The sequence below is a fragment of the Marinobacter sp. L-13 genome, assembly GCF_056857715.1.
The window spans coordinates 57,672-115,342 of record NZ_JBSXNQ010000057.1; the positions used below are offsets into that span (position 1 = coordinate 57,672).

Annotated in this window: 45 protein-coding genes and 1 tRNA gene (2 of these 46 cut by a window edge); 13 read left to right on the forward strand and 33 right to left on the reverse strand. The window is 56.4% G+C overall.

Annotated features, from left to right (window positions below; all coding sequences use genetic code 11):
• Window positions 1–282, reverse strand: partial view of a VOC family protein gene (locus AC13DD_RS12590; protein ID WP_008170405.1) — the 5' portion only. 159 nt of this gene lie to the left of the window's left edge; 282 of the gene's 441 nt are visible here — the first part of the coding sequence; its start codon is at window positions 280–282; its stop codon lies off the left edge, out of view.
• A 64-nt stretch (window positions 283–346) separates the two neighbouring features.
• Here AC13DD_RS12590 and AC13DD_RS12595 point away from each other — a divergent pair, with 64 nt between their 5' ends.
• Window positions 347–1,243, forward strand: coding sequence for a DUF1853 family protein (locus tag AC13DD_RS12595; RefSeq protein WP_008170407.1), 897 nt, complete (start codon window positions 347–349; stop codon window positions 1,241–1,243).
• A 7-nt stretch (window positions 1,244–1,250) separates the two neighbouring features.
• Here the strand turns inward: AC13DD_RS12595 and AC13DD_RS12600 are convergent, their stop codons facing one another.
• From AC13DD_RS12600 to AC13DD_RS12630, 7 genes are all read right to left on the reverse strand, one after another.
• Complete coding sequence (locus tag AC13DD_RS12600; RefSeq protein WP_008170409.1) at window positions 1,251–1,829, reverse strand: ATPase; 579 nt, start codon at window positions 1,827–1,829, stop codon at window positions 1,251–1,253.
• Window positions 1,813–2,226, reverse strand: coding sequence for a TA system antitoxin ParD family protein (locus tag AC13DD_RS12605; RefSeq protein WP_008170411.1), 414 nt, complete (start codon window positions 2,224–2,226; stop codon window positions 1,813–1,815). Before AC13DD_RS12605 ends, AC13DD_RS12600 begins: the two co-directional genes overlap by 17 nt.
• Before the next feature lie 92 nt (window positions 2,227–2,318).
• A complete protein-coding gene (locus AC13DD_RS12610) occupies window positions 2,319–3,317 on the reverse strand; it encodes a hypothetical protein (protein ID WP_141201820.1) in 999 nt (332 codons plus the stop codon).
• Between the two features lie 279 nt (window positions 3,318–3,596).
• Entirely contained in the window at window positions 3,597–4,733 is a 1,137-nt protein-coding gene (locus AC13DD_RS12615; protein WP_008170416.1) for a hypothetical protein, read from the reverse strand.
• On the reverse strand, window positions 4,730–8,122 hold the full coding sequence (locus tag AC13DD_RS12620) for a toxin VasX (protein WP_008170419.1): 3,393 nt from the start codon (window positions 8,120–8,122) through the stop codon (window positions 4,730–4,732). Before AC13DD_RS12620 ends, AC13DD_RS12615 begins: the two co-directional genes overlap by 4 nt.
• Window positions 8,123–8,125: 3 nt before the next feature.
• Entirely contained in the window at window positions 8,126–8,950 is an 825-nt protein-coding gene (locus AC13DD_RS12625) for a DUF4123 domain-containing protein (RefSeq protein ID WP_008170421.1), read from the reverse strand.
• On the reverse strand, window positions 8,947–11,019 hold the full coding sequence (locus AC13DD_RS12630) for a type VI secretion system Vgr family protein (RefSeq protein WP_008170423.1): 2,073 nt from the start codon (window positions 11,017–11,019) through the stop codon (window positions 8,947–8,949). Before AC13DD_RS12630 ends, AC13DD_RS12625 begins: the two co-directional genes overlap by 4 nt.
• A gap of 180 nt (window positions 11,020–11,199) precedes the next feature.
• Between AC13DD_RS12630 and AC13DD_RS12635 the strand changes: the two genes are divergently transcribed.
• On the forward strand, window positions 11,200–12,225 hold the full coding sequence (locus AC13DD_RS12635; RefSeq protein WP_273096167.1) for an NADP-dependent oxidoreductase: 1,026 nt from the start codon (window positions 11,200–11,202) through the stop codon (window positions 12,223–12,225).
• Between the two features lie 34 nt (window positions 12,226–12,259).
• Here AC13DD_RS12635 and AC13DD_RS12640 read toward each other — a convergent pair whose 3' ends face one another.
• From AC13DD_RS12640 to AC13DD_RS12660, 5 genes are all read right to left on the reverse strand, one after another.
• Window positions 12,260–13,225, reverse strand: coding sequence for an NAD(P)H-quinone oxidoreductase (locus AC13DD_RS12640; RefSeq protein ID WP_405421152.1), 966 nt, complete (start codon window positions 13,223–13,225; stop codon window positions 12,260–12,262).
• An 84-nt stretch (window positions 13,226–13,309) separates the two neighbouring features.
• Complete coding sequence (locus tag AC13DD_RS12645; protein WP_482931245.1) at window positions 13,310–15,049, reverse strand: sugar phosphorylase; 1,740 nt, start codon at window positions 15,047–15,049, stop codon at window positions 13,310–13,312.
• Window positions 15,046–16,269 carry a glycosyltransferase family protein gene (locus AC13DD_RS12650; protein ID WP_482931246.1) on the reverse strand — a complete coding sequence of 408 codons (1,224 nt, stop codon included), beginning with the start codon at window positions 16,267–16,269 and terminating at the stop codon, window positions 15,046–15,048. Before AC13DD_RS12650 ends, AC13DD_RS12645 begins: the two co-directional genes overlap by 4 nt.
• Before the next feature lie 36 nt (window positions 16,270–16,305).
• Window positions 16,306–17,121 carry an HAD-IIB family hydrolase gene (locus tag AC13DD_RS12655; RefSeq protein ID WP_053114824.1) on the reverse strand — a complete coding sequence of 272 codons (816 nt, stop codon included), beginning with the start codon at window positions 17,119–17,121 and terminating at the stop codon, window positions 16,306–16,308.
• A 12-nt stretch (window positions 17,122–17,133) separates the two neighbouring features.
• Entirely contained in the window at window positions 17,134–18,072 is a 939-nt protein-coding gene (locus tag AC13DD_RS12660; RefSeq protein WP_075267679.1) for a hypothetical protein, read from the reverse strand.
• A 75-nt stretch (window positions 18,073–18,147) separates the two neighbouring features.
• Here AC13DD_RS12660 and AC13DD_RS12665 point away from each other — a divergent pair, with 75 nt between their 5' ends.
• Complete coding sequence (locus AC13DD_RS12665; RefSeq protein WP_482931247.1) at window positions 18,148–19,602, forward strand: protein adenylyltransferase SelO; 1,455 nt, start codon at window positions 18,148–18,150, stop codon at window positions 19,600–19,602.
• A gap of 79 nt (window positions 19,603–19,681) precedes the next feature.
• Here the strand turns inward: AC13DD_RS12665 and AC13DD_RS12670 are convergent, their stop codons facing one another.
• Complete coding sequence (locus tag AC13DD_RS12670; protein ID WP_014576609.1) at window positions 19,682–21,196, reverse strand: fumarate hydratase; 1,515 nt, start codon at window positions 21,194–21,196, stop codon at window positions 19,682–19,684.
• 182 nt (window positions 21,197–21,378) lie between these two features.
• Here AC13DD_RS12670 and AC13DD_RS12675 point away from each other — a divergent pair, with 182 nt between their 5' ends.
• Window positions 21,379–22,152, forward strand: a complete 774-nt coding sequence (locus tag AC13DD_RS12675) for an enoyl-CoA hydratase (protein ID WP_482931248.1) — start codon at window positions 21,379–21,381, stop codon at window positions 22,150–22,152.
• Window positions 22,153–22,458: 306 nt separating this feature from the next.
• Complete coding sequence (locus AC13DD_RS12680; protein ID WP_273072137.1) at window positions 22,459–25,266, forward strand: hypothetical protein; 2,808 nt, start codon at window positions 22,459–22,461, stop codon at window positions 25,264–25,266.
• Window positions 25,267–25,642: 376 nt separating this feature from the next.
• On the opposite strand, the gene AC13DD_RS12685 is transcribed toward AC13DD_RS12680, so the two are convergent.
• Window positions 25,643–26,764 (reverse strand): CaiB/BaiF CoA transferase family protein, encoded by a 1,122-nt coding sequence (locus tag AC13DD_RS12685; protein WP_286802975.1) that lies wholly within the window; start codon window positions 26,762–26,764, stop codon window positions 25,643–25,645.
• 195 nt (window positions 26,765–26,959) lie between these two features.
• Between AC13DD_RS12685 and AC13DD_RS12690 the strand changes: the two genes are divergently transcribed.
• Entirely contained in the window at window positions 26,960–27,979 is a 1,020-nt protein-coding gene (locus AC13DD_RS12690; RefSeq protein ID WP_092031574.1) for an AraC family transcriptional regulator, read from the forward strand.
• 1 nt (window position 27,980) lies between these two features.
• On the opposite strand, the gene AC13DD_RS12695 is transcribed toward AC13DD_RS12690, so the two are convergent.
• Complete coding sequence (locus AC13DD_RS12695) at window positions 27,981–28,835, reverse strand: hypothetical protein (protein ID WP_273018188.1); 855 nt, start codon at window positions 28,833–28,835, stop codon at window positions 27,981–27,983.
• A gap of 5 nt (window positions 28,836–28,840) precedes the next feature.
• Window positions 28,841–30,316: a DNA recombination protein RmuC gene (locus AC13DD_RS12700; RefSeq protein ID WP_286802972.1), complete on the reverse strand. Its 1,476-nt coding sequence runs from the start codon at window positions 30,314–30,316 to the stop codon at window positions 28,841–28,843.
• 286 nt (window positions 30,317–30,602) lie between these two features.
• On the opposite strand from AC13DD_RS12700, the gene AC13DD_RS12705 reads away from it, so the two are divergent.
• From AC13DD_RS12705 to AC13DD_RS12720, 4 genes are all read left to right on the forward strand, one after another.
• Complete coding sequence (locus AC13DD_RS12705; RefSeq protein ID WP_286802969.1) at window positions 30,603–30,992, forward strand: hypothetical protein; 390 nt, start codon at window positions 30,603–30,605, stop codon at window positions 30,990–30,992.
• Between the two features lie 245 nt (window positions 30,993–31,237).
• Window positions 31,238–31,936 carry an ATP-dependent zinc protease family protein gene (locus AC13DD_RS12710; protein ID WP_286802967.1) on the forward strand — a complete coding sequence of 233 codons (699 nt, stop codon included), beginning with the start codon at window positions 31,238–31,240 and terminating at the stop codon, window positions 31,934–31,936.
• Entirely contained in the window at window positions 31,933–33,450 is a 1,518-nt protein-coding gene (locus tag AC13DD_RS12715) for an inactive transglutaminase family protein (protein ID WP_104270304.1), read from the forward strand. Before AC13DD_RS12710 ends, AC13DD_RS12715 begins: the two co-directional genes overlap by 4 nt.
• Window position 33,451: 1 nt before the next feature.
• Entirely contained in the window at window positions 33,452–34,399 is a 948-nt protein-coding gene (locus AC13DD_RS12720; protein ID WP_041645124.1) for an alpha-L-glutamate ligase-like protein, read from the forward strand.
• A 59-nt stretch (window positions 34,400–34,458) separates the two neighbouring features.
• Here the strand turns inward: AC13DD_RS12720 and AC13DD_RS12725 are convergent, their stop codons facing one another.
• Window positions 34,459–36,051, reverse strand: coding sequence for a BCCT family transporter (locus AC13DD_RS12725; protein WP_339621118.1), 1,593 nt, complete (start codon window positions 36,049–36,051; stop codon window positions 34,459–34,461).
• A gap of 260 nt (window positions 36,052–36,311) precedes the next feature.
• Here AC13DD_RS12725 and AC13DD_RS12730 point away from each other — a divergent pair, with 260 nt between their 5' ends.
• Together AC13DD_RS12730 and AC13DD_RS12735 are read left to right on the forward strand one after the other, a co-directional pair.
• Entirely contained in the window at window positions 36,312–37,955 is a 1,644-nt protein-coding gene (locus AC13DD_RS12730; RefSeq protein ID WP_273071086.1) for an FMN-binding glutamate synthase family protein, read from the forward strand.
• Between the two features lie 114 nt (window positions 37,956–38,069).
• Window positions 38,070–38,146: transfer RNA gene (locus AC13DD_RS12735), tRNA-Pro, on the forward strand.
• 52 nt (window positions 38,147–38,198) lie between these two features.
• Here the strand turns inward: AC13DD_RS12735 and AC13DD_RS12740 are convergent.
• Complete coding sequence (locus AC13DD_RS12740; RefSeq protein ID WP_273071084.1) at window positions 38,199–38,834, reverse strand: Crp/Fnr family transcriptional regulator; 636 nt, start codon at window positions 38,832–38,834, stop codon at window positions 38,199–38,201.
• 115 nt (window positions 38,835–38,949) lie between these two features.
• Here AC13DD_RS12740 and AC13DD_RS12745 point away from each other — a divergent pair, with 115 nt between their 5' ends.
• Window positions 38,950–39,138, forward strand: a complete 189-nt coding sequence (locus tag AC13DD_RS12745) for a YgaP family membrane protein (RefSeq protein WP_053114790.1) — start codon at window positions 38,950–38,952, stop codon at window positions 39,136–39,138.
• Window positions 39,139–39,206: 68 nt separating this feature from the next.
• Here the strand turns inward: AC13DD_RS12745 and AC13DD_RS12750 are convergent, their stop codons facing one another.
• The 14 genes from AC13DD_RS12750 to pepN all read right to left on the reverse strand — a co-directional run.
• Window positions 39,207–39,572, reverse strand: coding sequence for a MerR family transcriptional regulator (locus tag AC13DD_RS12750; RefSeq protein ID WP_008170477.1), 366 nt, complete (start codon window positions 39,570–39,572; stop codon window positions 39,207–39,209).
• Window positions 39,553–39,855: an integration host factor subunit alpha gene (ihfA, locus tag AC13DD_RS12755; RefSeq protein WP_007151838.1), complete on the reverse strand. Its 303-nt coding sequence runs from the start codon at window positions 39,853–39,855 to the stop codon at window positions 39,553–39,555. Before ihfA ends, AC13DD_RS12750 begins: the two co-directional genes overlap by 20 nt.
• A gap of 3 nt (window positions 39,856–39,858) precedes the next feature.
• A complete protein-coding gene (gene pheT, locus AC13DD_RS12760) occupies window positions 39,859–42,231 on the reverse strand; it encodes a phenylalanine--tRNA ligase subunit beta (RefSeq protein ID WP_008170483.1) in 2,373 nt (790 codons plus the stop codon).
• A gap of 60 nt (window positions 42,232–42,291) precedes the next feature.
• Window positions 42,292–43,290: a phenylalanine--tRNA ligase subunit alpha gene (gene pheS / locus AC13DD_RS12765; protein ID WP_008170484.1), complete on the reverse strand. Its 999-nt coding sequence runs from the start codon at window positions 43,288–43,290 to the stop codon at window positions 42,292–42,294.
• Between the two features lie 152 nt (window positions 43,291–43,442).
• Window positions 43,443–43,796: a 50S ribosomal protein L20 gene (rplT, locus tag AC13DD_RS12770; protein ID WP_008170485.1), complete on the reverse strand. Its 354-nt coding sequence runs from the start codon at window positions 43,794–43,796 to the stop codon at window positions 43,443–43,445.
• Window positions 43,797–43,846: 50 nt separating this feature from the next.
• Entirely contained in the window at window positions 43,847–44,038 is a 192-nt protein-coding gene (gene rpmI, locus AC13DD_RS12775) for a 50S ribosomal protein L35 (RefSeq protein WP_007151842.1), read from the reverse strand.
• Between the two features lie 95 nt (window positions 44,039–44,133).
• Window positions 44,134–44,679 carry a translation initiation factor IF-3 gene (infC, locus tag AC13DD_RS12780; RefSeq protein WP_075267677.1) on the reverse strand — a complete coding sequence of 182 codons (546 nt, stop codon included), beginning with the start codon at window positions 44,677–44,679 and terminating at the stop codon, window positions 44,134–44,136.
• Window positions 44,676–46,601 (reverse strand): threonine--tRNA ligase, encoded by a 1,926-nt coding sequence (thrS, locus tag AC13DD_RS12785; RefSeq protein WP_482931249.1) that lies wholly within the window; start codon window positions 46,599–46,601, stop codon window positions 44,676–44,678. Before thrS ends, infC begins: the two co-directional genes overlap by 4 nt.
• Window positions 46,602–46,753: 152 nt before the next feature.
• Complete coding sequence (locus AC13DD_RS12790; protein ID WP_008170492.1) at window positions 46,754–49,357, reverse strand: TRAP transporter permease; 2,604 nt, start codon at window positions 49,355–49,357, stop codon at window positions 46,754–46,756.
• 81 nt (window positions 49,358–49,438) lie between these two features.
• A complete protein-coding gene (locus tag AC13DD_RS12795) occupies window positions 49,439–50,422 on the reverse strand; it encodes a TAXI family TRAP transporter solute-binding subunit (RefSeq protein ID WP_008170494.1) in 984 nt (327 codons plus the stop codon).
• Window positions 50,423–50,607: 185 nt separating this feature from the next.
• Window positions 50,608–52,992 carry an efflux RND transporter permease subunit gene (locus tag AC13DD_RS12800; protein ID WP_008170496.1) on the reverse strand — a complete coding sequence of 795 codons (2,385 nt, stop codon included), beginning with the start codon at window positions 52,990–52,992 and terminating at the stop codon, window positions 50,608–50,610.
• 46 nt (window positions 52,993–53,038) lie between these two features.
• The gene (locus AC13DD_RS12805) at window positions 53,039–54,187 is read right to left on the reverse strand and encodes a WD40/YVTN/BNR-like repeat-containing protein (protein WP_227497736.1); all 1,149 of its coding nucleotides are present in this window, start codon (window positions 54,185–54,187) and stop codon (window positions 53,039–53,041) included.
• Between the two features lie 146 nt (window positions 54,188–54,333).
• A complete protein-coding gene (locus AC13DD_RS12810) occupies window positions 54,334–55,722 on the reverse strand; it encodes a DUF1329 domain-containing protein (RefSeq protein WP_104270289.1) in 1,389 nt (462 codons plus the stop codon).
• Window positions 55,723–55,858: 136 nt separating this feature from the next.
• Window positions 55,859–57,671, reverse strand: the 3' portion of a protein-coding gene (pepN, locus tag AC13DD_RS12815; protein ID WP_482931250.1) for an aminopeptidase N. 830 nt of this gene lie beyond the right edge of the window; the window shows 1,813 of its 2,643 coding nt (coding positions 831–2,643); its start codon lies beyond the right edge, outside the window; it ends in the stop codon at window positions 55,859–55,861.

A 57,671-nucleotide genomic window follows, 5' to 3' on the forward strand; every position in this document is an offset into this window, starting at 1 on the left:
GTGCTCACAAAGGGCATAAATGTCACCCACCCGGTAGGCCAGATGGCCAAAATTACGCCCGCCGGTATACTCTTCCGGATCCCAGTTGTAAGTGAGCTCGATCATCGGCGCCCGGTCTTCACGGGCACGGGCTTCGTCTTCCGGTGCAGCCAGAAACACCAGGGTGAATCGGCCTTTGTCGCTGCTCTTGCGATTGATCTCAACCATTCCCAGCAGATCGCAAAAGAAATGGAGTGTCTCGTCCAGGTTGCTCACCCGGATCATGGTGTGAAGATATTGCATGAAGCCTCCTTCAGAACTGTATTGATCATCGTGCCTTGCGGACAGTTTACGGTATTCTGGCCATATGGATGCAAAAACAACCCCCTACTCAACTCGACAACTGACCACGCCGGCGATCAGGCACCTTGCCTGGCTATGCCGGGCGCCCCAGCTGCTGCAGTCACCACTGACGTTTGAGCCGGCCAGTTATCTCCCTGACGGTATTACAGAACAACTTCAGGCCTGGGATGAAAAGCCGGAAATAGCGCCTGCGCTGCTCAGAGAGACACCCCAGAAGCGGCTCGGCTTCTATTTCGAGCAGCTTTACCGCGTATTACTGGAAGACCTTCTGGGCTGGGATGTTCTGCTTCAAAATCGACAAATCCAGTCCCACGGCCGAACCATGGGCGAGCTGGATTTCGTGGTGCATAATCGGTCAGAAGATCGAATCGAGCACCACGAAATTGCCATCAAATACTATCTGGGAGTTCCGGAGCAAAGCGGGAGAACTCTGTGGTATGGCCCGAATGCCAAAGACCGGCTCGATCTGAAAACAGACCGGATGCTGCGCATGCAAAGCCAGAGAACCGCGTTGCCCGAGGCCCGGGCGTTGCTGGCAGACGCTGGAATCGCAGAGCCTGTCATTCCCCGGATTTTCATGCCGGGGTACCTGTTTTACCCGGCAGGAACACAGGTGATCGCTCCTGAGTCCGTGCCAGCCAGTCACCTGCGCGGCCAGTGGCGCTATCTCTCACAGATTGAGACATCGGACCTCCCCGGCTGGGTGGTATTGAACAAACCCCACTGGATCGGCCCGTGGCGTCAAAGCGAGCCACCGGCCCCCAATGCAGTAACTGCTGCATTGAACACCATCGAGCGCTACAACATCCCGCTCCTGTTCGCGAAACTCGAGGAGGACTCCATCAGCGGCCTCTGGCAGGAAACCAACCGCTTTTTCGTGGTGCCGGACAGCTGGCCATAGCCGTCTTTCAGTTATCAATAAGGTCGGTTGCCCACTGAGGCAAGACCTCCTGACAGGTACGCCACTGCCCCGCCTCCCAGACCGCAATGCGCACGTAGGGTTGATCGAGACTGGAGTTATCAACGAGGTGCAGTTCGTCCGCCAGCCCGATACATTCGCGAAGATTGGCAAGGGTCCTTGGAATTCTGGACTCAACCTTGGCCTCGGGCACATGATGGCCGCCGGATCTTACCCGGGAAGCCACCCGAGCCTTGTTCAACGCAGCGAATTCGAGGTGGAAATAAAACAGCCGAATGCGAAATCCGGCAGCCTTGGCAGCCCCGACAAAATCCACCTTCGAGGAATGAGAAAAGACAGTTTCGAAACAGAAACTCTGGCGCTCCTTAAGCAGTCGGAACCGTTCCTGTTCAGCAATCAGCGCCGCCTCATAACTGTGTTTCTCGGGCGCGTCAGGCCACACACTGCGGGCGATGTTATCGGCATTCACCAGAGGAATCTTCCGGCGGGCCAGGAACCGCTCATAGAATGTGGTCTTGCCGGCACCGTTGCCGCCAACCAGCAGCCAGAGTTCAGGCTGCGTTGTCACGGTCACTCAGTGCTTCAAAACGCCCGTTGCGAAACTGACCGACTTCCCGAGTGCCATCCGGATAAATCGCCTCCAGATAGCCGGGCTTTTCTCCAGACGCCTGATACACCGTACGACCTCTGGCAATCGAGCGCCCCAGATTACCGCTTTCCCGGGCCTGATCTACTTCAGCCCAGAGGTCATCACTGGAAACAGACTCAGCCACCACCGGTTCAACCCGCACCTGGCGGATACCCTGCAGAATAGCAATCAGATCTTCCGCACTCACGTCCCCGGCAACGGCACGGCCTATCTCGGCCCAGTACTCAATCTGCTTGGGTGTCGAACGCCGATGAACCGCGCCCTCTGCGGCGGCGTGGCGGACCAGAGTGTCGTCGAGACGGACAGCGGTTGTCATGGTGGCCTCCTGAGGTATTGCTTAACGCTTGTAACAGGCTACCACATGCGTTGCATTATGCAACAATTGAGGTTTTGTTCATCAACCCGGCTTTAGATTGGCCACGCACCGGGCGGTCGCAGCTTCCGATACTCCTCCATCGAGATCTTGCCCAATTGCGGCGTAAGCTTGCAGGTTCGGCTTCCCCAAGGAAACCTGCTCTGGCGCTGGTGGACCTCTGTCCAGCCTTCCCCGTCCTTCCAGGATTCAAGATCCAGGTCCCGCCAATACCTCGGGTTCCGCCCGGTCTTTCTGTCATGCTCAGCTGTTACCGGGTCCAGATGACGGAAGGGCTCTAGTCGCGGTGTATCCGGCAGTGGCTGGGTCACATCCATGTAGCGTTGCAACATATCCCACAACGCCAACACTTCTGACTTTTCCGACTCAATGGTACTGAAGCCTGTTTTGTTAAAGGTTTTCTGAGTGTAACGGTGCACCAGCATCAACCGGTAAAAGATACCGCCGTGCTGGACAACACGTTCCACATAAGCATCAAACTCCGCGAAAGGCGCCTCGAAAAAACGCCCCCGACACAGGGCAATACGAACCTGACCATCAACGCGGTTGAATTCGCTACAGCCGTCTTCAAGGGTGGAATCCAGTCTTTTGTTAATGGTGTTTTCGAAGGGTTTGAGGAGGAAGCTTATTCCGGTGCTCATTATCCAGTTGGTTGAAGGGGGAATAATCCAGAATGAAAATAACAACCAAGCTGGTACCAACAAAAAAAGCAGCAACAAGTGAATGAATGAGGGAAGTCCATACTCAGTCGCGGCATCAAAATCCTTATTAGAGAGGCTGATCCGCATTTCCCGGGGAACGATGATCGGCTCTTTCTGCCCCTCCGGCACGAAACACACCTCGCGGCGTTGGCGGTTAAACGGGCGGGCGTTACGTTCTTTAATTTGGAATAAGCCTGCCAGCACGGAAGGGAGAGTGTGAACAAGCCCAAAGAGCCACCTAACGTCATTTGCCAACCGAACACCGATGTCGCCCCTGCCCAAAAAGTCCAGGTATCCGTCATTCACTTCCCCCACCGCATGGCCATGATCCACCGGCGGCAGGCCGGTTGGCAGGGGTTTGGGGGATAAAAGAGTCAGCCGGCCACTCGGGAAAGGCTCGGAACGCCCCGCGTGTAGAGGCTGTTCGAACTGAGTACTTTTTGAGTTCATGAGAGACCGTCCATCGTCTGGCATTGACTGCAGACTAGGGTTTCCGATCTTCCAAGCTGATCAAGCTCGGCTTGTGACAGCTGAATGACGCCATAAAGCCTGTGCGGTTTGCGTTTACAATGTTTGTCATCATTTCCTCCTTGAAATGGCTTTACTACTTCATCAATTGGTTGATGCCAGCGGCAGACGGTCCTCCTCGGCATACACTTCCGCAAAGACTTCATAGGGCAACCGCCCCGGACGGGCCTTTTGCTTCTCAAGAACCTTCTGGCTTAAGCGCTTGAAGGTCTCGCTGGGCTTGGCCCACTCGCTCTCAGATAACGGTTCAGACCACTCCGCCATGTCCCTGGGCAGCGTTTTTCGGGTCATGCGTTTGATCTTCCTGACTTCCCACTCCACCAGTCGGTTGGGCAGGGTCCAAAAGGTCATCAGGTGGTACAGGTACCAGCCGGTCAGGTAGTGCACTCCCCGTTTGCCTTCCCGGTATTCCTCATGAAGACGTTTGCGGGCATTGCGGAAAACATGGACGCCCTCCCAGGGCGGATCATCCGGGCCCTGAAGTTCCAATGGATCCTGGATCTCTTTCAGGGTGTGGACTTCGTACTCCATGTAGGCCCGGATGGCCTCCCAGTTGCTGATGGCCTGGGGCAAACCGTAAGTCTGGAATTCCAAGCTGTACTTCTCGCCGGTTTGTGGGTGGAGAAAGCCTACACCGAAGCCGTACTGGCGCTGTACACCGTACTCGGTCACCCCCTGGGCCTCGGTCACCCAGGCCACCAGTTCCTCCCAGGGTACGAAAATGGGCTCCCGGTGACCATTGGGCACGAAGCACACCTCGCGGCGCTGGCGGTTGAAGCGGGTGGGGATGACCTGGGATTTTTTCTTGAGTTCTATTACGGACGCAACTAGCCACCAAAGCATTAAACCTCCCCCTCCCCAAAAGCCAATCCAGAAGCTGATCTCTATCACTCCCCAAAAAGCATGAATGGCATCGGGCAGACCATTGCCGAGCCAGTAAAGCATTAAAAAGGCAATCGCCGGAAAAACCATGGCCACCATAACGAATAAGCCAAAAGGGCCGCCAAGAGTCACCTGCCAGCCAAACACCGAAGGCAACCCCACCCCGAAGTCCAGATAGCGTTCGTTCACCTCACCCACTGCGTGCCCGTGGTCCGTGGGCGGCAAACCAGTGGGCAGGGGCAACGGTGACAGGTACGTCACCGTTCCGCTGGGGAACTTGTCACTTCGCCCGGCCCTGGGGGCGTTCGCTATATCCGCCTTGGGCGTTTCCTGTGTCATTCGAAGATATCCAGTTCCATAAAGGGATTGCGTACCTGGTACCAGAAGGTCCTGCCTTCGTTATCCTGGGGAGGTTCCTGGACAGGCGTCACCGGCCAGTCACTGTCAGGCGTTACCTTGAGCATGTACACCTCCTGGGTGTAGCGGTCCTCCGAATGGTGGGTGTCCAGCCGGACCATCAGCGCCAGGTCACGGGTTTCGGGATACGGATCGCTCTTGCTGTGGTCCGGGGGCGAGAACGCCAGTTGCAGATGCCCGCCCCCTTCCCGGATGGCCAGGCTCGTCAGGATATCATGGGAACAGCGCACCCAGGTTTCCGGGGTGTCACGGAACCAGCCCGAGCGTTCTGGCCGGATGCGCCAGGCACTGAGCCACACTCGCCGGGGCGCCGGCTGGTCCAGGGGCTCTATCAACCCCGCCGCCGTCAGAGCATGGCAGTTCAGCACCAGTTGGTCCTTACCGTCTTGCTCTTCCGCCGGGACCTTCTCCAGGGACAGGCTGTTGCCGAGCTGGGCGAAGGCCTGCTCGTACTCCTCCAGCGATCCGTTGTGGATCTGGCCGGGTTCCCGCGACCAGGGGGTGGTCTGCAGCCACTGATCCCGCTCGCTCAAATTGTAGCGGTTGTACAGCCAGGTGCCCCCCAGCTCGAGCATGGTAAACGCCAGCCCGGCAATGTTCAGGCGGACGAACAGGCTGGACAGACGGGTGCCTGCGGTGGCCCAGGCACCTGCCTTGTCGGCGGCTCGCCATACCTCCATCGCAGCTATTCGTGTCTGGTTTAGGCCATATAGATTTGTCGCCGTCAGCCCGCCGCTGCCCACCATGCCAAGGGTCGCCCCCAATTGCGCCTGCGCATTACCGGTCCGTACGGCTTCCAGCCAGTTGCTGGCATGCTTGTAGGTGCCGATGGCGGCGCTGATAGCACCCGCGCCGTATGCAAATATTCCCAACCCAACATGCAAGCGGCCCATCTGGATATGGACCGACTGCACGGCGCTGCGCTGCCAAGAGTTTGCCAGGGTCTGGGCCCTGGAGGACAGAGCGGTGTCCGCCAGGCTTTGGGCGGCCAGGAAACCGGCGCCGGATGTAGCAGACAGACTTTCGATAAGTTTGCCATAGCTCCTGGCGTCTGGTGACTGAGCTTTAACTTCGGAAACAGCGTGAAAAAAGTTCACCAACTGCGCCGCAAACACCATCACACCCAGCCCATCCCCCAGCAGGTTCACCCGTGGCGCAGAGGTCAGGCCCTGGCGGAGGTGCCCCATCAGTGTGCCCATCTGCTGCTGGCCCGCGGCAGGCAGCAGCAGGGAGATACCCGCCCTGCCCGTGGTTGCGGGCTCGAGCCGCAGGCCGGTATTGGTTTCCTCCACCGGGCTGAGGGCGCCGGCCAGACGCCGGCCCAGGGCCCGCTGTTCCTCCCGGGTGGCCTTGAACTCGTTGACGATGCTTTGCGCCCGCTCGGATTTGTGGCCGTGGGTGGCCTTGGCCACGTCGTGGTCGTGGGCCAGGGATTCCAGCCGCTCGTTCAGCGACAGCAGTTGTTCCAGGTTCTGGCGGAAGGTGGCCAGCTCCGGTTCCGAGGCAACGCGGAACTCTACCTCACCGGCTTGGATGACCTTGAGCATCTTGCCCTTGAAAAAATACGGCAGGTCCCGGAACAGGTCGTCCAGGGGCGGTATCCGGTTTGCCTCAATGCCTTGGTAAAGCTGTTCCATAGCCCGGGCGATACCTTTTGACACCGCCGGTGCCAGGGTGTCGCCAATGGCGGCTGCCTTTGCCTGGATTTCATGGGAGCGTAACTCAAGGTCCGGCAGGTGTCCGGCCTCCGCCTCGGCCAGGCGCCGCGCCCACTCGGCGGCCCTGGTCACCAGGCTGTAGCCGGCCCCTGCGATACCAAAGTAGGTGGTCGATGGCTCTGCATCCGGCGCCTGGGCGGCCTTGGGCAAGGTGTGGAACAAGGGGTGACTGTACTGGGGATTCTCCTCCAGCCAGGCCAGTACCTTTTCCGCCGCCTCGTCGGTGCGGCAAAGATCCTTCACGCAGGCATAGTTCAGGTCCAGGGCCGCCTCCAGTTGCTTCTCATCCGCCACGTCGAAATACCAGGCGGCCTGGTGGAAGCGGGAATCACACAACAGGGTGGCCCGGTCATCGGTGATGTCCGCCAGCAACCCTTGCCACCGTGCCAGCTTGGCCCGCTGCGCCGCCATGAAGGCATCCATACGGGGGCGGTCGATCAGTTCATTGATGCCGCGCTGGCCCAGTTTGGCCCCGTTAAGCTGGTAATAGTTCTGCAGGTTGAGCTGATTGATGGTGTCCCGGTGCTGATCGTAGTTCGCCTGCCCCAGGGCATCAATCATGGCCAATTGTGCCCGGACCAGGGGATTATCCCCGTGGTGCTCGCGCAGGTAGGTTTCGGGGCCCATCGGTTGCGGGCCACGGTAATCCCTTCGCACCTCCAGGTAGTCGTAGATGGACTGGCGTTGTGCATCGTCGGTACTCTCGTACAGCGACTGGAAAGGTTCGCCTCCCGGTCTTTCGCCAGCCGTCTCCAGAGCGTGATCGTTGATCAGTGTCATGGACTCTATCCAAGCACCCAGCATATAGTCCCGCTCGGTGTGCCCCGGCTCGTCACCACCTTCCGCCCAGTCGCCGATCCAGCCCACCACATCATCCTGCTGCTGAGCCAGGTCCAGCATCACGCCCACGTCGTCCCTCAGCACCAGGCACAGGCAATTGTCCGGGTCTTCCACGGCCTGCTGCTTGATCAACTTGCCAAATCGGCTCTTGTGGTAATAGGGCTGATTCTCCCAGTGATAGGGCTCGCTTTCCTGGGCGTGGCCGTTTTCGGGGGCATCCGGCGTATAGTCTTCGCCAAATTCAGCCACCCATTGTTTGGCCTGTTCAGGCGTCAGCAGGTGCTCACCGCCGCTGACCGGCGAGGCACTGGCCAGGTCGATTTCCTGCATGAAGTGCGCACGCTCCTCCTGGCTGTCAAGTATCTGAGCTTTCTTGCGTTCGGTGAGGGGCACATCGGCGAAGCAAACGTAGAGGGTGTGCTGCTTCGGGTATTCCAGCTTGCCACCGTTGTGGCCCGTCAGTTCACCATTTTCATGCAGGTACTCGTGGAGCTCCCCGGTATCTGCGTCCAATACATAAAGATAGCCATACCTAAGAAGGCGGTAGCCAAGCGGGCGGGAGGTCAGTGAGTAGGGGTACCCCGGGTCTGTATCGGCGGGCGCAACTTCTACCCTGCCGTACCGAATAGGCAGCAGGTTCACGGTTCTCAGCAGCGGGCATGAAGCGGGTTCATCAATGGGGGTGCCTGGTTGTTCCCAGCACAAAAGATCGTTGCTTGCCCGGTCGTCAGTGGGGCGTTGTATCCGTGTCATTGTTCATCCTTGATTCAATGGAGGCGCCGTTTCCGTCACGGCATTGCTATCGGCTTGTGGTGGCAAGGTTACGAACAGGAATTGCATAACCTCCCGCAAGTTGTTGCATCCGTTGCCAAGGGCCTCTTCCAGTATTCTGCCGAGTGCCGGGTAGGCATCCCTCAAATCAGGACCACCCAACTGGTTGCGCACCGACTCATGCAGGTTGTTCCATATGTGCAGTGCGCCTTTGCGCCGATTGAAGGCATCGAAAGCGCCCTTCAAGTCCCGCGAGGCCATCATTTTTTCGGGTTGGTCACCTATGTCGCCAGACTGAACAGCCGGGGGCTCGACAAGGTGCCACTGCTCGCTGATACAATCCGGAACAATCAACCGGTCCACGGCCCTGGTGGGGAAACGCGGCAAATTGCCCCCGATCACCGTGGCGGCCAGTGCCGGATGGGCAATCCGCACCAGTTCTTCACAGCCCGGCGCCACTTCTACCTGCAGGTGGGAGCGCATCCAACAGGCACAGCTAGCATGGTCTGTGGCCGAAATCAGCAGGTAACCCTGCTCTTGCCTGGGCCCCTGCTCCAGGAACCCTTCCAGCACCGGGTCTTCTGGCCCACTGAGCCATACAAGCCAGGGGGACAAGTCCGAAACCGCCTCCCAGCGGGTTGCAACGTACAGGCACTCTGCATTAATGGTTTGTCCGCCGGCCCACTGGTAGATTTGCTCACCGAGTTCGGGGATAGCAACACCATCCAGGACAAGCCCAACAGGTTGATGGCCAGGCCAGGGAACATGGGTAAAGGGCGACTCCCGCAACGACCAGGAATCCTGATTCATGAGTTTTGCTCCTCACAAACCGGGCAGGTTGCATTCCCCTTCCTGAGTGCCGCAACTTGGGATTCTACATTGATGGCCGGAGCGTTCTTCCGTTGTTCAACTTCCGCCAGTGCCTCCTGCTCGGGCTCGTGGGGCTGATCACCCTCAATAACCCTTGGCATTTGCGCCATCACCACGCTCTGTCCAGAACCGCTGCCTGGCGAACCACCAGAATTGATCTTGATGCCAGGCCCGGATAGCGTCACGCCGCTTGGGTCCAGTTTCAAAAAACTGCCACCCGCCGAAATGGTGATTTCAGCGCCGGCATCCAGCACCACTTTGGTTCCCGCCTTGTGGTGTACTTCAGTGCCCGCTTCGCTAAATGTTCCCTGGGAGGATTTCTGGTGGAATGTGCCGCCTATGTTCTGGCTGCAATCGCCTCCGATGGATTCCCGCTGTTCGCCATCGACTGTGCGATGCTCGTTGCCTTTCACATGACTGAAATCGTGGTTTTCCACAGTGCGATGACTGTAGTTCCGAATCACCTCCGTGCGGTTGTTCTCGGTAAGCAGGTCCAGATCTTTCTGGGCGTGTACGTAGATCTGTTCCTGATCGGCCTCGTCCTCAAACCGCAGTTCGTTACTGCCCTCGCCCTTGTGGGTTTTCGTTTTCAGGGTGGTGCGGGTTTTGTGCTCGGGCAGCCCATAGGGTGGCGTGTTGGTCACGTGATGGGTTCGGCCGGTGATGATCGGCTGGTCCGGGTCACCGTCCAGGAAGGAGACAATCACTTCGTGGCCGATCCTCGGTAGCGCCATAAAACCATACTGGCCGCCGGCCCAACCCTGGCTGACTCTCAGCCAGGCGCTGCTGTGTTCGTTATTTTTCGAGTAGCGATCCCACGGGAACCGGACTTTTACCCGCCCATGTTCATCGCAGTGAATCTCCTCGCCTTCCTGGCCGGTGACAATCGCGATTTGTGGGCCGTCCATCAGGGGGCGGTGTGGCGTCTGCGGGCACCAGGTCAGATCTGCAGGTATGGCCTTGAACTGGTTGTGGTACGTGGTGGGTTCGCTGCCGCCTTCCTCTTCCAGAGCCTGGGGCTGCGTTCCGGTGTGGATGATAGACGTTAGCAGCCACTCCCGATTGAGATTGTCACTATCGTGCTCGGTCAGTTCCACTTTCGCGCCGGGGCTGAAATCCGGGCGGTTGCTCTCGCCGGAGGCGGTGCTGGCGTCATTGCGAAGGGATTGCAGTCTGGCTTCGGTAAAAGGCTGGCCACTGGCGTCGGCCTTGAAGCGGCCGGGGTAGTCGTAGTGCTGGTAGTCTTCCCGGTGCTTCAGATCGCCAGAAGCATGCTCATGCATCAGGGCATAGGCGGGATTTCTGAAGGTGTAATCCTTCATTGCCACAGAGGCCACCCGCACCCGTTCTTCATACCGGAACCGATACACCGCCGGGCGCTGGGTGCTGCCGCCTGCTTTGGCGTTGTATGCTGCCGGCTCCAGTTTCGGAGCATCGCCATGATGGTCGGCGATTATAAGCGCCGACTGGGTGTCCCCGTCCACGCTCCCCTGTTCATAGCGGTAATGCCAACCCTCTTCAGCCGCGAGGCGTTCGAGAAAGGCCAGGTCGCTTTCCCGGTGCTGAACACAGTATTCCCGTTGCTCCGGCGTGCGCTTCAGATCGAAGATCGAATCGATAATGCCGCGCTCTTCCAGGAGAGTGCGCACAATGGTGTCGGTGCCCTGGGTTTGGAAAATCCGGCTGTTGTGCATCAGTCCAAGACGCCAGAGCGGCGGCTGGATAATCAGTTCATAGCGGGTACGCCGGTGGCCGGCATCGCCTCGGACGAATTCGTTGACCACCCCGGTAAACCGCCGAAGAGGCATGCTGTCCTGCCAGATAACGAGATCTACTGGTTGCTCCAGAATCTCTGCAGCCTGAATGGAGGGGTCGGTGCTGGCCAGCTCAAGGTGACCCTGAAACACCTCGGACAGGCGCTCGGTCAGTTTAAAGCCAACCACTGAAAATAAATCTGAGGGGAGTCCGCCAACACGGGCGGTAAACTGCAATCCACTTGCCTGGGGCATATCTTCATTCCTTGAAGAGCAATCGGTTTTTAAGCTCGTCCTGAGCAGGCCTCCGATTATAGCCATCAAGCCGTAGAATGAAACCCCGGGGCCAGTCTTGTGTCGGCATGATGAGAGGTTGACCGGAAATCCATTCTGCTGCACCCTAATCTGGTTTCATTATGCAACCGGAGAGAACAAGTGAGCGAATACAAGAACCGAGCCGTCGTGCTCAAACAACGCCCACAGGGCGAAATCCAACAAGGCGATCTCGTTTTGGAAGAGCGTCCTGTCCGTTCCCCTAACGAGGGAGAAGTTGTTGCTCAAGTGCTCTGGCTTTCACTGGACCCCTACATGCGTCCACGCATGAACGATGCCAAGGGTTACATGGACCCCATTGGCATCGATGAGCCTATCGTCGGCGAGAGTGTTGCACGTGTTGTTGAGTCCCGCTCGGACGACCTGAAAGTCGGTGACCTGGTTACCTGCTACTCCGGCTGGCAGGAATACGTCACCTTCCCGGCGGACGCGCCGATGGTCTACAAAATTCAGCAACGAGACAATGTGCCCCTTCAAACCTACCTTGGCGTTGCAGGCATGCCAGGGCGCACCGGTTATTGCGGCCTTATGTACGTCGGCAAACCAAAAGCCGGCGAAACCGTGGTTGTCTCGGCAGCCTCCGGCCCTGTCGGCACTGTGGTTGGCCAAACCGCAAAAACAGAAGGTTGCCGGGTGGTTGGCGTTGCCGGTGGGCCTGAGAAGTGCGATTTCGTGGTCAATGAGCTGGGCTTCGACGCCTGCGTCGACTACAAGGCGGGGAACCTGGAAGCGGATCTCAAAGCGGCCTGCCCCGACGGCATCGACATCTACTTTGAAAACGTGGGTGGAGCCGTTACGCGCGGCGTTGCCCCATTGTTGAATGAGGGGGCCCGGGTGCCCATCTGCGGTTTTGTCTCTGCCTACAATGCAAAAGATATGGCCAGCGTGGAAACTCCCTTCCACGTGCTCGGGGCGCTTGATCCGGCGCCGGAGCATCGTTTTTTCCTCGTGACCGAATGGCAGGACCAGCATCAGGAAATCACGGACATCCTGGCCTCACGGGTTGCTTCCGGAGAACTGAAATACCGCGAAACCGTTGCCGAAGGGCTGGACAACGCCGTTGATGCCTTTAAGGGCATGCTCAAAGGCCAGAACTTCGGTAAACAGCTGGTTCACATTGCAGACTGACTGCAATACCTGAGACGCGTGTGGTCTGTGTGATTCAGTCCGAGATTTTCAGGAGCACCTTGCCGGTGTTCCTGTTCTCAGCCACATAGGCCATCGCCTCTTCCACCTCTTCTATCGGCCAGGTGCTATCGATCAGAGGTTCAATCTGGCCGGCTGCGAGCAGTGGCCAGACGTGCCGGTAGAGCGCCTGCATCACCTCGCCCTTATCCTCGACCGTGCGTGAACGGAGGGTGGAACCGATCAGGCGCTGGCGTTTGATCAGCATGATGCCCAGATCCACCTCGGCCATACGCCCCCCCATGAGTCCGATGAGCACAATGCGGCCATCGACGTTCAGAACCCGCTGATCTTCGGCAATATAATTGCCACCGACCGGATCCAGAACCATATCCACGCCACCCCACGCTGTAACAGCATCAACGAAGGAGCCTTCGTTCCGGTTCCAGACGCCACTGGCTCCCAGATTGCGACAAACCTCCAGTTTGGCCTTATCACCGGCGGTCGCAAAGACCGGATTGCCAAAGGCCGTTGCGAGCTGAATTACCGCGGTGCCAAGGCCGCTGGCACCCGCATGCAGGAGCACACGCTCGCCCGGTTTCAAGGCTGCTTCGTGATACAGATTCAACCAGGCGGTCGCAAAAACCTCGGGAATGGCCGCAGCTGTCTCCAGCGACACTCCTTTGGGAACGGGCAAAACCTGCACCGCGGGTACCACCACACGAGTCGCATAACCGCCGCCGGTCAGCAGGGCGCAGACTTCATCACCGGGTTTGAGATGGGTAACGCCAGATCCGACCGAAGCGATGCGACCACTAACCTCCAGCCCGAGAATATCGGATGCTCCCGGAGGCGGGGGATAGACGCCAGCGCGCTGCATGAGATCCGCACGATTGATGGCTGTCCAGACAACCTCGATTTCGACGTGGTCTGCGGGCGGTTCACCCGGTCCTTCCCAGGGCTCCCAGCTTAGATTGCCCCCGGTTACCTTGATTGCTTTGATCATGTATGACGTCTCGGCCTTGCTCATATGGGCACAGGATACCCCAAGTTTTCCGAGCATTGCACAAATGGCGCAAAGACAGGATCAGCCGGTAACTTCCAGGTTGGACAGCCAAACACTCTGATAAGGTTTCAGGGTGATCGAGCCAGACAGATCATCAATAGTCATCCCGGAAATCAGATCCAGCCAATGATCGGTGCCGATGAGATTGATGTCGCTCAGCGCTACCTGCTGCACCTCGTTACTGATGTTGTGAATGCAGAAGATGGACTGGTCCCGGCGCATACTCTGGCGCCAGAAACCAAACAGCTGCAGGCCGAGATGCAGGGTGAACTGGGTGGCGTTCGGGTGAAACGCAGGTTGTTTACGCCGGATGGCAATCAGCCGCTTCAGCTCCTCGAACGCCTTGCTGTGATGGCTCAGGGGATCTGCGAGCTTCTGCTCCAGAGTATCCAGTTGCCACTGGCTGCGGTTAATGGATCGAAGCCGACCGGTGTGCTCCACCCGCTCCAGATCGTTCTCAGTCGCCAGCAGACTGTGAATGTAGAAGGCGGGAATCCCCTCCAGCGCCAGCATTACGGTGTGGGCGCAGACGAAGCGCTGCAACTGCCAGTGATCCCGGCCCGACTCCGCCGTGCCCTGCAGCGCATCGTACAGGGCGATGTTGATTTCGTAGGGCTGGTCTCGGCCATCCGGCGTGCGCCGGTACGAGACCTTGCCGCCGAACGAGTCCATGGTGTTGATCAGCCGCTGCTTCTCTTCCTCCGTCAGCAGACCATCCGTTGGCCGCATACCCACACCATCGTGGGACGCAATAAAGTTCAGATAGGTGGTGCCCATCTGCGCTGGCGGCATGCTCATCAGCCAGGTTTTCAGGTGCTTGCAGTCACCGGTAACCAGGGTATTGATCAGCAGGGGCGGCAGGGAAAAGTTATAGATTACATGGGCTTCGTTGGCGTTACCGAAATAGGTGAGATTCTCGCGGTTGGGTACGTTGGTCTCGGTAATCACCACCGCATCCGGGCTGTGGTGCTCGATCAACAGGCGCAGGATCTTGATCAGTTCATGGGTCTGCTGCAAATGGATGCAGGGTGTGCCCGACTCTTTCCAGAGAAAGGCGACGGCATCGAGCCGGAAGATGATAATGCCACGCTCCAGGTAGCGCCGGATGATGGCCGCGAACTCGATGAGCACCTTTGGGTTGGCAAAGTTCAGATCGACCTGATCCTCACTGAAGGTGCACCAGACATACCGTTCGCCATCATCGGTCTGAACCGGGTTCAGCAGTGGCGAGGTTCGTGGACGCACGACGGCACTCAGATCGTCCTTCGGATTGCCCTCGAAGAAATAATCCTTCCCCGGGTCTACCCGTTTGCGGAAATTCTCGAACCAGCGGCTGCGGGCCGACATATGGTTGATCACCAGGTCCGCCATCAGTTTGTAATCCCGTGCGATGCGCTCGATATCCTCCCAGCTTCCGTGGGACTCGTTCACCGCCAGATAGTCCATGACCGAGAAACCGTCGTCGGAGCTGTAGGGGAAAAAAGGCAGTATATGCACCGACGAGACAGCATCTGACAGGCAATCGCCCAGGAAACGATGCAGCGTTTGCAGCGGCTTTTCGTCCGCCCGCTGAACCGTGTCGGCATAGGTAATCAGCACCACATCCGATTCGTCCCAATTATTCTGGTGCGCAGGGGGCGGTGCCTGGTTGGGCTCCAGCCCCATGGTGATCAGCAGCTCCTCGGCCAGAAAATCACAGTCCAGCTCCGGATAGACCACCTCCAGCATGGAAACCAGCTTCGCTTTCAGAGGCTGGGTCATGGCCGGAATTCCTCATTATCCAGTTCCACTGCCTCCAGCAACTGCTCCTTGATGTCGGGAATGGCGCTTGTTACCCGGTTCCAGCTGGGAATAAAAGGGGTGTCCATCGGGTTATCAAGGAAATAGGCGCCGGCCCGCATTACGTTCTGGGCGAAGAGTTCCACGGCCTTCTCCTCCTTGTGACGATCAAACGTCAGGCCGTTAATAATGGCGTCGTTCTGGTAGGTCTCCACAAAATCCAGGGCAATGCGGAAATACGTGGCCTTGATCGTCCGGAATTTTTCATTGGAGAAAATCTCGCCGTTGGTCGCCAGCTTTCGGAACAGGGCCTTGGCGATATCCATGCTCATTTTGGACAGCCCCTTGCTGGCATCCTCCGGCGAAAGCTCCTGGTGCTTGTGGTCGTAGACATCGGCAATATCCACCTGGCACAGGCGGTTGGTGGCGTAGTTGCGCTTCATCTCCGACAGCACACCGATCTCCAGCCCCCAGTCGCTGGGAATGCGCAGATCATTGATCACATCCGTTCGGAACGAGAACTCCCCGGCCAGGGGGTACCGGTAACTGTCCAGGTAATCCAGAAAATCGTTGGGGCCGCAGACTTTCTTCAGCGCGCGGATCAGCGGTGTCACCAGCAGGCGGCTCACCCGTCCGTTCATTTTTCCGTCCGCCACCCGGGCGTAGTAGCCTTTGCAGAACATGTAGTTGAAGCCGGGATTGGCCACAGGATAGATAAGGCGGGCCACGAGGTCCCGGGAATACGTGAGGATGTCGCAGTCGTGCAAGGCGACGGACTTGCTGACACCGGAGGCCAGTACATAGCCAAAGCAATACCAGACGTTCCGGCCCTTGCCCATTTCCGTCGGTGCCAGGTTCTGCTCCCGAAGCTTCAGGTCAATGGCCCTGAGACGTGGCCCGTCGTTCCAGAGCACCTTGAAGTTCTGGGGCAGTTCCGAGAAATACTCCAGGGCGTGGCGGTATTGTTCCTCGTTGGCGCGGTCCAGGCCAATCACTACCTGATCCAGATACGGCACCTTACCCAGCTCGTGCACAATGTTTTTCAGGGCCGGCCCCTCCAGCTCCGAATAAAGCGACGGCAGCACCAGCGACATGGGCCGGGCTTTGCGAAAACTCATCAGCTCTGCTTCCAGGTCCTCCACCGGACGCCGAACCAGGTTATGAAGGGTTGTGATAATGCCATTCTGGTAAAAGTCGCCCATGGCGGCTCTCCTTTTTTATACCCACACTCGAACGGGTCAGTACCCGTACTCAAACAGGAGATTGAGCACGCACTCATTCCAGCCCTCGGGGCCGGGCTTGAGGGAGCGAATGGCGTGTTTTGCCGAAGGCAACCGAACCTCTTCGCTTTTTACGCCCCGGATCACCACCGGTATATCCGCCGATTCCAGCATCTGCTGATCGTTGGGGCTATCACCCAGGGCAATGGCCAACACTGGCCCATCGCCATACTGCTCCCGGTATTGCTCTTTGTATTTGTTTAGCAAGAACCGGGCCCCATCGGCTTTATCAAATATACCCATGGCATGGAGGAAACGTCCGCCTGCTACCAGGCGGAGATCCTCGGCACTCAGAGCCGCTTCAAACTCCGCCAGCTCCTGCTCCGAGCCCTGCCAGATCAATGGTTCGGTTCCCAGCCGCTCTTTGGCCCGCCCGGCCGCTGCCGGATCCAGGCCGGTCTGCGCTGCCAGTTCATCGGTAGACATGTCGGCAAAGCCCCTGAATCGCGCGCCCTTCTTCCGTTGCGTGCCCAGCACCTCAAGGACGCGTTCCCGGGTTGCACCAAAATTCACCACTTCTTCTTCCTCATTGCCCAGGGCGTGGGGCGGAATAACCACGGCTGCACCGTTTTCGACAATAAACGGATCGTTGTTTCCAAGTTCTTCCCTCAAAGCCCGGATCTCCGGCATGGTTTTGCTGGAGTTAAGCACCAGGGGAATATTGGCTGCCTTCAGCCTTTCCAGGGCGGGCCCCGCCGCGTGCCAGCGGTAGTCGTCGTGGTCCAGCAGGGTGCCGTCCAGATCCGAGAAGAGAATCAAATGGGGTCTGGCCATGGCCGGTCTCCGTTAGGCCTCGCGAAACTGCGGAAGGCCAAGGGAATGGTCCTCGGCCACGTTGATCAGAACATCAGCCCGCCCAGGCATTTCTGCGAGGCAGGCACGAGTAACCCGTTCATAGTGCATCACGAAGCGGCCGACTTCTTCGTCGGTCATAATGCGCAACTCCTGTGCACCATCATGGGGCCCGCCACTTTTTGGTGCATTGCGGATTTTATTTGCCAGCTTTTGTTCCTGGAGTCGACGCCACTCAAGAACACACGCCATGGAGGGAGCCTTCAACATGATCAGAAAATCGATTTCATCAAAAAATTTCCGGTATTCCCCTTTCAACTGATCATTAACATAGCTGCGCCAGACGCCGTCCGGGTCCTCGTTCTCCTCCAGAGGATTCATCGGCTGGGCAAGCGCACTGTCTTGCTCCGGTCGCGCATCAAGGCACCACCCCTCAAGAAGAATGACCTCCGCACTTCCCCCGAAGACAGGCCACTGATCCCGGGGAACCCGGTCGTCCCGCGACTTGTCGAATGCAGGAATCGGGGTGGCATCTTCAGGCACTGCACTGCGCAAGCGGTTCAAGACCTGTTGCCCGAGCGCAACGTCGTGTGTTCCCGGCACGCCACGGGTTATAAACAACGGGTGCACCCGTTCGGCGAGGTCCTGGCGTTCACCTCTGGTAAGGTAAATATCATCCAGGGAAAAATTGGCCGCAGACCGGTTGCGGTGGCGCAGCAGAATTTCCCGTAAAAAGAGTGTCAACGTAGACTTGCCCGTACCCTGGGCTCCGTGAATACCAACCACAATGGGTTGCTTTTCCGTATCATGGAGCGCACAGATTCGGTCTGCGAGCGGCAGAATGGTCTTTTCTACCGTTTCGGCGTAGGCATCGGGCAGGCCTTCCTGCTGAATCAGGGCACTGATGGTTTGTTCTAGCGAGCGATCAGACACGGAGGGTTTCCAGTTCAATGGATGACTTAAGAGAGACGGCAGCAGAATTCATACCAATGGGAGTATAGGCGTTTTATGAGTGGCAACGATTTTCGAATAGAGCATCGCTACCTGGAGCTCCCGGACAGTTTTTATACCCGGGTTCAGCCCTCACCACTAAAAGACGCAAAGATGGTGTGCTTCAACCACAAGCTCGCGGAACAGATGGGCTTTCGCGCCGATTCCGAATCGGAGTGGACCGGCGTGGGTGCAGGATCAGAGTTACTCGAGGGCATGGAGCCTGTGGCCATGAAATACACGGGCCACCAGTTCGGCGCCTACAATCCCGATCTGGGCGACGGCCGTGGACTGCTACTGTGGGAAACCGTTGGCCCCGATGGACGACGCTGGGACTGGCACCTCAAAGGCGCCGGTATGACTCCCTACTCCCGCTTCGGAGATGGCCGCGCTGTGCTTCGCTCCACCATTCGCGAATACCTGTGCAGTGAAGCCATGCACGGACTGGGTATCCCTACCACCCGGGCACTGTTCATGGTGAGCGCCAAAGACCCGGTGCGCAGGGAATCCATCGAGACGGCGGCGGCACTGGTGCGCGTGGCTCAAAGCCATATTCGCTTCGGACACTTCGAGTTCGCCGCTCACCACGAAGGACCTGAAAGCGTAAAGACTCTGCTTGAGCATGTGATCTCGCTGCACTTCCCTCATCTGATCAACCTGCCGGATGACGATCGATACGCCCGCTGGTTCGAGGAAGTGGTGGAACGCACCGCAAGAACGATTGCGGACTGGCAGGCAGTCGGCTTCTGCCATGGCGTGATGAACAGCGACAACATGTCCATCATCGGCGACACCTTTGATTATGGCCCTTTCGCATTCCTTGATGATTTCGATGCCGGCTATATAAGCAACCATACCGACCAGGGCGGGCGCTACGCCTACAACCGTCAACCACAAGTCGGGTTCGAGAATTGCCGCTACCTGGCCACAGCCCTGCTCCCGGTAATGGAGGAGGACGACGTGCGCCGGGGGCTTCGCCGCTATGAAGTGGCCTACAACGAACGCTTCCTCCAGAACATGCGAGACAAGCTTGGCCTGATCATCGAGGATGAAGCGGACCTGAGCCTGATCATGGATACCTTCAGCATGATGCACGAGCACCATGTCGACTACACGGCTTTCTTCCGGGCGCTCTCGAATCTGCACAGCCATGGCCATGGGCCGGTGCGGGATCTGTTTGTAGATCGCAGCGTGGCAGGCCAGTGGCTGGAGCGTTATGAGGAGAGACTCATGAACGAAAGCCGCGCTCACGATGAGCGGGAATACGCCATGCGCCGTGTAAATCCGAAGTATGTGCTGAGGAACTATCTGGCCCAGCAGGTTATCCAGGAAGCGCAAAACGGGGATTACGAACCGATGAAAGCACTATTGAAGGTTCTCGAACGCCCCTATGACGAGCAACCGGAAAGTGAGGCTTATGCTGCATTGCCGCCGGATTGGGGCAAGCACCTGAATATCAGCTGTTCAAGTTGAGGTAGCTGCGCCAGTCAACGAAAAAGGGCCGGACGATATACTCGTCCGGCCCTTTTGTTTTTTCTGCAACCTACCGAGATCAGACCGCCTTGGCAGCAATGATCTTCTCGTGCCACTCCGCAGGACCTGTCTGGTGCACAGACGAGCCGCGCGAATCAACGGCGACTGTGACCGGCATGTCTTCGACCTCGAACTCGTAAATGGCTTCCATACCCAGTTCCGGGAAGGCAACCACTTCCGCATTCTTGATGGCCTTGGAGACCAGGTAAGCGGACCCGCCCACGGCCATCAGGTAGACCGCACCGAATTCCTTGATGGCGTCGATGGCCACCTGACCGCGCTCTGCTTTACCGATCATGCCGGTAAGGCCGGTCTTCTCGAGCATGGTGTGGGTAAACTTGTCCATTCGGGTCGCAGTCGTCGGGCCTGCAGGACCAACGACCTCTTCGCGCACCGGATCAACCGGACCCACGTAATAAATGAAGCGACCCTTCAGATCGACTGGCAGTTCCTCGCCTTTCTCGATCATGTCGACCATCTTCTTGTGGGCAGCATCCCGGCCGGTCAGCATCTTGCCGGAGAGCAGGACGGTTTCGCCCGGCTGCCAGTCCTTTACGTCTTCCGGGGTCACCGTATCCAGATTCACGCGACGCACGTTGTCGCCCACTTCCCAGGTGATTTCCGGCCAGTCTTCCAGGCGCGGCGGCGTCTGCAGGGACGGTCCGGTACCATCCAGAGTGAAATGCGCGTGGCGAGTCGCAGCACAGTTCGGGATGATGGCCACCGGCTTATTGGCAGCGTGCGTCGGGTAATCCTTGACCTTAACGTCCAGAACGGTGGTCAGGCCACCCAGCCCCTGGGCACCGATACCCAGATCATTCACCTTGTCGAACAGCTCAAGACGCAGTTCCTCGGCTCTGTTCGAGGCACCGCGCGCTTTCAGGTCGTGGATATCGATCGGATCCAGCAGGGATTCCTTGGCCATTTCCATCGCCTTTTCGGCGGTACCGCCAATACCAATGCCCAGCATGCCAGGCGGGCACCAGCCAGCCCCCATCTGCGGGACCATTTTAAGAACCCAATCGACAACCGAATCGGACGGATTCAGCATCGCGAACTTGGACTTAGCCTCTGAACCACCACCTTTGGCAGCCACGTGCACTTCAACCGTATCGCCCGGAACCATCTTGTAGTGGATGATAGCCGGCGTGTTATCACCGGTGTTCTTACGCTTGCCGTCCGGGTCATCCAGAATAGAAGCGCGCAGCACGTTGTCCGGATGGGTATAGGCGCGACGCACCCCTTCGTTGATCACATCATCCAGGGGTAGCTCGCAGTCCCACTGGACGTTCATACCGATGTTGACGAATACCGTCACAATGCCAGTGTCCTGACACAAGGGCCGATGCCCTTCCGCACACATGCGCGAGTTGATCAGGATCTGGGCCATGGCATCCTTGGCCGCCTGGGATTCTTCCTTCTGGTAGGCCTCATACACACCATCAATGAAATCTTTCGGGTGGTAGTAGGAAATGAACTGCAGCGCGTCCGCTACGCTTTCAATCAGGTCGTCCTGGCGGATTACGGTGGTCATAGGCGCCTCATCAGCTTGATATCGTTATGTCGTGTCGTAAAAATCGGGAGGCGAGAGTTTACCAGAAAATCGGTTTGGCGAGTGATTGGACAGATGGCGAAGCAAGGATTAAAACCCGTGAAAAACGCCACGAGAAAAGGGTACCATCCTAACCAAACTAGAATAACACCGCAGGAGACACCGTGACTGACCTCGTCCTCACCGAAATAAAAGACCGGATTCTCATCGTTCGACTGAACCGGCCAGAGCGCAAGAACGCCCTCACCCACGCCATGTACACCGCCATGGGGGACGCTCTGGAGCAGGCCCGGGATGACACCAACATCCGGTGCGTACTCTTCACCGGCACAAGCGAGTGTTTCACTGCAGGCAACGACCTGAGCGAATTTGCCGCCGGCTTGCCCGGTGATTTCGAACAAACCCCAGTCGGCCGCTTTCTTTTATTACTGGCCAGTGCAACCAAACCTGTGGTGGCGTCGGTCAATGGCGCGGCCGTTGGCATTGGCACCACTATGTTGCTGCACTGCGATCTGGTGTTCGCCGGCAACAACACGGCGTTCCAGATGCCCTTTGCCAGCCTCGGCCTGTGCCCCGAGGGCGGCTCGAGCCTGCTACTTCCCTCCTGGATTGGCCGGGTGCGCACCGCGGAGCTGCTGATGCTTGGTGGTGCCTTCTCCGCGGAAGAAGCTCTTCGGCTTGGCCTGATCAACCGGGTTTGCGAACCTGAGCAGACCGAAGCCAATGCCTTTGAAGCCTGCCAGCGGTTCACTGAAAAAGCCCCGGCGGCGATTCGAGCCACCAAAGCCCTTTTGAATCAGCCAACCATGGCGGCACTTCGGGAGACCATGCTCGAAGAGGGTCAGCTGTTTGCCGAGCGCCTGAAATCCCCAGAAGCTGCCGAAGCCTTCCGGGCCTTTATGGAAAAACGCGCACCGGATTTCTCGCGCTTCGAGTAAACCTCGACTGCGCCTCAATTTCCCCGTTGCCGGACCTCGACAAACCGTTATCCGGCAACTATTTTTCTCAAAGGCCGAACTCCAACTGTGCGGGGAGGATTCAATCCAGAAGAATCACACTTTTGGCTGATCAACACTTGCCATACTGTCGCTATAGTCAGAGATACAGAAATTGGCTTACAGCGCTGGCTACAATTTCAGACAACAGTTTAAGCAGAACAGGCCACTGACAACGGGCTTACCGGATCAGACCGGCCCCGTCAGCTGCCGAACATAACGACACAACAACAGGAAAAGGTTCCACCCATGTTCAAGAAAACTCTAATAAGTCTTGCCGTGGCGTCTTCCGTTGGACTTACAGGCTGCTTTGATAGTGGCGAGACGGGGGCGAATGCTAATCCGGATTATCAGATCACAAACCCGGACTTTACTGGAAAAACTTGGCCGATTTTTAACCCAATCACCAGCGAACTACCTATTCCGAATGATCTGATTTTTGACTCAGAGCAGGGTGATGGCACTTTCGGTGTCGGTGACACCTCACCACCAGTGACTACTGCACTGAATGAGCTGAGCGGTGCTTCAACTGTCGCGCCTGCAGTCATTCAGTTTAATGGCCAGATAAACCAAGAATCTGTTGTATACGGTCAGACGGTTTTTCTTATCGAACTTGAATACGCCAGCGGAGATCCTGTTCAGGGACTTAGCAATCAAGAACCGCCTACGCCTATCGGACTTGCCAGCGCAAGAGCGGACGTCGAGACACTAAGCGGCACGTCCGCTATCAGAATCCTGCCTCTCGAGCCTTTAAATCCGCGCAAACGCTACGTAGCGGTTGTGACTAAGGGCGTTACAGATATCAACGGCGATGCCATCGTTGCTTCCCCCAGTTATCAGAGCCTGACCGACGAGGCACAGCCGCTTGGCAATCCAGCCCTGGCCCCCGTGAAAGCACTGATCAACAACCTTTGGGAAGCGACCGCCGCGGGCTTCTTCGAGTTTATTGGAGCCCCGGTTACCGAAGACGACATAGCTATTAGCTACAGCTTCACCACCTCAAATGACGAGAAGGTGCTTCAATATATTGCAGAGCCTGCTTCTTGGTTCTCTGATCAGATCGAAACATTCGTCAAAGTAAGTGCCGCCTCCCAAGCAGTTGAAGCCGGTGCCTCGTCATACTCAGAAGTGAAGACTGCAGTAGATACAGCATTCAATGCATTCCCTACATCTCTTCCAGCCAACCCAGACTCCCCTCTTAATGCTCTTTTTGCACCAGGAGGACCTTGCGAGGTCGGTGAAGCGAATGCCACTGGCCTTGTTGAGCTTGGTGAGCCTGCTGTCAATTGCGTAGGCGTAGCTCTGGCATCCAATTTTGCCGGCCAATTGCCGACGCCTGTTCCTGGCGTTAATCGCAATGTAGCAGACGGATCAGGTGGTTTCACCGACACTATCTCTATCGATAGCTCTACCATCTCTCCGGTAGGCCTCGTATCCGCAGTAGCAGGCGCGATTCCCGGTTCCGAGAATGTACTTGCCGCGCAAGGAACCGTCTCACTGCCGTACTATCTTGGAGATAGCGCGGCAGGCATTGCCGGCTTTGGCTCAACCAACTGGACTGCAGACAGCGATTTGGCCGAAGCGCTCAACACAACCTTTTCCGCGCTTGGTGTATCATTGCCGCAAGCAGATCCGACGGTGTCTACTGCAGTCAACTACATATTTCCCTTCCCTAAGGAGTTGAGTACTCAAGAAGTTCCTCTCCTGGCTCTGTACCCTAACAGCGGGGATATCAGAGGTGTAGTCATGTATCAGCATGGCATTACCACTGACCGCAGTGCAGCACTTACTTTCGGCACAGGCTTAGCAGCGCAAGGTTTCGTTGTTGTAGCCATTGATCAGCCATTACATGGTGTGGCACCTTTCTCCGCAAATGAACAACTTCCTTTGGCTACTGCACTTCTGATCGGGGGCGGCGCGTCTGAAGCCGAAGCCGATGCTTTGGCACCTCTGGTGGTTGCGGGTAACGTCTCTGATCTTGCGGATGCCTTGGCTGGGGGAACTGCAACACAGGAAAGCACTCTCACAGCGCAGTCCCTTGTAAATACAGTTGCAAACGCGGGCAGCACAATTCCTGGGCTTGCACCTGCCACTAACGAACGACACTTCAATCTATACTCAGATGCAAGTGGGACTCCAGCACCAATGGTATTTGACCCAGCTGCACCAGAAGGGACTGAGGGATCGGGCAGCTTTTACATTAACCTGCAAAACTTCTTAACAGCGCGGGACAACAACCGTCAAAGTGTCGTTGATCAAATGAACCTCCGGGCAACCTTGTTTGGTAATCCTCTCGCCGGCAAGCCTGGCATTACGTTACCCCGTCCGGTGAGCGTCGGCGGTAGCGGCACAGGCATCAATGTAACTGCGGCTGATACCGTGTATTTTGCCGGCCATTCTCTTGGAACCATCACAGGCATGCCCTTCGTAGCATCAGTCAACGAAAATCAAATAGGTTCGACGATTTTCACTGCTGCTGACGGAAGTTCTGATATTCCGGCCACTTTCAATGACATTGCTTCTGCCAGCATGCTGACACCAGGTGGAGGGATTGTTCGCTTGCTTGAAAACTCACCTGCTTTTGCACCGCGCATCTTGCTTGGACTTCAGCAGGCAGCGGGCCTGACACAGGGCGATGCCTCGCTTGAGGCATACCTCAATGTTCTCCAGGCGGCAATTGACTCAGCAGACCCAATCAACTTTGTTGATACACTCGGCGCTTCGACAGACGTTCTTCTATCAGAGGTGGCTGGAGACACGGTTATACCAAACGCAGCTGATGACCAGCGGTGGGGTATTCCTGCGCTGTCAGGTACATTTACTCCAGAGCAGACCGGGCTTCCTGTACCTGTAACCGTAAACAGCTTCAACGCGCCTCTGGCGGGAACAAAACCTCTCACAATCGGTTTAGACATGATTACAACTTATCAAGAGGGCAATCATGGGACACCTACTTCCGCCGACAACCTTGCAGTATTCGGTGGCATGCTCTGCGAGACATATGTGACGTTTGGTGTCGCGCTGGCAGACCTGCCTGACCTGTGTACAGCACCCTAGTCACTCGCAACGAAAAAGGCCTCCACATGGAGGCCCCAGACGCAACAAACCCCGGTTATTCCGGGGTTTGTTGCGTCTGGGGTTTTGAATTAAGCCGGCGATGGATTTAGCACAACATTGCTAAGTGAATAAGTTTTGAAGCCGAAGCCAGGATTCAGTTCTCGCCTCCCGCAATACAAAGCTGAAACTTCCATTTTTGTGCTACGATTTCTGGAGTAGCTCTCCCGATCGAGTTGGCCGAAAACTCCAGAGCCTATCTTTACTGCTTTGTCAGAAATGTAAATTAGGTACTTTGATGTGACCAGCGTTGCGCCTGCAATCCATCAAGACCTGATATTGTTTGGCGTTAGGCCAATACTTGCCGCCCAAACAACACTCACAGGTAATCTTCGTTATCAGCTCCGAGCATTTTCCCGATCCGGGACGTTTCCGATGGCGTTTTCTCGAACTTGATCGGGAATCCGATCTGCGGTTGTTGAGTGCCATCCCCTCTATCAACACCAATCACCATGTCCCTGGCCTTCAGCTGTGGGTGCTCGGCGGCCTCCGAAATGGTCAGAACCGGCTCCACGCAGGCATCCTCGTCGGCAAAAATCTCCTGCCACTCCGCCAGGGGTTTCTCTGCAATCTTTTCTTTCAGAACCGCTTTAAGGTGTTGCTGATGCTCAGGATTCTGGCTCATGGCGAGGCTGGTTACCTCAGAGATCCCGAGGGTGTGGAACAAGCGGGAAGCGAACTGCGGCTCGAGACTGCCAACTGAAAGCCAGCGACCGTCGCGCGTCTGGTAGTAGTCGTAAAAGGAGCCGCCGTTCAGCAACGCGCGTTCCGGCTTCTGTTCCTGGCCTCCGGCGAGGCAGGCCGCCCCGGCCATGGCGTTCAGCGCGAACGCGGCATCGGTCATGCTGATATCAACAAACTGCCCTTCTCCGGTTCGTTGCCGGTGAATTACCGCAGCCAGGATGCCCATCACGGCATGGTGAGAACCACCAGCTACATCTGCAATCTGTATACCCATGGGTGGCGGGCCGCTGTCGGCTCGGCCGCAGTGGCTGCTGACGCCCGCGAGGGAGAGATAATTGATGTCATGGCCCGCGCGGTCCTTGTAGGGGCCGGTCTGGCCGTAACCGGTAATGGAGCAATAGATGAGACGAGGATTTACTGCTTTGAGGGTCTGGTAGCCAATGCCGAGCCGGTCCATCACTCCCGGGCGAAACTGCTCGATAACAATGTCGTGGTCTTTGACCAGCTCCAGGACTTTTTCCCGGCTCCCCGGCTCTTTGAGGTTGAGACCGAGCGACTTCTTGCCTCGATTCAGAAAACCATGAGCCGTGCTCACTCCCGCATCATGGGGCGGCATCACCCGTGTCAGATCCACCCGGTCCGGCGCTTCCACACGTAATACATCTGCCCCCATATCGGCCAGCAGCATGGTGGCGTAGGGACCGGGCAGCAAGGTACTGAAGTCCAGAACTTTCAGCGAAGTCAGAGGACCCGCCATGATGATCTCCTTTTTATTGTGAGAGTTGTCCGAATAGCATTCGTTTCCTTCATGCTGCCCGGTTTTGCCAACGGGGCCAACTGCCGGTTCCGTCATTCCGATTGGCCGTTTCTACCAGCCTGTCCGGACGGCTTCGGTTGCATTGTTCTGCCGGGGTTTTATGATGGGTTTCGTTTTTATGGAATGGCGAGCGTGATGTCCGATCTGACGGTTTCGAAGCACTTTGTTCAGGCTGCCCTGGGGGGTGCTGAAAGACTTGGTTTTGATACCCGGGAAATGCTCCGGGAGGCAGGAATCTCGCCCGATCTCCTACGTATCGAGATGGCCCGGGTCAGCAGCGACCAGTTCAGCCATCTTATGCAGGTACTCTGGAACCGGATGGGGGACGAGTTTATGGGGCTTGGGCCCCGGCGGGCCCGGACAGGCACCTTCGCAACCATGTGTGCGCTGGTGATTGACTGCCCCAACCTGGAATCGGTGTACCGGCAAGCCTTCCAGTTTTCCCGGCTCTTCGAGCCCATGGTATCGATGGAGCTCGAAATCGGCGAGGACAATGCCCGACTGGTGGCCCGGATGGAAGGCGAAATAAACGATCCCAGTTTCTTCTTGAGGGAAAGCATCCTCGTAATCTGGCATCGCTTGGGAAGCTGGCTCATCGGGCAACCGATAGAACTGGAAAAGGCGGAGTTCGATTACCCCCGGCCGACCCACGGCGACGAATACCGGCACATTTTCCACTGCCCCCTGGCGTTCGAATCCGACAGGATTGCCCTCACCTTCGACAAACGCTTCCTGTCTGCGCCAGTTATCCGCGACAGGCCGGAGATGCGGCAATTCCTGAAGACGTCGCCCGCAGACCTGCTGTCCCGGCCTGACGAGAGCAACACCTTTACGGGGCGGATTCGTGCGCTGATCGGGAGAGATTTCTCAAAGCCGTTACCGGATTTCGAATGGATTGCCGCAGAGCTACATACCAGCCCGCAAACGCTGCGTCGCCGGCTGAAGCAGGAAAATACCTCGTTTCAGGAAATCAAGGACCTGCTACGGCGGGATATGGCGATTTACTACTTGAGCCGGCAGGACCTGCCCATCAACGACATCGCGGCCAAGGTTGGCTTCACCGAGCCCTCAACCTTCCACAGGGCTTTCAAGAAGTGGACAGGGGTGACGCCCGGCGCATACCGGGAGGGCGAACGAGGCAACCTCCCTGATTGAATCAGGATCCGGACGGTAGCTGAAGTGTCCGGATCAACTGCCCCAGCGTCTCAGCAATCTCCTGAACTCGCTCACGGTTCGCGGCCAGTTGAAGCAGGCGGGAGCCATCCCTTGGATCGTAAACCCAGCAGGTCGAAACAGCGGCTTCACAACGCCACTCAACCTGGGGGTTAATGCCAAACACCGACATCGGCTCGGTGCTCCTCAGTATACGGCCATCTTCGGCTCGCCTGATTTCCTGCACCTGAATCTCGTCTCCCTGGGTTCCCAGGCGATATTCCACATCTGCCGGCCGGTCCAGCCGCACCACTGCCTGATCACGGCGCCAGCCTGCGAGTTCAAGAAGGCTGTTGATATGAAGGGTCAAGGCTTCACGGTCTGAATCCGCCAGATAGAGCTTGCGCAGTGACTCAACGCGGCCCTCACCCGCTGGTTCAATAACCGCAACCGGCTCGCTTTCGCCAGCAGCCTGGGGTGCGACAGCGTTCTGTCGCCTGGTCTTCTCGATAGAGGTGATCAGCTGAAGGGATTCCTGATAGTGGGCTCCCTTCGCACCCGCCTGGCTTACATAGGTCTCAAGGGCCGACTGGGCCTCGTTCAAATGGGAGGACTGGAGCATCACCCGGCCCCGATAAAAATAGTAGTCTTCCGGCTTTTCCCCCTCCAGTTGCTGCAACCGGTTGAGGTATTCCGCAGCCTCACCCCAGTTCTCTGCGACAACGGCCTCTTCCGTAGCCAGCATCAACCTGCGGGTTTCATGTTCGGGCGCCAGCGCCAGCGCCGGCCCCGCCAGGAGCACGGAAGCCAGGGCGGCCCCGAGGACAAAACAGCGACCTGTTCCAAATAATACTGCCATGGCATCTACTCCTGCTCGTTATCTGCACCAATCGCCTGCTCCTCAGAATCAGGCCGGTCGTCGTCCCCGGAATGAAGGAATTCGTCGGAACCGTCCACTTCCGCCTGATCCATGATCCCCTTGGGCAATTCTTTCTTGACCCGAACACCCAGCTCAACAAAGCGATTGGCCTGCGAGATCAGGTTACCCCGCCCGCGGGTCAGGGTGTTCATGGCCGAGTCGTAGGTTCCCTGGGCGGTATGCAACTGGGTGCCGAGGCGTTCCATCGCTTCCACGAACACCCTGAGTTTGTCATAAACCGCGCCTGCCCGCTCGGCGATTCGTCGGGCATTCTGGCTCTGACGCTCATAACGCCAGATGTTTTCGATTGTTCTCAATGTTGCCAACAAGGTTGTTGGAGTTACCACAATAATCTTTCGCTCAAAGGCTTCTGCGAAAAGGTTCTCGTCCTGTTGAAACGCCGCCACAAAGGCAGGCTCGATTGGCATGAACAAAAGCACGAAATCCGGCGAATGAAGGCCATGCAGTTGGCTATAGTCCTTTTCACTCAACGTACGGATGTGATTTCGAACGGCCTCAACATGCTGTTTCAAAGCCTCTTCCCTGACCACGGAATCCTCGTCTTCCGTGACCCACTGCTGATAAGCCACCAACGACACCTTGGAATCAATGATCAGGTTACGGTTGTCTGGCAGATGCACGATGACATCCGGCCGATACAGCTGATTATCGCTGTCCCGATAACTGCCCTGGGTGTCGTATTCAACGCCCTTACGAAGGCCGGACTTTTCCAGTACACGCTCGAGAATCAGCTCACCCCAGTTGCCCTGGATTTTCTTGTCACCCTTCAGTGCGCGGGTCAGATTGGCGGCTTCTTCAGTGATCTGTCGGTTCAGGTCCTGTAGTGATTTGATCTCACTGCGCAGGGCCTGACGGTCCCGGGTTTCATTGGTATACACGTCCTCGACGCGCTTTCGAAAGTCCTGCAGCTGATCCCTGAACGGATTAAGCAGGGTATCCAGGCTGGTTCGTGTCTGTTGGCTGAAACGCTCGCTCTTCTGCTCGAAAATCTTGTTGGCAAGGTTTTCAAACTCCTGCTTCAGGGCGTCACGGTTACGCTCAAGCAGCTCCAGCTTCTCACTGGCTGAACGGCGCTCCTTATCAATTGTCACTTCCTGCTCCCGGAGCGACATGCGGGCCTCACCCAGCGCTTCGGACAGCTCTTCCGCCTTTGCCCTCAGGGTCTGACGTTCGCTTTCCACCTGCGCAAAGCGCTCTTTCCGGCTCTCCAGCTCCGACTCAAGCCCGGCCAGTCGGTTCTCAAGGCTTGCGGCATGCTGCCTCCAATGTTCGACGTCCTGCTCAAGTCGACCATTCCTGCCCCAAAGCCCTTTCAGAACGATCAGAAGAATCAAAACAACCATCAGCGCCGCCATCAGATCAGGACGGGACAACATCTGTTCCATGATGGCTTCAGGCACCTGGCAATACTCCCATTAAAACTCTCTTCAGATGAATGATCGGTACGATTCTGCTTGAACACAGTCTAACCCACGCAGGGAACCTTTTGCCCGGCGCACCGTCAAGTTGACTGGTGCTGCCGGTAAGGACCACGACTGTTTGGCAATAATTCGAAGCCCGGGCATCTAGCTCTGGACGCCCAACGTAATATCGTCTAAAAGGGTAAAATGTTCACCCGCCAAGTGGTTATTACCCTTTGGTAACCGTATGACGGGCACGGACGGGATCAGAAATGGATAACAGATCATGCTGAAAGAATTGTGGCGAAAGCTGGGGGCGGAGTTTCTCCACGATGACGGCTCCAGTCAGGACAGCCAATCCGGATTGTTCGGTACAGGCGCATCCCGGAACAAGGAAGCATTCAGAATCCTGCCGCACATTACCCACACTGGCGAGTTTCACCTCGAGCGCCTCACCAGCCTGCTTAAAACCCGGTACGGAAAGAGTTTCGGGATGCCTTCCAGCAGTGCCGAAAGCGACGAGAACATCCGGGAACTGATCAGTTTTGCCGCCCGAATTCAGGATCAGGATGTGCAGCGCGAACTGCTGCTTTTCTACCTCAATTGCTCCCCCGTTATTCAGGAATACCTGCGTGCTGAAACCGTGCTCGGTGAAGGACATTTCCTGTCACGGTAAACACTACTGCCCCTTAACCATCTGTAAATCAACCACACAGGTTGGATGTTGTATACTTCCATTCCGTTTTTATCCGGTTTCACATGCACAGACCGTCATCACCGTTCCCACTCGGGTATGACAGGCTGCCAGCTCAGGGGTTATTCATGGGTTTGAAATGTTTTCGGGCTGGACTGCCTAAACCTTCCTTCATCGCACTCGCAGGCATCCTCACACTGACGGGATGTTCGGCAGACCGTTATTTCATGGTTCCCAAAACAGACCTCAATGAGCTTCAGGGATCCGTCAAGAGCCAGCGTGCGACTCTCGTTACCATGGAAGAGAATGCAGCGACTCGACACGAGCAAGCCGTTGCCCAGACCCGCTCATCGACTCAAACCATACTGGACGCGATCGCCACCCAGGTAGAAAAGCCCGAATGTCCGCCCGTTCAGGTCCAGAAGCAGTGCCCCGCAACAGACAACTCAAAAGGCCGCGCTGATCGCCTCAAGGGGAAAGTCATTGTCGGTGAGGTAGAGAATTTCTACCTCGCGGACCCCGGCTTGATCTACAAAGCTCGAATCGACAGCGGCGCCGAAACTTCCTCCATCGACGCACGCAACATCACCCGGTTTGAGCGGGATGGCAGCAACTGGGTGCGGTTTGATGTACCCGTTCCCGGCGCCGACAAGTTCGTGACCCTGGAGAAAGAAATCTCCCGTCGTGTCCGGGTTATTCAGGCCAGCGCGGACGAGGCTGAGCGCCGTGTTGTTGTCGAACTCCAGTTCTTTATTGGCGACCATCGGCAGGTAGCCGAGTTCACACTTGCCGACAGAACAAACCTGACCTACGAAGTTCTGATCGGCCGCAATATTCTGCGTGACGTAATGCTGGTCGATGTCGGCAAGGAGTACGCCACCGAATTGCCTGAATCCATCCGCAAAAGCAACGGGAACGAATCGTGACCACCCGCTCGCGCCTGCCGTTTTATATTGCCGTTTTTCTCCTCATCGCAGCGGGCATTTCGCTTGCTGTCTGGAGACACATTGAGCTTGGCATACCCTGGCTGACAGGCGAGCAGCGTCCTGTCTGGATGGTCGAGGCCCGAATCGATTTTGACGCCGGCGACGGATCAGTGCTTGCCAGCCTCAACATACCCGAGCAACCCCCGGGATTCCGTATCCTTACCGAGCAGGCTGCATCACCTGGCTACGGCTTTTCTATCATCGACAGCTCGGGAAGCCGCCGGGCGGAATGGAGCAAGCGGGAAGTCTCCGGACCGCAGACACTGTACTTCAAAGCCCAGTTTATTCCGGACGCTAACGCTCAACCGGAAATTCCCGTGCGGGAACCGAAAACACCGAGGACCTTTTGGGAGGAACCCGAAGCCACAGCCGTTCAGGAAATACTGGACCAGGCCAGGGCCCGTTCGAGTACTCCAGAAAGCATGACCCGAGAGCTTATCCGGCTGATGCAGCCCGACACCCGCACCCAGAACACCACCCTGCTGGTCTCGGAAGAGAACTACCTGGACCTTCTGGTCGATATGCTCAATCATAGCGGTATCGCTGCCAGGATAGCCGACGGCCTCAGGCTTGAGGATGCGCGCAGGCGGCAACAGCTGATGCCCTACCTGCAAATCTACAATGGCAAACAGTGGCTCACCTTCAACCCGAAAACCGCTGAACAGGGCGTACCTGACGATCTGTTGCTCTGGCGCCAGGGCTCTGCTTCTTTGCTGGATGTCGTGGGCGGGGAAAACTCCGAGGTGAGCTTCTCCATGCTCCGGCAAACTGTTCCGGCCCTGCAACTGGCGACCATGGAATCCGCCTCCAACGGCCTCGGTTTCCTGAGCTTCTATGAACTGCCCATTGAAGAACAAAGCATGTTCCGGATGCTGCTGTTGCTGCCACTCGGTGCACTCATGGTGGCCTTCATGCGGATCGTCATCGGCATTCGTACCTCTGGCACTTTCATGCCCGTGCTCATCGCCGTGGCCTTCGTCCAGACAACTCTGGTGCCCGGGCTGATTGCTTTCCTGTCGGTTGTCGCCATCGGTCTGCTCATGCGCGGCTATCTGTCCAGTCTCAACCTGTTGCTGGTGTCTCGAATATCCGCCCTGATCATTCTGGTTATTTTCATCACCGCGGGCTTGAGCATTATCGGTTACCAGATGGGATTCAACACTGGCATGACGGTCACTTTCTTCCCGATGGTTATTATTGCCTGGACGATTGAGCGCATGTCCATCCTCTGGGAGGAAGAAGGCGCCCACGAGGTCATGGTTCAGGGTGCCGGCAGCCTGTTCGTGGCCATCTGCGCCTATCTGCTGATGAGCGCGCCTCTGGCTGGCCATCTGACCTTCAACTTCCCGGAGCTGCACCTCGTGATCCTCGGGCTGATCCTGTTGATGGGCCAATACACCGGCTACAAGCTCAGCGAGCTGCGACGGTTCACGCCAATGAAGGCGTACGACTGATATGGACTGGATTTCACCGCGATCTCTCAAGAGGCTCGGGATGCTCAATATGAACCGGAGAAATGTCGACTACATTTCCCGGTACAATGAGCGCTCGTCGTACCCTCTGGTGGACAACAAGCTGAAGACCAAGCTGGTGGTTGCCGAATACGGGGTAAAAACGCCCAAACTGCTTCAGATTGTCCGCCAACAGCATGAAATATCCCACTTCCGGGAGATGGCTGAAGACCTTGAGGGCTTTGCGATAAAACCGGCGAAGGGGTCTGGCGGCAAAGGCATTACGGTGATTACCGGGCGCGATGGTGATGATTACATCAAGGCTTCCGGTTCCCGTGTCGATTCTTCATTCCTTGAGCGTCACCTGACCAATATTCTGGCCGGTCTCTACTCTCTTGCAGGCACTCCGGACGTTGCGATTGTCGAGAACCTGGTGGAATCCGCTCCCTCACTGGCAAAGTATTCGCATCAGGGTGTGCCCGACATCCGTATTGTGGTGTTTCAGGGTTACCCGGTGATGGCCATGCTGAGACTGGCGACAACCGCATCGGACGGTAAAGCCAATCTGCATCAGGGAGCCGTCGGCGTCGGTCTTGATATCGGGTCTGGTCGGAGCCTGAACGCAGTTCAGTTCAACCGTCCCATTACACTTCACCCGGATACCGGTCTTGCTCTGGAAAACATCCAGATTGAAGCCTGGGACGAGATGCTGGAAATGGCCTCTCGTTGCTACGAAGCGACCGGACTCGGCTACATGGGGGTTGATCTGGTGGTCGACGCCAACGAAGGGCCGTTACTACTGGAGCTGAACGCACGCCCCGGACTCGCCATTCAGATGGCAAACGGTCGGGGGCTGCTGCCCCGCCTGCGAGCCATCGAAGCGCTGAAACGCCCGCACTTCACACCACTGGAGCGTTCCCGTTTCGCCATGGACACGTTCGCCAGTTTCTGAGTGCTTCCAGACATAAAAAAACCGGGGCCAAGCCCCGGTTTTTTATTTTCACAGCGCTCTTAGGTGAGCTCGCCCCTGGCAATCAGGAGTTGCCGCTCGTGACTGAGGCCTTTCAGAAGCCCCCACGTCATGATCAGCAGAACCACCGTAAACGGCAGACCAGCACTGATCGCGGTTGCCTGAATCGCGCCAAGTGCATCTTCACCGCCGCCAAAGATCAGGGCAGCAGCAATCGCACCCTCAGCGACAACCCAGAACACACGCTGAGCGGTCGGAGCATCAGTCTTGCCACCGGCAGTAATGCTGTCGATGACCAGCGAGCCCGAATCCGAGGATGTTACGAAGAACACCAGCACCAGAACGATACCGACGAATGACAGAATTCCGGTCAGCGGCAGGTTCGCAAACATCTGGAACGTCGCGAGGGAAACTTCGGTCAGACCGTTCTCAGCCAACTCACCAATGCCTTGCTGGATCTGTTCGATAGCGGCGCCACCGAAAGCGCTCATCCATACGACTGTAATGACGGTCGGAACGATCAACACTGCGGTAACAAACTCACGTACGGTGCGTCCCTTGGAAACACGTGCGATGAACATGCCAACGAACGGTGACCAGGAAATCCACCATGCCCAATAGAAGACAGTCCAGCCCTGGAACCAGGCTTCGTCTTCACGGCCAAACGGATTACTGAGCTGCAACGCATTGCCGACATAGTTAGAAGAAGTTACCCAGAGAGTTTCCAGAATGGTCATCGTTGGGCCGGCGAAGATTACGAACAACAGCAAAACGCCGGCAACGCCCATGTTGATGTTACTCAGGATCTTAACGCCGCCGTCGAGCCCCCGGAGTACTGAGATCAGCGCAAGAGCTGTAACGCCGACGATAATAGCCATCTGGACATTGGTACCAGCGCCAGTGTCGAACAGATAATTAAGGCCGGAAGCCGCCTGCTGAGCACCGAAACCGAGAGACGTCGCGAGACCGAAGATAGTGGCTACAACTGCCAGAACATCGATCACGTGACCAGGCCAGCCCCACACCTTATCCTTCAACAGGGGGAAGAAAGCAGAGCGGATGGTCAGCGGCATGTTTTTATTGAAGGCAAAAAATGCCAGGGAAAGAGCAACGATCGCATAGATGCCCCAAGGGTGCAGGCCCCAATGGTACATCGTCGCGCCCATTGCAAGATTGCGCGCCTCATCCGTATTCGCTTCTACGTTGAATGGCGTCTCGTACCAGCCTGTGTAGTAGGCCACCGGCTCGGCAACGGCCCAGAACATGAGGCCAATACCCATGCCGGCTGCGAACAGCATGCAGAACCACGAAAGAGTAGAGAATTCAGGTTTGCAGTCCTGCCCGCCAATACGGACCTTACCCATTGGCAGGAAGATCAACGCCAAACACACCACTACGAAGATGTTGGCACTGATCAGGAAAAACCAGTCAAACGTCGCGATAATGTCCCATTTTGTTCCATCCAGCAGCTCTTTCGCCTCGCCGGGAAACATCAGGGTCCCTATCACGAACGCAACAACCAGTATTGCCGTAATCGGAAATACCGGTGCGTGAAGATCCAGCCCGAACGGTGTGATATTGTCCTGGCCGGCCACGTAGTCCGTCGAATATTCGTCTTTGACTACCTTGCCCACGTTTTGGAGCCTCCTGAGTTGATAATTCGTTTATTCAGAATCGGAGTTCAAACATTACAAGCGCGTTATCATAATGTTTTGAGTTCAAAACATCAAAACCGCGATTATTTTAGCCGCCTTGATAATTATCATAGACCATGATCGACAACGGACCAGCCAAAGTCCGGACCAATCGATGCAGGATCCTGCGTCGTTCGACTAAACTCTTCTTTGCCTACCGCGCTGTTCGAGCCGGTTTTGCCAGACAACCAGAGGATTCCATGGAAAAAACCAAGACCTTTCCGCTTCGCTATACGGCCTATGCACTGAGCATTATCGGTTTTGTCGTTTCCCTTGGTCTGGCCATAGCTCTGGATGCCGGTTATGTCTTTCCGTTGATATTCGGTGCTTTCACGGCCCTGGGCACCTACGATCTGCTGCAAAGACGGCACACGGTCAGCCGGAATTACCCGATCATGGCCAACTTCCGGTACCTGCTCGAATCCGTCGGGCCAGAAATCCGCCAGTATTTTATCCAGTCAGACACCGAGGAGCGCCCCTTCTCTCGGGAGCAACGCACGATCGTTTATCAGCGAGCCAAGAATGTCCTCGACAAACGCCCTTTTGGCTCCCAACTCGGAATGTATGACGAGGGATTCGAGTGGATGAACCATTCACTCGCTCCCACCCGCCTCGACAGCAGTGACTTCCGGATTCTGATCGGCAGGAACTGTGATAAACCCTACAACGCCAGTGTGTTCAATATTTCCGCAATGAGCTTTGGCTCGCTTTCCGCCAACGCCATCCTGAGCCTGAATACCGGTGCCAGAATGGGCGGTTTCTATCATGACACCGGAGAAGGCTCCATCTCCCGATACCACCGACAGCCAGGTGGCGATCTGGTCTGGGAGATCGGCTCAGGGTACTTCGGCTGTCGCCACAAAGACGGTTCGTTCAACGAAGATATGTTTCGGCAGAACGCCACGATTGAACAGGTCAAAATGATAGAACTCAAACTATCTCAGGGTGCGAAACCGGGCCACGGCGGAATTTTGCCGGGTGCCAAGGTGACTCCCGAGATCGCCGAAGCCCGGGGCGTTTCGGTGGGTGAGGACTGCGTTTCTCCCGCCAGTCATTCGGCGTTCTCAACCCCCATCGAGATGCTTGAGTTCATCGACCGCCTGCGTGAACTGTCTGGCGGCAAGCCCGTCGGCTTCAAGCTTGCCATTGGCCACCCCTGGGAGTGGTTCGCCATCGTCAAAGCCATGCTGGAAACCGGTCGAAAACCTGATTTCATCGTCGTCGACGGAGGTGAAGGCGGCACAGGAGCCGCTCCACTGGAGTTTATCAACCGCCTTGGCATGCCCATGACTGAGGCACTTCTGCTGGTTCACAACACACTGGTCGGCACCCATTTGCGGGAAGACATCGCCATTGGCGCAGCGGGCAAGATCACCTCGGCCTTCAACATAGCCCGAACTCTGGCCCTTGGTGCGGACTGGTGCAACGCGGCTCGTGGCTACATGTTCTCCCTGGGCTGCATACAGGCGCTCAGTTGCCACACAGGGCGCTGTCCGAGCGGCGTGGCCACCCAGGACTCCAGGCGCGGCAAAAAGCTCGACGTGGAGCTCAAGAGCCAGCGGGTGTACAACTACCATAAGAATACTCTGGACGCGCTGCAAAACCTGCTTGAGGCTTCCGGGCTCAAGCATCCATCCGAGCTTGGTCCGGAACACGTTGTCCGGCGGGTGTCTAAAACCGAAGTTCACTCTTACATGGACCTTTTCCCGTTCCTTGAACCGGGGGCCCTGCTGGAGGGAAAAACAGACCTGACTGTGTTCGATAAGTACTGGGAATCAGCCCGGGCGGATACCTTCGAACCACCGGAATTCATCCTCAAACTTCGGGAGACCAAGCTACGCTAAAAATTGCGATCAAAATCGCCGTCGGATGTTTATTTTTTCCATGGGCTCGTGTAGACTTCGCTCCCGCTAAGCCACTGAGAATACTCTCAAGTTTCGATGTGGCAAAGAGCGAATCGGGGCGTAGCGCAGCTTGGTAGCGCACTTGCATGGGGTGCAAGGGGTCGTAGGTTCAAATCCTACCGTCCCGACCAGATTCCGACAAAAAGCCCGGGCCGAAAGGTCCGGGCTTTTTGTTATAGGCACTTACTCGGCAAACGAACCCGTAAATTCAATTTTGCCGCGCGCGAGACGCAACCTGCCCTTTCGCTCAAGCTCTTTGAGCAGCCTGCTTATCACCTCTCTCGCTGTGCCGAGCTCAATGGCAAGCTCCTGGTGGGTGATGGTGATTGCGCGGTGCCCGGCTCTTGCCTCAAGCCAGTGAAGAAGTCGTTCGTCCATTCGCCTGAACGCAACCTCCTCCACCAGCAGCATCAGATCGTTCAGGCGGCGACCGTAAGACTCCATTATGCCCAGCCGGAAATCGGCGGACTGGTCCATGAGCCGATCGAACAACCCCCTGGGCACCATCAACACTTTGGCATCCTCCTCAACCACGGCCTCTGCGCGAAAGCCGTCACCGGTCATCAGGCACCCGATCGAGAGCGTGCAAATGTCATCCGCGCCCATCCGGTACAGGACGATGCTATTCCCCGACAGCCCTGTCATCTGAACCTTTACACTGCCATGGAGCACCAGTGGAAGGCCCTGACACGGATCTCCCGCTCTAAAGAGCACCTTTCCATTCTCAAATTGAATCGCCTGCAGTCCGTTCAAAGCGTCCCGCCGAAGGGATTCCGGCAATGTTTCAAGAATGCTGTGTTGCAACGTCAGTTTTTCCATAGTTAACGAGACTAGCTCATCCAGTGTCCTTCCTTGTGTGACTTTATCACTGAACAGCCAGGGAGCAGGCGTTAGAGTGGCCTTACTGCCTCAAATCAACCAAGGAGAATGGATCATGAGCATCAATATGGGATCTGCGGACCGTATCATACGCGCCATTGTCGGCATTGTACTTCTGGCGCTCGTATTTGTGGGCCCACAAACCGCCTGGGGCTGGATTGGCATCGTTCCTCTGGCCACTGCCGCAGTGGGCAACTGCCCGGCCTATTCAATTCTGGGCATCAAGACCTGCAAGAAGCAATAAACCTGCAGGCATAAAAAAACCGGGGCAGCTTCTCGCTATCCCGGTTTTTCTTCAAAGCTTCGGAAGCATTATTTGACCGGCGCGTTGAGAACCTCGAGCACCTCTTCCAGCTCTGTAATCATCTGCCGGATCAGCTGCTTGTACTGGGAGGTATCGTCTTTCACCTCGTGACTGCTCAGCTTCTGCTTCGCGCCACCGATAGTGTAGCCCTGGTCATAGAGAAGGCTACGAATCTGGCGGATGGTAATAACGTCCGCCCGTTGATAGTACCGACGGTTGCCCCGACGCTTTACCGGCGACAGCTGCGGAAACTCCTGCTCCCAATACCGCAGGACGTGTGCTTTCACAGCACACAGCTCCGCTACTTCACCAATGGTGAAATAACGCTTCCCCGGAATGGTGGGAAGTTCGTTGTTATGACTGGGTTCCAGCATACGCTTCTACTTTTTGCTTTAGTTTTTGTCCCGGGCGAAACGTAACGACACGCCGTGCACTGATCGGAATCTCTTCACCGGTTTTCGGGTTCCGTCCCGGCCGCTGCTTCTTGTCCCGCAGATCGAAGTTACCGAAACCCGACAGCTTCACCTGCTCGTTGTGGCTGAGAGCGCCTCTGATCTCATCGAAAAAAGCTTCTACCATTTCCTTGGCTTCGCGTTTGTTCAGGCCCAATTCCTCGTACAACCGCTCCGCCATTTCCGCTTTCGTCAAAGCCGCCATCTCTCAACTCCTCAGTGTTGCCCCCAGCTCTTCTTTCAATGCGTCGATCACACCGTTGAAGAGCGAATGCACTTCATCCTCGTTCAATGTACGTTCGGGGTGCTGCCAGAACAGACTCAGAGCCAGGCTTCGGTTACCCTCACCCAGACTCTCGCCCTCATAGACATCGAACGCACGCAACGCTGTCAGCTGCTCGCCGGCATGCTTTCTCGCTACACGCTCCACATCGGCGAACGCTACCTCGCTTCCGATAATAATAGCCAAATCCCGACGAACTTCCGGGAATTTTGAAATTTCTTTGAAATTAGGCACATATCCGGTAACGATTGAATTCAAGAATAGCTCAAACATCAGGATCGTGCCATTAAGTTCAAGATTTTTCTGAACTTGTGGATGCAGAGTCCCCAGCCAGCCCACGTGCTCGCCGTCGCGCATGAGTTCTGCAGTCTGTCCCGGGTGCAGCGCAGGATGCTGGCTGCCAACAAAATGGATCTCAATGCCCAGCAGACTGAACAGACTCTCCAAATCCCCTTTTACATCAAAGAAATCCGCGGTTCTGCGACCGTTTGCCCAGTTTTCAGGATACTGGCTGCCAACCACCACACCGGCCAACATCGGTTGTTGATCAATCCGCTCGCCCTCCTGGAGGAAGCGCAGACCGGTTTCGAACAGACGTATGCGCGGCTGCTGGCGATTCTGGTTATGGGCCACGGTTTTCAACAAGCCACTCCAGAGGCTGGTACGCATCACCGACAGATCCGAAGAAATCGGATTGGCCAGCGCGATGCCCTGACGATCGGGGTCCACCAGTTGCTGAACCTTAGGATCGACAAAGCTGTAGGTCACCGCCTCCTGGTACCCATGATCCACAAAGAAGTTGCGGATGGCCGATACCGGGCGAACAGCTTCCTGCTCCGGGCGCAGACCGAGTGAGCCCGTAGGCTCGGTTACAGGCAGATTGTTGTAGCCATAAATTCGACCGACTTCCTCGATCAGGTCTTCTTCAATAGAGATGTCCGGGCGGAAGCTGGGCACACTGACACGCCAGCCGTCTTTCAGGAGCTTTTCCACCCGCAGGCCGAGCCTGGTCAGGATCTCCTCGACGGTGGTGCGATCAATTTCCATACCCAGAACATCGTTAAGCCGGCGGGATCGCAGGTCGACAACCCGATCCTCGGGAATATCCTCATCGCTGGCAACTTCGACGATTTCGCCAGGCTCACCACCAACGATGTCCATCAGCAACCGGGTGGCCCGCTCCATCGCATCCCGCGCCAACTTATAGTCAACACCTCGCTCGAACCGGTGCGATGCGTCAGTGTGCAAACCATAGTGACGAGCCTTGCCCGCCAGCGTAATCGGATCGAAGTAAGCGGATTCCAGCACCAGGTCCCGCGTTTTCGGACTGACTCCGGAATGCTCACCGCCCATGACACCGGCAATGGCAATCGGCTTCTCATGATCCGCGATCACCAGCGTTCCCTGGGTGAGCTCGACCTCCTGACCATCCAGCAGAACGAGCTTTTCACCAATTCGCGCCATGCGGACAACGATCCCGCCCTGGATTTCGTCACGATCGAAGGCGTGCATGGGCTGGCCTAGTTCCAGCATGACGTAGTTGGTGACATCCACGGCGGCATCAATGGAGCGAATACCTGAACGGCGAAGCTTTTCCTGCATCCACAGGGGCGATTCCGCCTGCAGGTTCACATTGCGCAGAATACGGCCAAGGTACCGCGGGCAGCCTGCCGGCGCCTCCACCCGGATATCAGGCACTTCAGAGTGCACCGATTCCACGGGCTCGATTGCCGGGCTGTTGACCAGCATGCTGTTCAGAACACCCACTTCACGGGCGATACCCTTGATAGACAGGCAATCGGCGCGATTCGGAGTCAGATCCACATCAATGGTGACATCGTTCAGCTTCAGGTAATCGGCCACGTCCTGCCCCACCGGTGCGTCCGCCGGGAGCTCCATCAGGCCATCGTGATTATCGGAGAGCCCAAGCTCTGACTCGGAACAAAGCATGCCCTCAGAAGGCTGACCGCGAAGCTTGGCCTTCTTGATTTTGAAATCACCGGGCAGAACCGCCCCCACCACGGCAAAAGGAACCTTCATACCTTCACGGACATTGGGAGCGCCACAGACCACCTGAACCTCGGAGGCACCATCACTGACCTGGCAAACCCGCAGCTTGTCTGCATCAGGATGTGGCCCTACTGACTGAACTTCTCCAACGACCACGCCGCTGAATTGACCGGCCACCGGCTCGAAACCGTCCACTTCCAGACCTGCCATGGTGATCTGGTCCATTAATTCCTGGGTATCGATTTGCGGGTTAACCCACTCGCGCAGCCACTGTTCACTGAATTTCATGGTTATTGCCTTGTCCTGATGCGGTTATGCCTGTTTGGTTGGATGCCTTGATCTTGCCTGTTAACGGAACTGTCGCAGGAAGCGCAGGTCGTTCTCAAAGAACATGCGCAGATCGTTAACGCCATAACGAAGCATGGCCAGGCGCTCTACCCCCAGACCGAATGCGAAGCCACGGTATTCCTCGGCATCGATTCCGCAATATTCAAACACCTTGGGATGCACCATTCCGCAACCCATGACTTCAAGCCACTTGATGCTGCCATCGGCTTCCCGACCCCATTCAATGTCCACTTCTGCGGAGGGCTCCGTAAACGGGAAATAGGAGGGCCGAAAGCGGACCTGAAGGTCCCGCTCAAAGAACACTCGCAGGAATTCTTCAACAGTACTTTTGAGATCCGCGAAGCTGACATTTTTCTCGACCAGCAACCCCTCCACCTGGTGGAACATGGGGGTGTGCGTCATATCCGAATCACAGCGGTAAACCCGGCCCGGGCAGATCATCCGGAATGGTGGCTTGCCCGCTTCCATGGTTCGAATCTGTACCGGCGAAGTGTGAGTTCGCAGCAGGGTGCCCGGGTTAAAATAGAACGTATCGTGCATCGCGCGAGCAGGGTGATGGCCAGGGATGTTGAGGGCCTCGAAGTTGTGGTAATCGTCTTCGATCTCGGGCCCCTGCTCGACGGTATAGCCGGCCCGGGCGAAGAAATGCTCGATCCGCTGGAGGGTGCGGGTAACCGGGTGCAATCCACCCAGGTCCTGACCACGGCCAGGCAGAGTCACATCAATGGATTCACTGGCAAGTTTCTGCTCGATGGCGGCACGTTCAAGATCGCTTCGCCGGGCATTGATGGCTTCTTCGACCTGCCCCTTGGCTTCATTGATTTTCTGGCCGGCGGCAGGGCGCTCCTCAGCAGAAAGCTTGCCCAGAGTTTTCGCCTGCTGGGTAATCACACCCTTCTTGCCAAGATACTCAACACGAATTTGATCAAGTGCCTGCAGGCTGTCGGCGCTATCAACTGCTGCCAGCCCGTCCTGAACCAGTTGCTCCAGGTTTTCCATTGACCCTGCTCCAAACCAGAAATGGAAGTGCTTAAAAACGTAACTTCAAAAACAAAAATAGGGGAAGAGCGTGCCCTTCCCCTATCAGGAGGCGCCGTCATGAAATCATGAGACGCCCATATCGATCAGCAATCGATGAAAGAGCTAAGCGATCACAGGGACGCTTTGGCCTTCTCAACAACAGCGGCAAACGCCTGCTGCTCGTTCATGGCCAGATCGGCCAGAACCTTACGATCGATTTCAACGTTAGCCTTTTTCAGACCAGCGATCAGACGGCTGTAAGACAGACCGTTAGCGCGGGCACCAGCATTGATACGGGCAATCCACAGAGCGCGGAAAGCACGCTTGCGGTTACGACGGTCACGGTAGGCGTACTGACCGGCCTTGATAACCGCTTGCTTGGCTACACGGAATACCCGGCTACGAGCGCCGTAGTAACCTTTGGCCTGATTGAGAATCTTTTTGTGACGACGGCGTGCGACCACACCACGTTTTACACGAGCCATACTTTAATCCTTCTACCTGTACTTTCTAAGGAATGATACTCGCGGCTGGATCAGCACGCGGTCATACGCTTGATAGATGCAACATCCGACTTGGCGATGAGCTTGGTGCCGCGCAGCTGACGCTTACGCTTCGGGCTCTTCTTGGTCAGGATGTGACTGGTGAAGGACTGCTTGTGCTTGAAGCCGGTGGCGGTTTTCTTGAACCGCTTGGTGGCTCCGCTTTTGGTTTTCATCTTAGGCATTTTTTAAAACTCCGCATTCTATTTTTAAATAAACAATAATGTGCCCCTGAACGACAAATCCCCCGCATGCGCGGGGGACAAGCACCCGATCAGGTTCACTTCTTCTTGCGGGGCGCCACAACCATGGTCATCTGCCGGCCTTCCATTTTCGGCCGCATCTCTACCTGGGCAAGCTCTTCAATATCTGCTTCTATGCGCTGCATGAGCTGCATACCAATTTCCTGGTGTGCCATCTCACGGCCACGGAAGCGGATAGTGATTTTGCCGCGGTCCCCGTTTTCAAGGAAACGTACCAGGTTGCGTAGTTTGACCTGATAATCCCCTTCTTCAGTTCCTGGACGGAACTTAAGCTCTTTGACCTGCGTCTGCTTCTGCTTTTTCTTGGCAGCCGCCTTGGCCTTCTTCTCGTCGAAGATTTTCTTGCCGTAGTCCATTATCTTACAGACGATCGGATCGGAATCCGTAACCTGGACCAGGTCAAGAGATGCCTCTTCTGCTTGCTTGAGAGCATCCTCTATTGGTACTACACCGACCTGATTGCCTTCTGCGTCAATCAGTCGGACTTCGGTTGCGTCAATATTCTCATTGATAGGCGCCTTTGGTGTGCGCCCACCCCGATTCGCTCGCTGTTTAATAATCAGATCTCCGTCTTTGTTTTGCCCTTGCGTTCAACATCTTCACTTAAGAATTGCTCAAACGCTTCAAGCGATAAAGTTCCCAAATCTTCGCCCTTGCGGGTTCTCACCGCAACGGCGTTGTTGTCGACTTCTTTGTCACCGACAACGACAAGGTAGGGAACCTTGTTAAGAGTATGCTCGCGGATTTTAAAGCCGATCTTCTCGTTTCTCAAGTCAGCATTAACCCTATAGCCCAAAGAATCCCACTTTTTCGCCAGATTCTGACAATAATCACGCTGATTATCGGTGATATTGAGGATAGCCACCTGAGTCGGCGCCAGCCAGGTCGGGAATGCACCTTCGTATTCCTCGATCAGGATACCAATAAAACGTTCAAAGGATCCCAATACCGCCCTGTGCAGCATGACCGGGGTCTTCCGCTCGGAATTATCGGCAACATACTGCGCACCCAGACGACCCGGCATCGAGAAGTCCACCTGAATAGTGCCACACTGCCATACCCGTCCGATACAGTCTTTCAGCGAGAACTCGATTTTGGGTCCGTAGAAGGCGCCTTCGCCTGGCAGCAATTCCCAGTCTACCCCTTCGCGATTCAACGCTTCTTCCAGGGCGGCTTCCGCCTTGTCCCAGACCTCATCGGAGCCAACCCGTTTTTCCGGACGGGATGAGAGCTTGTACAGGATTTCGGTAAACCCGAAGTCTGTGTAGATCTCGTGCAGCATTTCAATAAATGCCGAGACTTCCTGCTGAATAGAATCTTCTTCGCAGAAAATGTGGGCATCGTCCTGGGTAAAGCCCCGAACACGCATCAGTCCATGCAGCGCCCCGGAGGCCTCGTTCCGGTGGCAGGAGCCGAATTCCGCCAGTCTCAGGGGCAGATCCTTGTAGCTTTTCAGACCCTGGTTGAAGACCTGCACGTGGCAGGGACAGTTCATGGGCTTGATGGCGTAGTCGTGCTTCTCCGACTCGGTGGTGAACATGTCGTCCTTGAACTTGTCCCAGTGCCCTGACTTCTCCCACAGGGTCCGTGACACCACCTGTGGTGTCTTGATCTCCTTGTAGCCATGCTCCTGCTGCTTGCGGCGCATGTATTGCTCAACTTCCTGATACAGCGACCAGCCATCCGGGTGCCAGAAAACCATGCCCGGTGCTTCTTCCTGCATATGGAACAAGCCAAGCTTCTTGCCGACCTTCCGGTGATCCCGCTTCTCGGCCTCTTCCAGACGGTGCAAATAGGCTTTGAGATCTTTCTTGTTACCCCAGGCGGTTCCGTACACGCGCTGAAGCTGCTCATTGCTGGTGTCGCCACGCCAATACGCGCCGGCCACCTTGGTCAGTTTGAAGGCCTTCAGCTTGCCGGTGCTGGGAACGTGGGGACCGCGGCACAGGTCGATAAAATCGCCCTGGCTGTAAAATGAAAGGTCCTCATCGCCGGGAATGTCCTGAATGATACGGACCTTGTATTCTTCGCCCATATCCTCAAAGAGCTTGATCGCCTCATCGCGGGACATGATGGAGCGAGAAACCGGCAAGTCCTGTTTGGAGAGCTCTTCCATCCGCTTCTCGATCCGCGCCAGATCCTCATTGGTGAACGGGCGGTCGTACTTGAAGTCGTAGTAGAAGCCATTGTCGATAACCGGGCCAATGGTGACCTGGGCTCCTGGAAACAGTTCCTGGACAGCCATGGCCATCAAGTGCGCCGTAGAATGGCGAATGATATCAACGCCGTCTTCATCACGCTCGGTGACGATTGCCAGCTCGGCATCGTTTTCGATGCGATAACTGGTGTCCACGAGCTGGCCATCCACCTTTCCGGCAAGGGCGGCTTTGGCAAGGCCAGCGCCGATATCGGCGGCGACATCATGAACGGTTACGGGTTCGGCAAAACTGCGATGGCTACCATCGGGCAGGGTTACGACGGGCATGAAAGGCTCCTGTTGGTTACTCAGCGGTGATCTATACCAGAGACCACATGGTGACGGCACGGCGCGATACAAACCGCGGGCCGCTTCGAGGCGAAGTCTAACAGAAAAAAACCCGGCAGGTTAATGCCGGGTTTGCACGGACAGGTGTGGCGTCAGGCTGGCTGGCCGGCGGCTTCCTCCCTGGCCCGCCGACGCAACTGACCAAACGCCAGAAGGCCGAGTAACACCAGAGCAGGAATGAACATCAGCTCTTTTGGCGGCCGTTCCAGGTCAACCTGCACGGCATCGATGGTCCAGCCAAACTGGATGCCAGCATCCTCCGCCGGGCTACCGAAACCAACGAAGTCTACCGCCATCTTTTCGCCATCCGGGCTGAGTTCAAGGCCGGCGTCCATCAGACGTTGCTCGGGCGTGTCGCCAGCGGGAATCTCAAGCCGCACATAGGTGGTCACCTCGTCGCCGTCAATCGTCATCCCGGAAGCCTTCAGGACAATCGGTTTGTCTGCTGGCACATCCTCAACATACTCCATGATCTCGGCGCCGGGCCGATCTGCCGTGGGCGGGTAAACCATATCCCACCAGAAGCCGGGCCGGAACATGGTGAACGTAATCAGCAGCAATAACAGCGATTCCCACTTATAGCTCTTGGTAAACCAGAACCCCTGCGTGGCCGCGGAAAAGACCAGCATCGCAGTGACTGCACTGAAGATCGTAACCAGCAGGTCAAACCATCCGGTCAACCCAATGAGCAACAACTGGGTATTGAAAATAAACATGAACGGGAGGATCGCCGTACGGATGTCGTAGGTGAAGCCCTGGATACCCGTTCGTATGGGATCGGCGCCGGATATGGCAGCGGCGGCATAAGCCGCCAACCCCACGGGCGGCGTATCGTCCGCCAGAATGCCAAAGTAGAACACAAACAGATGCACCGCAATCAGCGGCACGATCAGCCCATTCTGGGCGCCCAGAGTGACGATTACCGGCGCCATCAGCGTGGACACAACGATGTAGTTGGCAGTGGTCGGCAAACCCATGCCGAGGATCAGGCTGATAATGGCCGTGAAGATCAGCATCAGCAGCAGGTTGCCGCCAGACAGGAACTCGACAAATTCGGTCATCACCAGGCCAATACCGGTCAGGGTAACCGTACCCACCACGATACCGGCGGTGGCAGTTGCCACGCCAATACCCACCATGTTTCGGGCACCGGTGGCGAGCGAATGCGCAAGATCAAACACGCCATCCTTGAACGCAGTGAGGAAGTTGCCGTGCTTGTAGAAAAAGGCCTTCAACGGTCGCTGTGTAACAACAATGAAAATCATGAACAGCGTGGCCCAGAACGCCGACAGCTGTGGCGAGAAACGCTCAACAGTAAGGCACCAGACCAGCACTACAACGGGCAGAAGAAAGTACAGCCCGGTCTTTACAGTTGGGCCAACCGGCGGCAATTCGCCCATGTCCTTATCCGGATCGTCTTCCTCGAGTTCCGGAAATCGGGTGGCATAGCCAACCAGGCCGATATAGATCAGCACCAGCAAAGGTGCCAACACCCACATCGCCGCTTCACCGAAAAGCGTTTTCGTCCAGCCGATCCCGTAATACACCACCAGGGTCAGCACACTCAGGCCGATGAGGATAACGACCCAATTCAGCATCCGCTGGGCAAGAGTCGGCTTGTTGAGACGCTCAATGCCCTGCATGTTCAGCTTGCAGGCCTCAAGGTGCACGATATAAATCAGTGCCACATAGGAAATCATCGCAGGGAGGATGGCGTGCTTGATGACCTCCAGGTAGGAGATACCCACATATTCGACCATCAGGAAAGCGGCCGCGCCCATGATGGGAGGTGTCAGCTGGCCGTTGGTTGATGCGGCCACTTCCACTGCGCCGGCCTTGGTAGCCGGAAAACCAACCCGCTTCATCAGCGGAATGGTGAACGTGCCGGTAGTGACGACGTTGGCAATAGACGAACCGGAAATAACGCCGCTTAAACCACTGGAAACCACCGCAGCTTTGGCGGGACCACCACGCATATGCCCCAACATGGCATAGGCGACTTTAATAAAGTAATTACCGGCGCCTGCTCTCTCAAGCAGCGCGCCAAACAACACGAACAGAAAGACGAAGCTCGTGGAAACCCCAAGTGCAACGCCAAACACGCCCTCAGTGCCCAACCACTGGTGCGACGCCAGCTTACTGAGGCTCACGCCTTTATGGGCAATCACATCCGGCATATAGGGGCCGGCAATCGAGTATGTGATGAAGACCGCAGCAACGATAGTCAGCGGGAGCCCGAGCGACCTACGCGTGGCTTCCAGCAAAAGCACGAGACCGATAAGCGCAACCCACAGATCCTGGGTGATCGGCGCGCCGGGCCGCGTTGAAAGCTCTTCGTAAAAAACGTAGAGGTATGAGGCGCAGAAAGCGGCAACAAGCGCCAGAATCCAGTCATAGATGGGGACGATATTTACATGCCGCCCCTTGATCATCGGGAAGGCAGAAAACGCCAGGAAAACGGCAAACGCAAGATGGATCGAGCGCGCTTCCGTGGAATTAAAGATTGCGAAATTGAAGATATAGGGCAGCGGTGACGCAATCCAGAGCTGAAACAACGACCACACCAGGGGAACGATAAAAAGAATAACCGCAGCATATCCGCTGGTCGCCCTGCCCCCGGTTTCAGTCTGCAGGATCTGGTCTACATTACTGCTACCACCAGCACCAGCTCCGTTAGCCGGATCGCTCGTCGCCATAAATTAGTCCCGTACGTAAAAATCAATCTCTGAAAGGGCGTCACAGCGGGCTTGAGCCCGCTGTGACGGAGTGCAGGCAGATCAGTCGATCAGACCAGCTTCTTTGTAGTACTTGGCAGCACCCGGGTGCAGAGGCGCACTCAGGGCATCAGAGACCATTTCTTCCTTGTTCAGGTTGGCAAATGCAGGATGCAGGCGCTTGAAGCTGTCGAAGTTCTCGAAAACAGCCTTCACAACCGCGTAAACAACGTCATCGGGCACATCAGTGGATGACACAAAGGTTGCCGCAACGCCGAAGGTGGTAACGTCATCGTCACTGCCACGATACATACCACCAGGGATGACTGCCTTACGATAGTACGGGTTTTCGTCGATCAGCTTCTGTGTGGCAGCGTTATCAACGTTAACCAGTACACTGTCACAGGAGGTGGTCGCTTCCTTGATTGCACCAGAGGGGTGGCCAACCGTGTAGAAGAAGGCATCAATGTTACCGTCACACAGGGCCTGGGACTGCTCCGCGGCCTTGATTTCGGCAGCCAGTGAGAACTTGTCCAGCGTCCAGCCCATCTCATCCATCAGGACTTCAGCAGTGGCGCGCTGCCCTGAACCGGGGTTGCCGACAGATACCCGCTTGCCTTCCAGGTCTTCAAAGGTTTTGATGCCTGAGCCCTTGCTGGCAACAACAGTGAACGGTTCCGGATGCAGAGAAAAGACCGCGCGGAGATCTTTGTTAGCACCATCATCCTTGAACTGGCTGGTGCCATTGTAGGCATGGTACTGCCAGTCGGACTGGGCAACTGCCAGATCGAGCTCGCCCTGGCGGATGGCATTCAGGTTGTAGACGGAACCACCGGTACTCTCCACAGAGCAGCGAATACCGTGCTCTTTACGGTCCATGTTCACCAGACGACAGATAGCACCGCCAGCCGGGTAATAAACGCCGGTTACACCGCCGGTGCCGATGGTCACGAAGCGCTGCTCCTGGGCGGAAACGGAGGTTGAAGCAGCGCCCAGGCTGACTGCGGCAGCGACAGCGAATGCGGAGGCTTTAAGTTTCAGTGTCATGTGAGTTCTTCCTTTTTTCTGTTCATTGTAATTCGGCGCCCGCTTCGGGAGCGGGCAAGACGTACGATCACCATAAAACATAGACCACTTCACACCATAAATAAAGTATGGATTAGCTCGCTAACCGGTTGACCAGACAACAAAAAAGCCCGCAAAGCGGGCTTTTTTGCAGGTCGGTGCGAATGTTATTTCGCAGCTCGAGCCTTGGCAAGCATCTGATCCGGCCGCAGCAGGAACCGGGCCAGGGCCGGCAACAGCCAGATGGCTCCAACCATGTTCCAGAGGAACATGAAGAACAGCAGGAAGCCCATGTCGGCCTGGAACTTGATTGGCGAGAATATCCAGGTGACAACACCCAGACCCAGAGTCACACCGGTAAACATAACCGCCTTACCAGTGGAGCGCAGGGTCTCGTAGTAAGCCTCCTGAAGCGTTTTGCCTTCAAGCAGGTATTTCTCCAGCTTGCTGTAGATATAAATGCCGTAGTCGACACCTATACCGACACCCAGGGCAATAACCGGCAGGGTCGCCACTTTGATACCAATGCCGGATACCGCCATGATTGCCTCACAGAGGATCGAAGTCAGTCCCAGAGGTATCACGATACACAGCACCGCACGGATCGAACGGAAGGTCGCGAAGCACAGCAAACTCACCACACTGTAAACGAGGATCAGCATCTTATCCTTGGCGCCGGAGATAACCTCGTTAGTAGCGGCCTCGACACCGGCGTTACCCGCCGCTAGCAGGAACCTGTGCTCATCAGTGCTGTTGTTCCCGGCAAACTGTTCGACGCGCTCAACGACGGTTTCCAGAGTTTCTGCCTTGTGGTCCTCAAGGAAGACCAGTACTGGCGTCAGGCTGCAATCAGTGTTGATCAACCCGGCAGGCGCCTCACGAATGGACGCATTGATAATGGTCTGGTTGCGGGAGATCTCATACCACTTCCAGTTGCCCTCGTTCAGAGCCTTGGTCACCATCTTGGAAACATCTGCAAGTGATACCGAAGACTGAACGCCCGGCGTGTTCTGAAGCTCCCACTGCAGAGTATCCATGGCCCGCAGCACATTATACTGCGTGCACTGCTCTTCCGGTGTTTTGACCATCACCACCAATACATCCGCACTGGTCGAGTAATTATTGATGATGTAGGCATTGTCCTTGTTGTAGCGGGAGTCCGCACGAAGCTCAGGCGCACCCTGATCCAGGTCGCCAATCTTCAGGTCCTGCTTGTAATAAAGACCAAGACCGAGACCAATTACAGCAATCAACAACGAAATTGGCGCAACGCCCGGATGGGAGAAGTAGGACAAAACACGCCATTTCCGATCCTGTTTTTCGCCGTGATTCTGCACGTGACGAATACCCCCTTTGGAGATACCGACATAGGACATAATCAATACATGCAAAACCAGGTTGGTGAAGATCACGAACGCCACACCAATACCTGCGGCAACAGCCAGGTCCCGGATAACGTCGATCTCGATAAAGAACAGGGTCAGGAAACCAAAGGCATCCGAAATCAGAGCCAGCATGCCCGGAATGTAAAGAGCACGGAAAGCCAGGCGCGCAGCGGTCACCGCATCAAAGCCCTTGGCAGCTTCAACCGCCATGGCATTCACAATCTGAACGCCGTGACTGATACCAATCGCAAACACCAGGAATGGCACCAGCACCGAATAAGGATCCAGCCCGTAGCCCAGCAGCCGAAGCGTACCCAACTGCAGGAACACTGCAATGATTGAGGTAAAGACAGGAACCAGGGTGCCGGCAATAGCCCGCGAGTACCAGAACAGAAGCAGCGTGGTCAGCAGAATGGTAATCCCTGCAAACCAGGCAATAGAACCAATCCCCTCAATCAGATCGCCGACCTTCTTGGCGAAACCGACTATATGAATCTTGATGTTCGGGTTCTGTTCTTCGTACTTTTCACGAATCTTTTCTTCAAGCTGACGGGAAAATTCGCCGTAGTCCAGAGCCTCACCGGTCTCCGGATTCTTCTCGTACAGCGGCGCGTAAACGATCGTTGATTGGAAGTTATCAGAGATCAGGCGCCCGACTTCGTTGGAACGAAGAACGTTCTGGCGAAGCTTCTCCAGACTGTCCCGGGAGCCGTCATAGCCGTCCGGTATGACAGTGCCACCCTGAAAACCCTGTTCGGTAACCTCAACCCAGCGGACATTCGACGTCCAGAGGGATTTGAGACCCGAACGATCCACGCCGTTGAGATAAAAAACCTCGTCGGTGATCTGCTTCAGGGTTTCCATGTACTCTTGGGTGAAAATATCGCCCTCTTCTACCTCGACGGCGATACGAACGAAGTTACCGAGGTTTTCAAGATCATCCCGGTGCTCAAGCATATTTACAATGTAGGGATGCTCAAGCGGAATCATTCGCTCGAAGCTGGCATCCGGCTGGATCTTGACGGCGTTATACCCCAGAAACAGCGTCAACACGGCGAAGACGACAAGAATGATTGGCCGATTATTGAAGATCAGCCTTTCGAGAAAGGGTTCGGCCTTGGGCGTGGTCAGATAGTGCTCGCCCTTGTCATGCTTAGGGTTGGACATTCAAAAGCCCCTCTATTATTCGTTCGGTTGTTGCCACATCAGGGCGTTATTGAAGGTTTCTTCCACGGGCGTCTGTGATTTTTACGCCACCTTCGCCGACAATCAGCAGGTCTGTTCCTGAGATAGGCACCGCGCTCATGACACCTTCACGATCACTTCTGAAATGCTCGCGGAAGGTTTCGGCGCCATTGGTGCTCATCAGTACCGCACCACTATTACCTACCAGGGTGATACGACCATCTTCCGAAACGACGCCGTCGTTGAGCGTAGCCCCAGCTGAATTGGGGACCATCCGCCAGCTTCTGCCGAGGTCTGAAGAGAACAGCATGTTGCCACGAAGGCCGAAGGCGAGCATCTCGTTCACCCGGCCTGTACCGATGACACCGAACAGGGAGCCTTCATAAGGCGCCTCACGGCGCTCAAAGGTCTCACCACCGTCTACAGAGACATGTATCTGACCGGCTTCACCAACGACCACCAGTGCACCACCCGTGATCCGGGTAATGCCATTGAGATGGAAGTTCTGCCGGTTATCAATTCTTGGCGCCCAGTCTTTCCAGGTCTCACCACCGTCCATGGTGCGCAGGAACATACCGTAAGCGCCTACCACAAAACCGCGGTTCTCGTTTTCAAACCAGACATCCAGCAGCGGGTTAACTGGACCAATGTCCATATCCGCCTGAATGTTCTCGAGGGCAAAGTAAAGGTCGTCCAGTGCCCACTCGAGATCCTCTTTCTCTTCTTCGGGCGCTTCTTCGATGCGCTCCTCCATGGCGGCAATCTGCTCTTCCCGGCTCTCAATGGCCAGTTCCATGGCGCGGATACCGTCAATCTGAAGGTCCCAGGTGGCCCCGGCGTCGCTGGTATGGAGGACAACGCCGCTGTGGCCCACGGCCCAGCCATGGCTGTCGGAGCCAAAATCGATCCCTGTCAGGGTCACAGAAACAGGTACCTCACCCTGAACCCAGGTTTTCCCCTCATCATCCGAGTAGATGATATGGCCGCGTTCTCCCACGGCCACAATGCGATCCCCAACCCGGGTCGCATCGGTGAGAAGATTTTCCGGGGCCAGATCCGTCGGCCGGGCCGGGGTTTCGATGATATCTGCAAGCGCAAACGCTGCAGGGGCAGACCAGACCATGGAAAGTCCAAGGCAGGCAGCGCCCAGAGTCTTGCACATCAACCTTTTAGCCATTCAGATTGCCTATTATGTTGTATTGAACTGTGTCTCTGACCGGCAAAGCCGGGAATAACTGTAAACATACCGGCAACCTTACGATTGCCGGTATGTCGGGTCGCCACTTCCTGTGGGCGGGGACGCATCCCTCGGCCAACAGTGCGTTAGCGAACACTCCTGCGGCGCAGGGAAGCCGGCGAGAAGTAACGCTTGTTCGGGACCTCATTGGTGAACACGCGGGTATTGGCCTCTTCTGTGTCCAAACCGAGTACATGATAACGACGGGCCTGAAGGTCATGATAGACGTCAAGAACCGTCCACACACCTGGAAGTTCATAATAATTTTTCGGCAGCCCCATCGTGACACGCCAGAGTTCGCCGCGACCGTCGTATTGATCCAGCAGAACCGTGTTCCAGCTGTCCTCGTCGATATAGAAGCGGCGCTTGCCATAGATATGGCGCTCACCGTCTTTCAGTGTGGCTTCTACCACGTGCACACGGTGAAGCTCCCAGCGGGTGAGGTCCGGATTCAGATGGGAGATACCGAGGATTTCCTCGTAAGGAAGACCTTTTTCCCCAATTCGGTAATTGTTGTAGGGGATGTAGATTTCCCGCTTGCCTTCGTAATTCCAGTTATAGCGATCCAGGGCCCCGTTGAAGATATCGGTATCATCTGCGGTCCGGAGGTTGTCAGCCGCTGCAATCGGGGAGTCGTACCCCAGGTTTGGCGCCCGACGTACCCGACGCTGGCCGGCGTTGTAGCCCCAACCATTCCGGGGATTGATGATCTGATTCAGGGTCTCATGAATCAGAATGGCGCCACCGGCAAGGCGGGGTGGTGACTGGGTAAACGACAGGTAGTAGAAGATCACGTTATCCAGATCTTCTTCACCGCCTTCCGGGTTGTAGTAGTTGAAGAAGGCTTCCTGTTGAGAGGTAACCAGCGAGTAGTCACCGTTGGTCTGGACTGCCACCTCACTGGAACGACGGGTTATATTCACGCCCCGCCAGCGGGTCAGGTGGTTCCAGACCGCCTGCCAGGCCTTCTGCTCGTCATTGCCGTGCAGGATCGGGAACGGGTAACCGCCAAAGGCTCCGTCCAGGCCTTCGCCCTGGCCAACAATCTCCGCGCTTACCGCGTTTTCACGGGTATTCTCAGCCACCCAATCAGGGACCGCATGGGTACGACGGGACTGGTAAACGGGCACACGGAATGTGGTCGGGTAGGTTTCGAGCATCGCCTTCACACCGTCAGTGAGGTACTCCTCATACTGATCCATGTTGGCAGGCGTAATGGTAAAAAGGACTTCATCATCCGGGAACGGATTAATGTGGTGCTGTCCGCTGCCCTCATAGCCGGGAGGCGGTTCTGTCAGCCCTCCGGTCCAGGCCGGGATGGTGCCGGCACTGTTGCCGGCCTTGGGCGAGCCAAAGGGTGTCAACTCCTGGCCCAGACGGGCCGCTTCACTGGCGGAGACCGCCGCCCACGCAGGCGCTGATGCCACGGAGAGAGCCAGCAGGCCGCCGAGAATCGCATTTTTGTTATACATCATTGTGAAACCTTAAGTGCGTCTGGAAGCCTCTGCGGAGGCTTTTTTATTGTCGTCTGATGGAATTACAGACCTTATTCCAGATTACCCGATCCCAGACTAAAGTCTATCGACCGAAAGTGCGATTTTGTATCTGGCTTCACTCCGCAAGGCTCTTGTGCACCACCTCATAAACATCCCGGGACAATCCGGATTTGTCGCGAATACGCTCCAGGGCAGATTTCATCTGAGCGCTGTACGCGGGCGCAAACTTTCTCCATCGGGTGAGCGGCGTCACCAGGCGCGCAGCAATCTGCGGGTTACTGTCGTCCAGGCGGCAGACCTGATCCGCCAGGAATTCGTAACCCGAACCGTCAGGCTTGTGGAAAGCAGCCAGATTCTGACCCGCAAACGCACCCACCACAGAGCGAATCTTGTTGGGGTTTTTCCAGTCGAACGCCGGATGCTCCAGAAGCTTACGGATGTCCGCCAACTGCCCGGCCTGATCACTGGACGCCTGCACAGAGAACCACTGTTCAACAACCTGCGGATCGTCCTGGAACCGATCGTAGAAGTGATCAAGCGCCTTCTGGCGATCAGCCTCATAGCCCGAATTGACGAGCGCACGCAAGGCACCCATGCGATCGGTCATATTGTCAGCAGCGTTCAACTGGCTCACAGCCAGGCCCCGACCCTCCTCGTCATCAATCATCAGCAACCAGGCCAAAGCAGTATTGCGCAGGCTACGACGGGCAATGGCCTCCGGCGTCACCTCGTAGGGACCACTGTTCTGTTGGCGCTGGTAGCAATCAATCAGCTCGCCTTTCAGGGCACCGGCCAGGTGCCGCAGCACTGAGTCACGAGCCCGGTGAATGGCTGGCACATCGGCGTTTTCGGTAAGCTCAATCAGGTACGCTTCCGAAGGAAGCTGTAGCATTTTCGCCACCAGGGCCTGATCCAGATCGGTGTCGGAAATCAGCTTGCGATAAGCCTCAACCAGTCTTGGTTCGATGTCCGCATCGTCCGGCGCTCCGACCAGTGACTGGATGACATCGACGGCCAGTCTCTGGCCCGCATCCCAGCGGTTGAAACCGTCCGGATCATGGCTCATCAGGAAGAGCAGCTGTTCTCGGCTCCAGTTGTAGCGAACCCGAACCGGCGCGGAGAAGTGCCGCAAAAGTGATGGCACAGGTCTGGATTCGACGCCATGGAATTCGAACGTGTGGACGGCTTCGGTCAGCTCAAGCACCCGCTCCGTCGGCGCACCCGAATCTCCGGATTCAAGCTGCAACGGCAGGGGCTGGCCATCCTGCCCAAGCAGACCAAGCGCAAACGGAATGTGCTGCGGCTTCTTGTTGGTCTGTCCCGGGGTATCCGGAATGCTCTGCTCTACGGTAAGGCGGTACACACCTTTTCCGGCGTCATAGTCATCCGAAACATTCAGCACCGGTGTACCGGCCTGTTCGTACCAGAGACGGAACTGTCCCAGATCTCGACCAGAAGCATCCTCCATGGCTTTTACAAAATCATCGGTTGTTACCGCCTGACCATCGTGGCGCTCAAAATACAGATCGCTGCCCTTACGGAACATGTCCGGCCCCAGCAGGGTGTGGATCATGCGCACGACTTCTGCACCTTTTTCATAAATGGTCAGGGTATAGAAGTTGGAGATTTCCATGTAGGAAGCCGGCCGCACCGGATGCGCCATGGGGCCTCCGTCTTCAGCAAACTGGGCCGTACGCAGCAGCGTGACATCCTCAATCCGCTTCACCGTCGGCGACCCCATATCCGCCGAGAACTGGGAATCCCGGAATACGGTGAAGCCCTCTTTCAGGCTGAGCTGGAACCAGTCGCGGCAGGTAACCCGGTTGCCGGACCAGTTATGGAAATATTCGTGGGCAACGATGGCCTCGATACGCTGGAATGCCAGGTCTGTGGCGGTTTCCTGACTGGCCAGCACACAGGAGGAGTTG

Coding starts and splice junctions, on each gene's coding strand:
- AC13DD_RS12595 (WP_008170407.1), top strand. CDS start 347: ATGGATGCAAAAACAACCCCCTACTCAACTCGACAACTGACCACGCCG.
- AC13DD_RS12605 (WP_008170411.1), bottom strand. CDS start 2,226: ATGACAACCGCTGTCCGTCTCGACGACACTCTGGTCCGCCACGCCGCC.
- AC13DD_RS12615 (WP_008170416.1), bottom strand. CDS start 4,733: ATGACACAGGAAACGCCCAAGGCGGATATAGCGAACGCCCCCAGGGCC.
- AC13DD_RS12620 (WP_008170419.1), bottom strand. CDS start 8,122: ATGACACGGATACAACGCCCCACTGACGACCGGGCAAGCAACGATCTT.
- AC13DD_RS12625 (WP_008170421.1), bottom strand. CDS start 8,950: ATGAATCAGGATTCCTGGTCGTTGCGGGAGTCGCCCTTTACCCATGTT.
- AC13DD_RS12630 (WP_008170423.1), bottom strand. CDS start 11,019: ATGCCCCAGGCAAGTGGATTGCAGTTTACCGCCCGTGTTGGCGGACTC.
- AC13DD_RS12645 (WP_482931245.1), bottom strand. CDS start 15,049: ATGACCCAGCCTCTGAAAGCGAAGCTGGTTTCCATGCTGGAGGTGGTC.
- AC13DD_RS12650 (WP_482931246.1), bottom strand. CDS start 16,269: ATGGGCGACTTTTACCAGAATGGCATTATCACAACCCTTCATAACCTG.
- AC13DD_RS12655 (WP_053114824.1), bottom strand. CDS start 17,121: ATGGCCAGACCCCATTTGATTCTCTTCTCGGATCTGGACGGCACCCTG.
- AC13DD_RS12665 (WP_482931247.1), top strand. CDS start 18,148: ATGAGTGGCAACGATTTTCGAATAGAGCATCGCTACCTGGAGCTCCCG.
- AC13DD_RS12670 (WP_014576609.1), bottom strand. CDS start 21,196: ATGACCACCGTAATCCGCCAGGACGACCTGATTGAAAGCGTAGCGGAC.
- AC13DD_RS12680 (WP_273072137.1), top strand. CDS start 22,459: ATGTTCAAGAAAACTCTAATAAGTCTTGCCGTGGCGTCTTCCGTTGGA.
- AC13DD_RS12685 (WP_286802975.1), bottom strand. CDS start 26,764: ATGGCGGGTCCTCTGACTTCGCTGAAAGTTCTGGACTTCAGTACCTTG.
- AC13DD_RS12690 (WP_092031574.1), top strand. CDS start 26,960: ATGTCCGATCTGACGGTTTCGAAGCACTTTGTTCAGGCTGCCCTGGGG.
- AC13DD_RS12695 (WP_273018188.1), bottom strand. CDS start 28,835: ATGGCAGTATTATTTGGAACAGGTCGCTGTTTTGTCCTCGGGGCCGCC.
- AC13DD_RS12705 (WP_286802969.1), top strand. CDS start 30,603: ATGCTGAAAGAATTGTGGCGAAAGCTGGGGGCGGAGTTTCTCCACGAT.
- AC13DD_RS12710 (WP_286802967.1), top strand. CDS start 31,238: ATGGTTCCCAAAACAGACCTCAATGAGCTTCAGGGATCCGTCAAGAGC.
- AC13DD_RS12720 (WP_041645124.1), top strand. CDS start 33,452: ATGGACTGGATTTCACCGCGATCTCTCAAGAGGCTCGGGATGCTCAAT.
- AC13DD_RS12730 (WP_273071086.1), top strand. CDS start 36,312: ATGGAAAAAACCAAGACCTTTCCGCTTCGCTATACGGCCTATGCACTG.
- AC13DD_RS12740 (WP_273071084.1), bottom strand. CDS start 38,834: ATGGAAAAACTGACGTTGCAACACAGCATTCTTGAAACATTGCCGGAA.
- AC13DD_RS12745 (WP_053114790.1), top strand. CDS start 38,950: ATGAGCATCAATATGGGATCTGCGGACCGTATCATACGCGCCATTGTC.
- AC13DD_RS12750 (WP_008170477.1), bottom strand. CDS start 39,572: ATGCTGGAACCCAGTCATAACAACGAACTTCCCACCATTCCGGGGAAG.
- ihfA (WP_007151838.1), bottom strand. CDS start 39,855: ATGGCGGCTTTGACGAAAGCGGAAATGGCGGAGCGGTTGTACGAGGAA.
- pheT (WP_008170483.1), bottom strand. CDS start 42,231: ATGAAATTCAGTGAACAGTGGCTGCGCGAGTGGGTTAACCCGCAAATC.
- pheS (WP_008170484.1), bottom strand. CDS start 43,290: ATGGAAAACCTGGAGCAACTGGTTCAGGACGGGCTGGCAGCAGTTGAT.
- rplT (WP_008170485.1), bottom strand. CDS start 43,796: ATGGCTCGTGTAAAACGTGGTGTGGTCGCACGCCGTCGTCACAAAAAG.
- rpmI (WP_007151842.1), bottom strand. CDS start 44,038: ATGCCTAAGATGAAAACCAAAAGCGGAGCCACCAAGCGGTTCAAGAAA.
- thrS (WP_482931249.1), bottom strand. CDS start 46,601: ATGCCCGTCGTAACCCTGCCCGATGGTAGCCATCGCAGTTTTGCCGAA.
- AC13DD_RS12790 (WP_008170492.1), bottom strand. CDS start 49,357: ATGGCGACGAGCGATCCGGCTAACGGAGCTGGTGCTGGTGGTAGCAGT.
- AC13DD_RS12795 (WP_008170494.1), bottom strand. CDS start 50,422: ATGACACTGAAACTTAAAGCCTCCGCATTCGCTGTCGCTGCCGCAGTC.
- AC13DD_RS12800 (WP_008170496.1), bottom strand. CDS start 52,992: ATGTCCAACCCTAAGCATGACAAGGGCGAGCACTATCTGACCACGCCC.
- AC13DD_RS12805 (WP_227497736.1), bottom strand. CDS start 54,187: ATGGCTAAAAGGTTGATGTGCAAGACTCTGGGCGCTGCCTGCCTTGGA.
- AC13DD_RS12810 (WP_104270289.1), bottom strand. CDS start 55,722: ATGATGTATAACAAAAATGCGATTCTCGGCGGCCTGCTGGCTCTCTCC.